The organism is Fundidesulfovibrio agrisoli, from assembly GCF_022808715.1.
In the GTDB taxonomy this organism is placed as follows: Bacteria; Desulfobacterota; Desulfovibrionia; order Desulfovibrionales; family Desulfovibrionaceae; genus Fundidesulfovibrio; species Fundidesulfovibrio agrisoli.
Genome location: NZ_JAKZKX010000016.1, coordinates 1 through 57,671 on the forward strand (window position 1 = coordinate 1; position 57,671 = coordinate 57,671).

The window sequence follows — 57,671 nt, forward strand, 5'->3', positions numbered from 1 at the left end:
CGGCTTGCTTCAGGATGCTCAGGATCTGACTGTCGGAGTAGCGGGACGTCTTCATGTAAAATCTCCTCGCCTGGGTTTACGAGAAAATTCTACTTTTCAGAACAACCTTTTATTGGGGGGATTACCGGCCCTGCCCTGTGCGCCGCCTAAGCCCTGGCTGAATCCGCTTCGGGAAGCGTCGTCTTGAGCGTGGTCCCGTTGGATGGCCGCTTCTGGGCTGAAACAAGAACGTTTCCTTCATGGCGGGTAAGAAATACCCGTGTTTCGAGGATGGCCCGGACGCTCCGGGTCGCAGGGCAGCCGTGGCGTACGTCGTCACACTTCGTGGGTGGTGTTAATGATCTGCTTTTGTGTGAAGAAGGATTTCGAATCAGAAAAAACTGTCATTATTGCTATTTAGAGCGGCGTGTTGAAAAAACTTAGAGAGAATGGGCGTGAGCGATAGAAAAAAGTTGTAACCTTTCCTTCGGGGTGTATATTTGAAGGGAAGTACGTCCCAGGCCCAATTGCCGAGCGACGCGAGACGATGCCCCCATCCGGGGTCCCGTTATTTTTACCATCCGAATGTGTAATCGGTGTAGATGATTATCAAATACAATAAGCAAGTTTCTGCATTTAACTGTTAATCGGAGGTGGGGCAATGGTATTGCGTCGTAAATTGAACTTGTCACGGCTAGCATTGGGGTTGACAATCTGCTGTATGGTGTTGTCTCCCTTGAAGTACTCCACAGAGATTGGGGTTACATCCTCTGATGCCTACGGATATGCGTTCAGCCCCATCCTCAATAAATTTGTTGATTCGTTGACGCCTATTTGCAAGCAAGACAATAGCGCCTACAGCACCCTGGGTTATTGCATCCCCATTGCAAAGCCGGTCAATTATCCTGCCGACCCCAATAGTGATTATTATCAGATAGGAATCCGTCAATACTCTCAGCAGATGCATTCCGGGTTGCCCAACCAGACCATGTTGCGCGGCTATTATGACCTGAGCCCCAACGCAACGGTCACGAAGCAGGGCACAGCCGAGACGCAGTCCTACCTTGGCCCCATCATCGTGGCCCAGACCAACAGGCCGGTGAGGGTGACCTTCCGCAACGAGCTGCCGCTGGGCAACGCCTTCCTCCCGGTGGACACCACCATCATGGGAGCGGACAGCTTCCAGAACCGCACGGCCGTCCACCTGCACGGCGGGTTCACCCCCTGGATCAGCGACGGCACCCCCTTCCAGTGGTTCACTCCGCCCAGCGTCGGCCAGCATGGCGTGAGCTACATCAACGTGCCCGACATGGCGACCCCGGCGGCCAACGAATGGAACGCCTACTTCACCAACCTGCAGAGCGCGCGCATGCTCTGGTACCATGACCATGCCGTGGGAATCACCCGCACCAACGTCTACGCCGGGCTGGTCGCGGGCTATCTCATCACCGATGCGACCGAGGATCAGCTCGTGACCAACGGCATACTGCCAGCCGACAACGACGGCCTCGGCATCCCGCTGATCATACAGGACAAGAGCTTCGTTGACGCCGCCACCATCGGCACGCAGGACCCCTCCTGGGCCGCCAATGCGGACTGGGGCCAGTTCACCGGCGCGCTGTGGTACCCCCACGTGTACGAACCCAACCAGAACCTGGCCGACGGCTCCTTGAACCCCACCGGCCGCTGGGACTTCGGCGGCTGGGTCTACCCGCCCGTGCAGAACGTCCAAAACCCGCCCGCGGTCTCCGCCGTGGCCGAAGCCTTCCAGGACACCTCCCTGGTCAACGGCGTGGCCTACCCCTATATGGAGGTCGAGCAGCGTAAGTATCGTTTCCGCATCCTCAACGGTGCTGGCGCCCGGGCCTTCAACCTGCAGCTGTATATGGAGGCGCAGTCGGGCCAGAACTACACCGGCGAGGCCGACCTGGCCCAGCCCGGTCCCGCCATGCTCCAGATAGCCAACGAGGGCGGCGTGCTGCCCGCGGCGGTGGAGATGAACAACCCGCCGACCCAGTGGGGCGCGGTGTCCACGTCGCCGACCATGCCCACCACGTATACCCTGCTGGTGGCCCCGGCCGAACGCGCCGACATCATCGTGGACTTCTCGGCCCTGCCCGTGGGCGCCAGGCTGATTCTCTACAACGACGCGCCCGCGCCCGCCCCGGACGGCGACCCCCGCGACGACTACTTCACCGGCGACCCCGACCAGACCGCCAGCGGCGGCGCGCCCACCACGCTGCAGGGCAAAGGGCCCAACACCCGCACGTTGATGGAGTTCCGCGTGGTTGACGGCGGCACCCCCGACACCGTGAATTACGCCGCCACCAAGGCATACCTGCAGGACGCCAACACCGGCCTGCCGGCCATCTTCGCCCAGACCCAGCCCAAGCCCATCGTGCCCCCGGGGACCCCCGTTACCGTTCGGTCCACCTCGGTCAACGGCATTCCGGTCAAGATCAAGACACTCAACGAGAACTTCGACATCCATGGCCGCCTGAACACCCAGATCGGCACCAACTCCTTCTACATGGGCAACCAGGGCACCGCGGTTTACGGCACCGGCTACGAGGAGATGCCCACGGAGCCCGTGTTTAACCGCCAGCCGCAGATATGGACCGTGGTCAACAACACCGGCGACGTCCACCCCATCCACATCCACCTGGAGAACGTGCAGCTCGTGGCCCGCATGGACTGGGCGGGCAACGTCCTGCCCCCGGACCCCAACGAGTTGGGATGGAAGGAGACCATCAGGATGCTGCCGGGCACCAACGCCATCGTGGCCGTGAAGTTCTCGCCGCCGCGCCTGCCGTTCGGGGTTCCCTACAGCGTCCGCCCGCTCAACGGGACGATGCCGTTCGACCCTGTGACGAACCCGCTGCACAACTTCGGTTTCGAGTACATCTGGCACTGCCACATGCTTGAACACGAAGAGCACGATATGATGCACGTCATCCAGGTGTTCAGCCCGTACGCGCCGCCGGCGGTGGATTGGCTGCTGATGAACGGCGGTTGATGCTTGAAGACGCAGACGCATGTTCCGACAGGAGATGTGGTTCAGAACTGCTCTTCAATCTGTAGTCAGGCAGCCGGAAGCTCCAGCGCTGTCGAAACGGAGGATTCAAAATGAACACTACCAGAACAATCGCCATCGGTGTTGTTCTTGCCACGTGCCTGCTGCTTCCGGGCTCCGCCATGTCCCAGAGCCTGCAAAAGGCGGCAGCCTGCAAAAGGACCTACGTCCAGTGCGTGAACTCCAAGGAGATCACTGACGAAGCGGGCAAGTACCAGTGCGTGAAGCAATACCAGGCCTGCTACAAGGCCAACTACGGCAAGGAGGCCACGGTGATGCCCAGCGGCACCCCGACCGTGAACAAGTCGGTCAAACAGCCCTGACGGGCCAGCAAAGCCACCACCTCACTGCCGGGGTGCGGTTCGCCGCACCCCGGCAGTTGTCTTTGATGGGGGGATGTTCAGGAGGGCAGGGCAGCGCGCCGCGCTACCGCCTGCACTGATTGAGGGCGTTGTTGCAGTTGGCCACGCAGACCGCACGCTGGTTGGCGTCACGCATGGAGTTGCAGTTGTTGACGCAGTTCGCCCAGGCCACGTTGCAGGCGTTCTCCTGGTTGCGGCGGCGGCGTTCGGCCGCCTCCTCGTCGTAGTAGGGGTCGTGGCGTCCGCCCCTGTAGCCGGACCCGTAGCCCTGATTGTAATAGCCCCCCCGGCCGTAGTAGGGGTCTTCATAGTAGCCGCCCCGCTGGGCGGATTCCACGCAGCCTGCCAGCGCGAGGAGCGTGAGCAGCAGCACGAAACGGATGTTCATGGGGCCTCCTGGTTTGTGCCAGTATGCACCACAAAGCGCGTGGCAAGTCAACGCGGCGCGACCCTCTCCGGCGCGGTTCCCGCCCGGGAATGTTGACCCGGCAACGCTTGGCCTGTAAGACCTTCCCCGGCGCGCGCGCCAGTTCATCCAGGAGCCTCCCGACATGGCAGAATATGAGGCGGTAATCGGCCTTGAAGTCCACGCCCAGTTGCTGACCGAAAGCAAGATCTTCTGTTCCTGCTCCACCCGTTTCGGCAACGACCCCAACGAGAACGTCTGCCCCGTGTGCTCGGGCATGCCCGGCGTGCTGCCCGTGCTCAACGAGCGCGCGGTGGAATACGCCGCCAAGATGGGCATGGCCATCGACTGCGCGCTCAACCCCGTCTCGGTGTTCGCGCGCAAGAACTATTTCTACCCCGACCTGCCCAAAGGCTACCAGATCTCCCAGTTCGAGCTGCCCATCGCCGAGCACGGCAAGGTGGACATCCTCGTGGACGGTGTGGCCAAGACCATCGGCGTCACGCGCATCCACATGGAGGAGGACGCGGGCAAGAACATCCACTCCGCCACGGACAACGCCAGCTACGTGGACCTGAACCGCGCCTGCGTGCCGCTCATCGAGATCGTCTCCGAGCCGGACATGCGCTCCGCCGACGAGGCCGTGGCCTACTTGAAGGAGCTGCGCTCCATCCTGGTGTACCTGGGCATCTGCGACGGCAACATGGAGGAGGGCTCCTTCCGCTGCGACGCCAACGTCTCCATCCGCCCCAAGGGGCAAGAGGAGTTCGGCACCCGGGCGGAGATCAAGAACGTCAACTCCTTCCGCAACGTGCACAAGGCCATCGAATACGAAATCCAGCGCCAGAAGGACTGCCTGGAGGACGGCGAGGCCATCGTGCAGGAGACGCGCCTCTACAACCCGGACAAGAACGTCACCGCCAGCATGCGCGGCAAGGAAGAGGCCCACGACTACCGCTATTTCCCCGACCCGGATCTGGTGCCCCTGAAGCTCGACCCCGCCAAGCTGGAACAGTGGAAGGCCCAGCTGCCCGAGCTGCCCCGGGTGCGCCGCCAGCGCTTCGAGAACGATTTCGGGCTCTCAGCAAACGACGCCGCCACCATCACCGCCGAGCGCGACCTGGCCGACTACTTCGAGGCCGCCTGCGCCGCCTACGCCCAGCCCAAGAAGATCGCCAACTGGATCATGAGCGAGCTGCTGCGCGAGATGGGCGAGGCCAAGCTGGCCGCCGCGCAGCTCAAGCTGGCCCCGTCCGACCTGGCCAAGCTGGTGAAGCTGGTGGACGAGGGCGTTATCTCCGGCAAGATCGGCAAGCAGATCTTCCCCGACCTCTTCGCCCAGGGGGGCGACCCCGAGGCCCTGGTCAAGGCCAAGGGCCTGGTGCAGATTTCCGACTCCTCCGCTTTGGAGGAGGCCATCGACGCCGTGCTGGCCGCCAGCCCGGCCGAGGTGGAGGCCTACAAGGGCGGCAAGACCAAGCTCATGGGCTTCTTCGTGGGCCAGGTCATGAAAGCCACCAAGGGGCAGGCCAACCCCGGGCTGCTCAACCAGCTTCTGGCCAAAAAACTCAGCTAGGAACCACAATGACCGACCATATCCAGTTCTCCCCCGAGCAGGACGCCCTCGTCCTCCTGGACCAGCGCATCCTGCCCTGCCGCGAGGAATACTTCGTCTGCAAGCACAACTCCGACACCATCTACGCCCTGCAGACCATGGTGGTGCGCGGCGCGCCCGCCATCGGCGTCACCGCCGCCTACGGCTGCTACCTGGCCGCAGGCGAGGTCGACGGCGCGGACTCCGGCTGGAAGGCCAAGCTGGAAGGCCTGCTGAAGGACCTGGAGGACGCCCGGCCCACCGCCGTGAACCTGCGCTGGGCCGTGGAGCTCATGCGCAAGGCCTGGAAGGCCCTGCCCGAGCTCTCCCTGGCCCAGCTGCGCGCCAAATGGCTGGAGATGGCCAAGGAGATCCACGCCCAGGACATCGAGATCAACAAGGCCATGGGCCGCTACGGGGCCGAGCTCATCGACGACGGCGATACCGTGATGACCCACTGCAACGCCGGGGCCCTGGCCACCGCCGGATACGGCACCGCCCTGGGCGTGATCCGCGGCGCCTGGGAGCAGGGCAAGAAGATCCAGGTGATCGCCAACGAGACCCGCCCCTTCCTGCAGGGCGCGCGCCTCACCGCCTACGAGCTGGCCAAGGACGACATCCCCGTGAAGGTGGCCTGCGACAACGCCTGCGCCCTGCTGATGCAGCGCGGCATGGTCCAGAAGGTGGTGGTCGGCGCGGACCGCATCGCGGCCAACGGCGACGCCGCCAACAAGATCGGCACCTACGGGGTGGCCCTGCTGGCCAAGCATTTCGGCATCCCGTTCTACGTGGCGGCCCCTGCCTCCACCTTCGACCTGGACACCCCCACTGGCGCGGGCATCCCCATCGAGGACCGCACCCCCAAGGAGGTGACCCACGTGGGCGAGCACCAGATCACCCCGGACAACGTGGGCGTGTTCAACTACGCCTTCGACGTGACACCCTCGGAGCTCATCGCGGGCATCGTCACCGAGCGCGGCGTGATCCGCGCCCCCTACGTGGAGAACATCCGCCGGATCATCGGCGGCGAATAACAACGACGCGGGGGCGGGGCGCACAGCCGTCCCGCCCCTCTTCCCCCCGCCCCCGGCGCTCCCGCGCCCCGCAGGAAGGACCACCCCGTGCGCCTTGTCATCAACGGAAAAGAATCGACCCTGGAACCCGGCCAGACCGTGGCCGGATGGCTCGCCGCGCGCGGGCTGGACCCCCAGGCCGTCATCGTGGAAATAAACGAGGCCATCGTTCCCCGCGAACTCTGGCCCGACACTGCCCTCAAGGAGGGCGACCGCGTGGAGGTCGTCTCCTTCGTTGGCGGAGGCTGACACCATGTCCGACACGCTGACCATCGGCGGCCGTGAGCTCACGAGCCGCCTGTTCATAGGCTCCGGCAAATACTCCTCCAACACCCTGATCCCGGCCGTGATGGAGGCCAGCGGCGCGCAGGTCATCACCGTGGCGGTGCGCCGGGTGGACCCCGAGGCCGGGCAGGAGAACATCCTGGCCCACGTGCCCAAAAGCGCCATCCTCATGCCCAACACCTCCGGCGCAAGAACCGCCCAGGAGGCCGTGCGGATCGCCCGCCTGGCCCGCGCCGCCGGTTGCGGGGACTGGGTCAAGATCGAGGTCATAAACGACAACCGCTACCTGCTCCCCGACAACTTCGAGACCGTGAAGGCCACCGAGATACTGGCGGCCGAGGGCTTCACCGTGCTCTGCTACATGAGCCCGGACCTTGCCGCCGGGCGGCGCATGGTCGAGGCCGGAGCCGCCGCCGTGATGCCGCTTGGCGCGCCCATAGGCACCAACCGGGGCCTCAAGACCCGTGAGATGGTGCGCATCATGATCGAGGAATTGGACGTGCCGATCGTGGTGGACGCGGGCATCGGCCGCCCCTCCGAGGCCTGCGAGGCCATGGAGATGGGCGCGGCCGCCGTGCTGGTGAACACCGCCGTGGCCTCCGCCGCCGACCCCGTTGGCATGGCCCGCGCCTTCGGCCGCGCCGTGGCCGCCGGGCGCGAGGCCTGGCTCGCCGGGCCGGGCGCGGTGAGCGAGCTGGCCCGGGCCTCCTCGCCGCTCACGGGCTTCCTCGGCGGGATTTCGGGGGAGTAGGGCGGCCATGAGCTTTTACGACGTTCTGAAATCAACGGACATGGCCGCCGCCGCATCCGCCTTCGAGGCGGCCACCGAGGCCGACGTGCTGAGGGCCCTGGCCAGCGAGCGCCCCAACCGGGCGGACTTCCTGGCGCTGCTCTCCCCGGCGGGGGCACGGCAGCTCGAAGCCATGGCCCGGCGCGCGCACGAGCTCACGGTGCAACACTTCGGCCGGGCCATCCACCTGTTCACGCCGCTCTACCTGGCCAACCACTGCGTCAACCGCTGCGTGTACTGCGGCTTCAACACCCACCACGACATCTACCGCCGCCAGCTCAGCCTGGAGGAGGTCGAGGCCGAGGCCCGCTGCATCGCGTCCACCGGGCTCAAGCACATCCTGCTGCTCACGGGGGAAGCCCCCAAGACCAGCTCCGTGGAGTACATGGCCGACTGCGCCCGCGTGCTGGCCAAATACTTCGCCTCAATCTCCGTGGAGGTCTACCCGCTGGATCAGGCGGGCTACGCCAGGCTCCTGGAGGCCGGAATCGACGGCATGACCATGTTCCAGGAGGTCTACGACGAGGCGGCCTACCTGCCCCTGCATCCGGGCGGCCCCAAGCGGGACTACCGCTTCCGCCTGGAGGCCCCGGACAGGGCCTGCGCCGCAGGGTTCCGCCAGGTGGGCGTGGGCGCGCTCTTGGGCCTGCACGACTGGCGCCTGGAGGCCTTCAGCACCGGCCTGCACGCGGACTATTTGCAGAGCGCGTACCCCTCGGTGGAGGTGAGCGTCTCGGTGCCGCGCATCAGGCCCCAGACCGGCGGCTTCCAGCCCAAGGTGGAGGTCACGGACCGCGACCTGGTGCAGTACATCGCGGCCCTGCGCATCTTCATGCCCCGCGCGGGCGTCACCCTCTCCTCGCGGGAGAGGCCCGGCCTGCGCGACAACCTGCTGCGCCTGGGCGTGACGCGCATGTCCGCCGGGGTGAGCACCTCGGTTGGCGGCCGCGCCTCGGGGCAGAGCGACCCGGGGCAGTTCGAGATATCCGACGACCGCAGCGTGGCGGAGATGGCCGCCATGTTCACATCCCAGGGCTATCAGCCCGTATACAAGGACTGGTAGCAGGTCCGGGCGGACACTCTCAGCCGCCCGGCCACAGCCGGATCGGAAGGCGGTGAATGGGCGTACTCAGACTGCTTCTCGCTCTTTCCGTCCTGATTGGCCATTCGGACCATTCGGGCGGGTTGGTTGCGTTCGACACAACCGTGGCGGTACGCGCCTTCTACATGATTTCGGGCTTCTATATGGCGCTGGTGCTGAGCACCAAGTACCAGGGCAAACCCTATTACGTGTTCATCCGCAGCCGCTATTTGCGTCTGTTCCCAGCCTATTTCGCCACCATCATGCTCACCTGCCTCTACGGCTGGGCGGTTTACCATATTCGAGGCACGGTGGAATGGCCTTTCCAGGCCTGGCTGAGGACGCTTAAGGATCTGGAATTCGGGACCCTCGCCACCCTGGCTCTCTCCAATGTGTTCATCCTCGGGCAGGACCTGCTCTCCTTCTGCGGTGTGACCGCCTCAGGCGCCCTGTCTGGCCTGCTTCCAAAGGGCGCGCCCGCCAACCCAGCGGGGGCGTACATGCTCATCCCCCAAGCCTGGACCCTGGGCATCGAGCTGTGCTTCTATCTGGTGGCGCCATTCCTTGCGCGGCGGAGCGCGATGTTCTTGGGCGGGCTTGCGCTGGTATCGTTGGGATGCCGCCTGTACTTTGACTTCCCTTCCCCGCTGGATGGTGCGGCAAATGCGTTCGGCTATAGATTTTTCCCTTTCGAACTAACCTTCTTCTGCCTAGGCATGCTTGCATACAAGGGGTATGCACTGCTCAAACGCCACAGCGTCCCGCAATGGTTGGGCGTGTCCATGGTTCTGGCCGGAGGGGCCACATTCGCCTGGGCCCAGGCTCGGCCTCAGGCCTGGCCCGCTTATATGCTGCTGGCCGTGACCGTCCCCTTCCTGTTCCTGGTCAGTAAGGAATGGAAACTTGACAGAATGGTGGGCGAGCTCTCCTACCCGGTATACATCATACACATGCTGGCGCTCAAAGCCCTAGAGCAGTTCACGTCCTGGGGCACGGAGCTGCCCAGCATCGCCGTGACGCTCCTTTTGTCAGCCTTGCTGCTCCTGCTGGTGGACAGGCCACTGGACCGTTGGAGGGAAACCCTGACGCGCTCCGACCTCAGGCGCCTGCCCAGAGGCCGCTGGCTGTCCGCGGCTGCCGTAGCTTTCAGTTTGGTGGTGGCGGTCCCCTGGTACCTGGGGGCCGGGCTGCAGGCGAAACACCTTGAGAGGTCCATCCCGCTGGAGGCCGTGGACCTTATGCGCGGGCAACCGGAACGGATGGTCGTGGAAGGGCTGGACCCGGCCGAACATTCGGCAGGTGCCACTTGGCGTTGGGGCCTGGGGCCAAAGACGGAGCTGCTGTTCTCGCTGCCTTCCAACGCCAACATCGTCCTGACCCTGGAGTACACGCAGCTGCCCGCCGAGCAGAACGTCATCGTCTCCTTCAACGGCCAGGTGCTGGAAACGCTGCAGTGTGAAGGGACATGCTCCGTTTACCGGCAGTACACCCTGCCAGGCGGCAGGGAGGACAACGTGATCCGCTTCGAATACGGCGAGTGGAACGGGCTGGCCGCCCAGATACTCCCCGAGGACTCCAGGCCCCTGGCGGTGTCCTTCACGAAGCTCTCGCTGGATTTCTACGACCCCAGGAAGGGCGCCCTCCCGGCGCGGAAGAACTGAGCCGGGCCGGCCTTGCAATCGGCGGCTGAAGCGCTACACTGCAGACGGACGCCCGGGCCTTCTCCCTCGTGGCCCATCTTCTGGAATGCCGCATGAACCACCTCCGCTCCGGCCTGGACAGGTACCTCAGCCCGACCGACCTCTCCCGCATCCGCGCCCTGCGCGTGGGCATCGCGGGCGCGGGCGGCCTGGGCTCCAACTGCGCCTGGATGCTTGTGCGCTCCGGCTTCGCCGACCTGACCGTGGTGGACCACGACGTGGTGGAGCCGAGCAACCTGAACCGCCAGTTCTTCTTCGCCCGGCAGGTGGGCATGCCCAAGGTCCAGGCCCTGCGCGAGAACCTGCTGGACATCGACCCCGAAGCGCGCGTAACCGCCATCCAGGCCGAGGTGACCGCCGATAACGCCGTCTCGCTGTTCGAGGGCTGCCACGTCGTCGTGGAGGCCTTCGACAAGGCCTCGGCCAAGAGGATGCTCGCGGAGGCCCACATGGGCCGCGACGTGCTCCTGGTGGCGGCCTCGGGGCTTGCCGGGTGCGGCGATTCGGACGCCGTCGTCACTCGGCGCGTCGGGAAATCATTCTATATCGTGGGCGATTTCGCCAGCGAGGCCGGCCCCGAAAACCCGCCCCTGGCCCCCAAGGTCACGCTGGCCGCCGCCAAGCAGGCGGACATCGTCCTGGCCTTCGCCCTGGGAAGACTGCCATGAAATCAGCCATGAAGCCGCTCGTCGAAGGCGGCATATACGCCATCACCAGCCACGAACATTCCCTGGGCCGCAGCAATCTGGAGGTGGCCAAGGCCATCCTGGACGCAGGCGTGCGCGTGCTGCAGTACCGCGAGAAGGACATGAAGCCCGGCCTGATGTACCGGGAGTGCCTGGCCATCCGCGAACTGACCCGCGAGGCCGGGGCCACCTTCCTGGTCAACGACCACGTGGACATCGCCGTGATGGTGGACGCCGACGGCGTGCACATCGGCCAGGAGGACCTGCCCCCCGAGGCCGTGCGCAAGTTCATCGGGCCGGACAAGATCCTCGGCCTCTCCACCCACCGCCCCGAGGAGGCCCTCGCCGCCCAGGAGTCCGGCCTGGTGGACTACATCGGGGTGGGGCCCATCTTCGCCACCAAGACCAAGAAGGACGTCTGCGCCCCGGTGGGATTCGAATACCTGAACCACGTCATCAAGAATATCGAATTGCCCTTCGTGGCGATCGGCGGCATCAAGGAACACAACATCGCCCAGGTGCGCGCGGCCGGGGCCCGGAACATCTGCCTGGTCACGGAGATCGTGGCCGCCAGGGACATCGGGGCCAGGGTGCAAGGGCTGATGGCGGCAATGCGTACTGAATAAGGAGTTGTCATGAAGATCATGGAGTACACGGCTGCGGAGCCCACGCACTTCGACAACGAGGTGGCCAAGGGCGTTGCGGGCAGGATTCTGGTGGGCAAGGCCGATGGCGCGGAGAATTTCTGCATGAGGGCCTTCGAGATCGCCCCCGGCGGGCACACCCCCCGCCATGCCCACGCCTGGGAGCACGAGATGTTCTTCCACGCCGGTGAGGGCGAGGTGTACGGCAACGGGCAGTGGAACCCGGTGGGCGCGGGCTGCGTGGCCTTCGTTCCCGGCAACTCGGAGCACCAGATCAGGAACACGGGCGAGAAGCCGCTCACGGTTGTGTGCCTCGTGCCTTCGGGCGCGCCCGAACTCTAGGAGACCCCTTCGATGAAGACCGCCCTGCTGCTCATCGACATTCAGAAAGATTACTTCCCCGGCGGGGCAATGGAGCTCGTGGGCGCTGAAGCCGCCGCCGCCAAGGCGGCCCGCGCCCTGGAGCACTTCCGCGCCCAGGGGATGCCCGTGTTCCACATCCGGCACGTGTCCCTGCGGCCCGGCGCGGGCTTCTTCCTGCCCGGCACCCCGGGGGTGGAGTTCCACCCCTACGTGGCCCCGGCCGAGGGCGAGGCCGTGATCGAGAAGCACTTCCCCAACTCCTTCCGGGAGACGGACCTGGAGGCCCGGCTGCGCGACGCCAAGGTGGAGCGCCTGGTGATCGCTGGCATGATGAGCCACATGTGCGTGGACGCCACCACACGCCAGGCTTTCGACATGGGCTTCGCCTGCATCGTGCTGGCCGACGCCTGCGCCACCCGTGACCTGGACTTCGGCCACGTGAGCGTGCCCGCATCCCACGTGCACGGCGCGTTCATGGCCGCCCTGGGGGCCGTGTACGCCGAGCTGGCGGGCGTGAAGGATCTGGCCGCGGCCCTGCGCTAAGGCCTGTTGTCCAGGCGGGAAGAGGATTTGCGGGTTGACGCCGCCCCGCCTATAAGGCAAAGAACCCGTCCCCGGCATTTTCGCGGGCCTGCATTCCGCAGGTCCGCCCCGCCGGAGGCCCAACCAGGGACAGACCACCCCATGCCAGCCACAGTAGCCATCATCGGCCGCCCCAACGTGGGCAAGTCCTCGCTTTTCAACCGCCTTTTGCGCAAGCGCAAGGCCATCACGCACGACCGCCCCGGCGTCACCCGCGACCGCCTGGAAGGCCAGGCCGTGCTCGCGGGCGTGCCCGTGAACCTGGTGGACACCGGCGGCCTCACCCTGGAGGACCCCCAGGGCCTCGAACTCGACGTGCTGGAGCAAGCCCGCCGCGCGGTCACGGCCGCCAACCTGGTGCTCCTGGTGGTGGACGGCCGCGAGGGCCTCACCTCGGAGGACCAGCGCGTGGCCATGCTGCTGCGCCAGTCCGGCAAGCCGGTGCTGGTGGCCGTGAACAAGGTGGACGGCGGCGAAAAGGAAGACCTCTTCATGGCGGACTTCCACGTGCTGGGCCTGGACCTGGCCCCGGTCTCCGCCGAGCACGGCTACGGGGTGCGCAGCCTGGTGGACGAGATCGTCTCCCGCCTGCCCGAGACGGACGAGCGGGGCAGGCAGAACCCCGAGACGGCCCTGACCCTCTCCCTGCTGGGCAGGCCCAACGCGGGCAAGAGCTCGCTGGTCAACGCCCTGGTGGGCGACGACAGGCTCATCGTCAGCGACGTGGCCGGAACAACCCGCGACGCCGTGGACGTGGCCTTCGAGCGCGGCGGCAAGCGCTACGTGTTCGTGGACACGGCGGGCGTGCGCCGCAAGGCCAAGATCGACGACTCCCTTGAGCGCATCGCCTCGCTCACGGCCCTGGGCAGCGGCAAGCGCGCCGAGGTGACCATCCTGGTCATCGACGGCCCAGGCGGCCTGGCCATGCAGGACAAACGCCTCATCGCCTACCTGGACAAGGAGAAGATCCCCTTCCTGATCGTCATCAACAAGGTGGACCTGCTCGACGCCAAGGGGCTGGCCGAACTCAAGCAGGACGTCAGCGAGGAGCTGCGCATCTGCCACCACGTGCCCGTGATCTACATTTCCGCGCTCACCGGCCGGAACCTGCGCGACATCCTGCCCACGGCCCAGGCCATCCGCGAGGAGTGCGACATCCGCGTGGGCACCGGCGCGCTCAACCGCCTGCTGCGCGACGCCCTGGGCAAGCACCAGCCGCCGCTGGTCAAGGGCAGGCGGCCCAAGTTCTACTACCTGACGCAGACGGACACCGCGCCGCCCACCTTCGTGTTCTTCGTCAACGATCCCGAGCGCATCAAGGACAGCTACTCCCGCTTCCTGGAGAACCAGCTGCGCAAGATCTTCGGCATCCGCCGCGCGCCCGTGAAGCTCTATTTCCGGGGCAGCCACGAAGGCCGTGAAGAGGTGAAGTAGCAGCCTGCCGGAAGATTCCGCTGGCCGCGTTGCCGCAAATAGCCAAGCCCCCGCGTATCAGGCATACGCGGGGGCTTGGCTTTTCTGCGTCTTGGCGCGCGAAATGTGAACGGGCGGTTGGCCGGTTGTTCGTGGCGGGCGGTGATGCTGACTCACTCGACCGCGTCAGGGAGGCTCCGCCTCCCCGAACCCCACCGGCAAGGGCATGACGCCCTTGCATCCCCGATTATATTCGGTGGTCGGCCCGAAACCTCGTGGTTTCCGGCTCTGTTATGCGGCCCGGTCAACGTTCGAATTCGGCCCCGTCCGTGCTCATTAGGTAGAGCCAGCGGCTGTAGGGGAGCGTCAGCAGCACCGGGCCGTTCCCCTGGTCGAGGATTCCCCCGAGCGCGGCCGCCCGGCATTCCGGGCTCACGCCGCCGCGCTCCCGCACGCAAAAGGCGTCAGGGCTGTCGATGAAGCGCGTCTTTTCCCGCTTGAGGATCACGAGCGTTCTGCCATCGGGGAGCCCGCCGATGGGCGGTATCACGAAGATCGTCAGGCTGAATGAGGCCAAAAGGGCGGCGACAGGAAGCAGGAGCAGGTACTTTTTCATTTCAGGGCGTCTCCGGGCGGGGGCGGTGCGCAGCCGGCGTACGCACACGCGCTGTCTCCCGAGCGGGCTTTCCTCGGTTGGGGGCTACGTGGCCGGAGGTCACGCTATTTTGTCCCTTCCGCCCCGGAAAGAGATCCAGGCCGCGAGCATGGCGAAGCAGCCGAACAGCGCGAAGGCGGCCCGCACGGCGGGCAGGGCCTCCGTGCCCACGCGCCCGGCCGCGCCGTCGCCGGAGAACACCGCCAGTATCACACCCGTGAGCGCCATGGAGAGGCTCATGCCCGAGGTGCGCATGGTGGCCAGCAGCCCGGAGGCGATGCCGCGCCGGGTGGTGTCCACCGAGCCCATGAGCGCGTGGATGTTGGGGGAGGCGAAGAAGGCGAACCCCGCCCCCAGCACGATCTGGAATCCGGCGACGCCGCCCGTGGTCAGCGCCCCGCCCCAGGCTGCCAGGGTCCAGAGCCCAAGGCCCAGCACGCCGAGCCCCAGGCCGCTGAGCCGGGTGGGGGCGATCCTGTCCGAGAGCGTCCCGGCCAGGGGGGAGAGCAGGGCCTGCGTGGCGGGCTGGATGAGCAGGAACACACCCGCCGCGCCAGGGCTCAAACCCAGAACGCCCTGCAAGGTGATGCTCAACAGCAGGCTGGTGGAGAAGGCGGCGGTGTAGCCGAACGCGCCCGCGAACGCGGCGTGGCTGAAGCGGCGGTTGTCCGTGAAGAGCTGCGGCGCGATCAACGGGGACTCGCGCCGGGCCTGCATGCGCACGAAGCGCGCGCCCAGCAGCGCGCCCACACCCATGATCCCCAAGCCCATCCAAGATGGCTGCGTGGCCAAGCCGCCTATCAGGGCCAGCATGGCCGGGACGTAGGTTGCCGCGCCGGTCCAGTCGAACCCGGCCATGTGGCCGGGCGCGTCGGGCGGGCGGTTGCGGGCGATGAGCGTGCAGGCCCCGGCTCCGATCAGTGCGCAAAGTACGAAGATCCCCCTCCAGGAGACGGCCGCCGTCAGGAAGCCCCCCACCAGCGGCCCCAGGGCCAGCCCCACGTAGACGAACATCAGGTTCAGGCCCAGTGCGCGCCCCCTGCGTTCGGACGCTGCGGAATCCATGAGGATCGCCGCGCCCACGCCGAAGGTCATGGAGTCCGCCAGCCCCTGCATGGAGCGCGCGGCCAGGAGTGTCGCCAGGTTCGGGGCCACTGTGGCCGTGATGGAGGCGCAGATGAACAGCGCGCTGCCGCAGAGGAAGATGCGCTTGTTGCCCAGGTGGTCCGAGAGGCGGCCGAAGATGGCCATGAACGCGGCGGCCGGGACGAGGTGCGCCAGCACCACCAGCGGCAATTGGTGCGGGTAGAGGGAAAATTCGCGCCCGATGGAGGGCATGGCCACGGCCAGAGCGCCATTCAGGAAGGGCGTCAGGAAGGAGGCCAGGCCCACGGCGGCCTGGGACCAGTACTGGCGGCGTTCGAGCTGATCCATGCGCTTCCTGTTGGGACGAGCGGGGCGCCGTTCGGAACCTGGACGGGGCTCCGCCCCGGACCCCGGCGATGGGGCCGTGGTTGTACGTCGATATGCGCGCCTCGTGGTGGCCGCAGCGCCGTCGGGGCCGATCAAGCTGCCGGGGCTGACGCCCCTCTGGCGAAGCGCCAGCGCGAGATCGCCCCCGCCCGCGCTACGGCCACCCCGAGGCGCGCCTGTGAGCTCATTTCAAGCTTCCGGGGCTGACGCCCCTCTGGCGAAGCGCCAGCGCGAGATCGGCTCCGGCGGCGCGGCCCGCAGCCCGCCAGGGCAGGACGCCACGGGACTTGCTCGCGAGTTTCGGCGCGAAGCTCTATTGGGTGTCGAGAGGGAGGAACTCCCTCTCGCGGGAGAGTCCAGAGAGGGCAGCGCCCTCTCTGGCCGCCGGAGGCGTCTGCTCCCTGTGATTTCCTACGAAACCGAGCTGCCGGGGATCACCCGGGCCGAGGGGGCCAGCAGCTCCAGCCCGCCTTCGCGCTTCACGGCCAGGATCATACCCTGCGAGACCACGCCGCGCAGCTTGCGGGGCTTCAAGTTGGCCACGATGACCACCTGCCTGCCCACCAGATCCTCCGGCTTCCAGAATTCGGCGATGCCCGCCACCACCTGGCGGGGTTCGGGCTCCCCGGCGTCCACGGTGACCAGCAGGAGCTTGTCCGCCTTGGGCACGGGTTCGGCCTTGACCACGGTGGCCACGCGCAGGTCCAGCTTCTGGAAGTCCTCGAAGTCGATGGGCTCCTTGGCGGGAGCTTCACAGGCGGCTTTGGGGGCGTCCTTGGGCGCATCCTTGGGGGCAGGCGCGGCGGCGGGAGCGGCGGCCGGTTCCGGCGCGGGCGGCTCCACACGGGGGAACATGTTGGAGGTTTTGGCCACCGGGGTGCCCGCGCTCAGATTGCCCCAACCCTCTGCCTCCATCGGCAGGTTCATCTGGCTGGCCGGGGTCGCCACGCCGAGCTGGGCCAGCATGGCCTCGGACGCCTCGGGCATCACGGGCCAGAGGTGCACGGCCACCTTCCTCATGCACTCCAGCACGGAATACATCACCGTGGCCAGGCGGGAGGGATTCTTCTCCTTGAAGAGGGTCCAGGGGGCCTGGGTGTCGATGTACTTGTTCAGACCGCGCACCAGTTCCCACAGGGAATCCAGGGCCTTGGCGGTCTGGAAGCGCTCGAACAGGCGCTGGTAGTTCAGGCAGCAGTCCTTGGCCAGGAGCATCAGCTCCTCCTCGTCCGGTCCGCCCAGTCCGGCCTGGGGGATGGCCCCGCCGAAGTACTTGTGGGTCATGGCCAGGGTGCGGCTGAAGAGGTTGCCCAGGTCGTTGGCGAGGTCGGCGTTGAAGCGCCCGCAGAAGGCCTCCTCCGAGAAGGAGGAGTCGTGCCCGAGGCTCATCTCGCGCAGCAGGAAGTAACGGAAGCCCGCGAGGCCGTACTTCTGCACCATGGAGAGCGGGTCCACCACGTTGCCCAGGGACTTGGACATCTTGGTGTCCTTGATGAGCCAGTAGCCGTGCACGTTCAGGTGCTGGAAGGGCTCAAGGCCCATGGCCTTGAGCATGGTGGGCCAGAACACGGCGTGGGGCTTGAGGATGTCCTTGGCGATCAGGTGGTTGGCGGCGGGCCAGTAGGCCTTCATGTCCTGGCCGTCGGGCCAGCCCAGGGCGGTGAGGTAGTTGAGCAGGGCGTCGAACCAGACGTAGGCCACGTAATCGGTGTCGAAGGGCAGCTCCACGCCCCATTCCAGGCGGCTCTTGGGCCGGGAGATGCACAGGTCTTCCAGGGCGCCGCTCTCCAGCAGGGCAACGACCTCGTTGCGGTACTGCTCGGGGCGGATGAAGTCCGGGTTGGCCTTGATGTGGTTCAGGAGCCAGTCCTGGTATTTGCCCATCTTGAAGAAGTAGTTCTTCTCCGCGATGTATTCCGGTTTGGTCTTGTGGTCGGGGCAGAGGCCGTCCACAAGCTCTTTTTCTGTGTAGAAGCGTTCGCAGCCGAAGCAGTAGTGGCCGCCGTACTCGCCGAAATAGATGTCGCCGGAGTCGAAAACCTGCTGCAAGGCCTTCTGCACCGTGGCCTTGTGCACGGGGTCCGTGGTGCGGATGAAGCGGGTGTAGTCGATGCCGAGGTGGGGCCAGAGATCCTTGAAGAGCTGGCTGATCTCGTCGCAGTAGGCCTGGGGGGTCTTGCCAGCGGCCTCGGCGGCCTTGACGATCTTGTCGCCGTGTTCGTCGGTGCCGGTGAGCATCATCACCTGGCGGCCCATGAGCCGGTTGAAGCGGGTCATGGCGTCGGCCAGGATGGTGGTGTGCGCGTGCCCCAGGTGCGGGCGCGCGTTGACGTAGTAAATGGGCGTGGTGAGGTAGAAGCGCTCCACGATCAATCTCCGGATTCAGGCGCGGGGGCCTGGCCGCCTTCGGGGCGTTTGTTCTTGGGTTTGCGCTTGCGCTTACGCTTGGCCTTGGCCGGGGCGCCCTCTGCGGGCAGGGCCTCGGAGGGCAGACCAAGGGCCACGATTTCGCCGTCGTCCCCGTCGGTGGAGGGCGCGGCGTTCTCGAGGGCGCGGCTTTCGCCTTCAGCCGGAGCGAGCCTGGGCTCGGGCTGGCCCGAGGGCTGCTCGCCGGGTTGCGGGGCGGAGCCGGGCAGTCCGGCATCCTGGGCGCGGGCGTCCTGAGCCCGTGCGTCTTGGGCGCGAGCGTCTTGGGGGCGCGGGGGCCTTGGCTGCTGGGGCCTGCCTTGCTGCGGCCTGCCCTGCTGGGGCCGCTCGTTGGCCTGCGGGGCGGGGCGTCCGCCCGGCGGCTGCTGCGGGGCCACGTAGGGCACCCAGGTGTCCCCGGCGATGGTGTTCCACTCCTCCAGGGTGAGCTCGCGCTCCTCCCCGGCCTCGGTGTACACGGAGATGCACTCCCGGAAGATGTTGGAGCGCAGCACCTTCATGGGGCCCTGCTCGGTCTGGTATTTCTTGCCGATCTTTGGGCAGCGCCGCTGGAACTCCTCATAGGTGCCCTGCTCGTAGGCCAGGCAGCACAGGAGCCTGCCGCACATGCCCGAAATCTTGGCCGGGTTGAGGAACAGGTTCTGCTCCTTGGCCATCTTGATGGTCACGGGCTGGAATTTGCGGATGAAGCGCGCGCAGCAGCACATCTGGCCGCAGTTGCCGATGGCCCCGAGCATCTGCGTCTCGTGGCGCACGCCGATTTGGCGCAGCTCGATGCGCGTGCGGTAGGCTTTCACCAGATCCTTCACCAGCTCCCGGAAGTCGATGCGCCCGGGCGCGGTGAAGTAGAAGACCATCTTGGAGCGGTCCTGCAGGATCTCCACGTCGACGAGCTTCATGTCCAGGTTGCGCTCGTTGATGCAGCGGCGGCAATGGCGGATGGCGTCGCGCGCGAGGTCGCGGTTCTCGCGGTAGACGTCCATGTCCTCCGGGGCGGCGATGCGGACGATGGGCTTGAGCTCTTCCTGCTCCTGGCCCGCGGGTAACTGCTCCAGCACGCTGGCGACGCCGGCCATGGCCAGCCCCTGGTCTGTCTTTACGAGCACGTGCTGGCCGGGGCGGACCTCGAAGGAGGCGGCGTCGAAATAGTATATCTGGCCGTTTTCCCGGAACCTCAGTCCCAGAATGTGAGTCATGGTGTATCCGAAACACCCTGTCGGGTGGTTGAAGATGGATGAACAACCCTTGATAGCCCATGATGGCGGGAACTTCAAACCCCAAGGGGCTCGCAATCCCGGCGGAGTGGGCTCACCGGGCAGGAAGGGCGCGCCGGTCAGAAAGCGGTGCCCGCAAACCAGACCGTTCAAGAGTGGCTAAGAGGCCGGTAAACAAGAAAATCCAGTCAGATAGAGCACTCACGGTAAATGGGCCTGGGGCGGTGAAAAGTTTTTCAAAAAAATTGCGACTGTTTGTTGACAACATGGGGTCACCCGCGTAATTACCGCCTTCCGCGACGGGGGGAACGTCCCGAAGCGCTGAACGGGTCATTAGCTCAATTGGTAGAGCAGCGGACTCTTAATCCGTTGGTTGTAGGTTCGAGTCCTACATGGCCCACCAAGTAAAACAGGGACTTAGGTGAATAACCTAAGTCCCTTTTTCTTTTTCTGTAGTATTTTGCCCCGCCATTGCCCCGCGTTTCGAAATCGCGCCGACTCCCACGTGTGATAATCTTCGTGTCTCCCTACCTTGTTCCAGGCCCGCTTTCAGATGACTAAAGCCATTACATAGGGCTGCATAAATCGGAGGCGGTCATGTTCGCACACTTCACCCTGGTTCGCCCTGCCTAGCTATCCCTCTGCCTCACCCTGGGCGTCATGCTGGCAGCCATTGTTGCCCCAGCCCAGGCCCCAACCGTTTTTCATGGCAACGTCCAATCCCATATTTACCACCGGCAGAGTTGTAGATTTTTTGACTGCAGGGCCTGCACGTCCGTCTGCAAATCCCGGGAAGAGGCCGAAAAGTCGGGCTTCCGTCCCTGCAAGGTGTGTAAGCCTTGAAGAAAACCCTTCTCCTTCTGGTTCTCCTGGCTCTGGCCAACTCCGCCCACGCCGCTGACCTCATTCTTTAAGACGCCCCGGCGCAGGCCTACTTCTCCTTGAAGGGCGGCGGGAAGGATGCCATCGTTCAGGCCATCGGCGCGGCTAAGTCCACGATCCTGGTGCAGGCCTACAGTTTCACATCCCCCCTATCGCAGAGGCGCTGAAGATAGCTCACAACCGGGGCGTGAAGGTCTAGGCATTCTGGACGGCTCAGCGCAAGCCTGTCGCTGCGGCGGCGATTGCCAGCCCAGCCAGGACCATCTGCCGATCACGCCCGTAGAACTGAGCGCTGGCTTGTTCAACTGGAGCGTGGTAGCATTAGGGTGACCTCAGTCAGGCGATCAGCCAGCACGCGATATGCATGCTGAAACCATGCCGCGATGGACAGCACACGGAGCAGCAGTCATGGCGAAGAGCACTGTCCCGGTGAAAGATAAGACAGCACATAAAACAGCCGGGTTGGTGAAGAAACCCGAATCCTCCTCAAAACAGGCCGCAGCACCATCAATCCCCGTCGTGGGCATCGGCGCCTCCGCAGGCGGCCTCGCGGCTTTCGAGGCCTTCTTCTCCGGCATGCCGACGGACAAGGATCCGGGCATGGCCTTTGTTCTGGTCCAGCACCTGGACCCCAACCACAAGAGCATCCTCACCGAACTCATCCGCCGCTACACCCGCATGCAGGTTTTCGAGGTCGAGGACGGCATGCGGGTTCAGCCCAACTGCGCCTACATCATCCCCCCCAACCACGACATGGCCTTCCTGAACGGCAGGCTCCAGCTCATGGAGCCCGCGGCCCCGCGCGGCCAGCGCCTCCCGATCGACTTCTTCTTCCGCTCCCTGGCCCAGGACCAGCGGGAGCGGGCCATCGGCATCGTGCTTTCGGGCACCGGCAGCGACGGCAGCCAGGGGGTGCGGGCGATCAAGGGCGAGGGCGGGATGGTCATGGCCCAGACCCCCGCATCCACGGAGTACGACGGGATGCCGCGCAGCGCCCTCGCGACGGGCCTTGTCGATTTCGAGCTGCCCCCGGCGGAGATGCCGTCCCAGCTTATCGCCTATGTGGTCCATGCGTTCGGCAGGCCGCCAAGTGTCGCCCTAGCCGAGCCGCAGGCTGGGGACAACGCCCTCAAGAAAATCTGCATCCTGCTGCGCGCCCAGACCGGCCACGATTTTTCCCAGTACAAGCCGAGCACGATCCGCCGCCGCATCGAGCGGCGCATGGCCGTCCACCAGACCGAAACCATGGGCGAGTACGTCAAGTATCTGCAACAGACGCCCCTGGAAGTGGAGGCGCTCTTCCGCGACCTCCTGATCGGGGTCACCAGCTTCTTCCGCGACCCCGCCGCTTTCGCCGCGCTGGAGGAGTTGGTCATCCCCAAGCTCTTCGCTGACAAGCCCGTCGGCTCCACCATCCGGGTATGGGCCACGGGATGTTCCACCGGCGAGGAGGCCTACTCCATAGCCATCCTCCTCAAAGAGCACTTGGAAAATCTGAAACAGCTCTACCAGGTGCAGCTCTTCGCAACGGATATCGACAGCCAGGCCATCGCCACCGCACGGGCGGGCCTGTACCCGGCCAGCATCGCGGTGGACGTATCCCCTGAGCGCCTCGCGCGCTTCTTCACGAGCGAGTCCGACGGCGGTGCGTACCGGATTCACAAGAGCATCCGCGACATGCTTGTGTTTTCCGAGCTGGACGTCATCAAGGACCCGCCCTTTTCCAAGCTCGACCTCATCAGCTGCCGCAACCTGCTCATCTATCTCAGCGCGGACCTGCAGAAGAGGCTCATCCCGCTCTTCCACTATGCCCTGAACCCCGGGGGCTTCATCTTCCTGGGCACCTCGGAGACGGTTGGCGAATTCAGCGACCTCTTCGCCACGCGGGACCGGAAGATGAAGATTTTCCAGCGCAAGGAAGACGTGCGCGGCGCGCAACGCCTGGCCATGGGCAGATACATCCCCCCCCTGGCGCCCTCGGAACCGTTGGCCACAAAGACAGCGGAGAAGATGGCCACGCCGAAGAAACTGCCCTTGCGCGAACTGACGGAACAGGTGCTGTTGCAACACAGCGCCCTGGTGGGGGCGCTGGTCGATGAACGGGGCGTGATCCTGTATCTGCACGGGAGGTCCGGCCTGTACCTTGAGCCCGCTCCAGGCGAAGCCGGCGTCAACAACATCCTGAAGATGGCCCGGGAAGGGCTGCGCCGGGAGCTGACCATAGCGCTGCACAAGGCCGCGGTCAGCAAGGAGGAGGTCAGCTTTCCGGGCCTGCGCGTGAAAACCAACGGAGACTACACACCCACCAACCTTGTCGTCCGCCCGGTTACCGCCGGGGCAGGGGTGAAACTGGACGAGCCGCTCTATGCCGTTATCCTTGAGGCCTCCACGCTGGCAGGCCCACGGCATGGCCACGGCGGCCCGCAATCCGGCAACGGCAAAGCGCATGACGGCTGCACCAATCCGGACACCGACGCACATATCGCATCACTCCGGCAGGAATTGCGGGCAAAGGAAGAATTTCTCCAGACCACCAACGAGGAGCTGGAGACGTCCAACGAGGAGCTCAAATCCTCAAACGAGGAGATGCAGTCCGTCAACGAAGAGCTGCAGTCTACGAACGAAGAACTTGAGACCTCAAAAGAAGAATTGCAGTCTGTGAATGAAGAGCTGGCCACGGTCAACGCGGAGTTGCAAACCAAAGTCGCGGACCTGTCCAGGGCCAACAACGACATGAACAACCTGTTGGCCGGGACGGGCATAGCCACCATCTTTGTGGACCATCAGTTGCGCATCCTGCGCTTCACCCCGGCGGCCACCCGGATGATCAACCTGATCCAGAGCGACGTGGGGCGGCCCGTGCGCCACATCGTCTCCAATCTGGTGGGCTACGACAGCCTGACGAAGGATGCGCAGGCCGTGCTGGACACCCTGGCCCCCAAGGAAATCGACGTGCAGACGACGGACGGCAGATGGTACACGATGCGCATCCTGCCTTACCGCACGCTTGACAACGTGATTGAGGGCGCCGTGGTCACGTTTTTCGACATCAGCGAGATGAAGCACGCCCAGGAGCTGCTGCGCCAGGCCAACGAGCAGCTCCGGGCGGCGTCCGGCCTCCAGGGAGATCCCAGCTGAACCGCCGGGCGGGCACGAGCATGAAGGGCCGGACGGGTCAATACTGCCGGCAGGGGACATAGCGGCACGCCGCCGGGTTCCCCAAGACACACAAACGAGGTTTCGCGGATGGAGAGTTGAGATCAGGGCCGCAGTGTGCTGCGGACATTTGGAACATGCAGTAGCAGGAACCAGTGAGCACCATGAAGGACACCTTGCGCAGCAGGGCGGAGAAGCTTGCCGCAACGGACGAGGCCAACGCCGGACGCGTGCTGACCCCGGAAGAGACAAGCCGGACGCTCCACGAATTGCGGGTCCACCAGATCGAACTGGAGATGCAGAACGAGGAGCTGCGGCGCGCGCTTGCGGAACTGGAAATCTCGCGGGAGCGCTATTTCGACCTCTATGACATGGCGCCTGTGGGGTATTTGACCCTCAGCGAACAGGGCCTGATTCTCGAAGCCAACTTCACCCTGGCCGCGATGCTTGGCCAATCCCGGAGTACTCTCACCCGTCAGCCCATCAGCCGGTTCATCCTCAAAGAGGATCAGGACGTCTACTACCGCCACCGCAGACGCCTCATCGTGCCGGGCGAGAGCCAGGCTTGCGAACTGCGGATGGTGAGGAGCGACGCCAGCCCGGTCTGGGTGCGCATCGAAGCCGTCTTGGTCCAGGATGCGGACGGCGCCCTCGTGCAGCGCGCCACGATCAATGACATCACAGAGCGCAAGTGCCATGACGAGCTGCGTGAACAAATCGAAGGCATCATCCGGCACGATCTGCGCTCTCCGGCCTGCAACGCCATGAATCTGGCCCAGCTTCTCAAATTGTCCCACAATCTTACACCGGAGGAGCATCATCTGGTCGATTTGTTGTTGTCTGAGGGCAAGCAGATGCTGGACACGCTGAACAGCTCCCTCGACCTTTACAAGATCGAGGTGGGCCAATACCACGGCGAGGCCATGAGCTTCGACTGCCTGCCGCTGGTCGTATCGGTGTCGGATACTCTGCTCCGCGTCCCCAGGCACCAGGTCATGCGCCTGGTGATCAGATCGAACGGCTTGCCTCCCGTCGCAGGATCCAGACACCCCTGCCTTGGCCAATACAATCTTCTGCGGGCGGCACTGCACAATTTGATTCAAAATGCGTTGGAGGCTTCGCCGCAGGACGCGACTGTATTTGTCAACCTGACGTCCGGCCCTGACTGCCGCATCGAAATACGCAACAAGGGCCTGATACCTCTAGACATCCGGGAAAGGTTTTTCGAGAAGTACGCCACATCCGGCAAAAGGTCCGGCACAGGCCTTGGGGCTTACTCGGCGAAGAAGATGATCGAGGCGCAGGGCGGCAGCATCGAGATGTTTACCCTGGACGAGAATGAAGAAACCAGCATCACGATCCATTTGCCCCGTGGCGCTGGCGAGCACGAAGAGCACCGGAGAAATCCGCCGCAACCTCCTGGATGCGTTGAATCGTGAGCAGAAAGACATCGAAGCCCGAATCCGGGAGGACCACCTTGCTGGAAGCCGGGGCGCAGCCGCTGTTCGATCCGAAGGAGTACCCGGAGACGGCCAAGTTGCCGAGAGCGCAGCAGGAGCGGTTCAAGGCCCTGGACGAACTGTTTCTTCGCAAGCACAAGATTCTGCAAAGGCGCGCTTTGTTGAAGCGTATGGGCGAGGAAACGCCCGGGAATTCATTAAAGAGCGCGAAGCCCTCCTTGCCGAAGGTATAGACCCAGCCGTAGTTGAACGCGTAAACGGCCCACCCTCAGAAGAGAGTGGGCCGCTGGTGCTGGCCGGTGATCCTTTCGTGTTGCCGCCTACTGGCATTGCTTCCCCCCCTCCATATTGAGCTCGGAACCCTCCACTATTGCCTTTAGTCCGTTACACACAGCATCGAGGCCCGAACTGGCTGCATCATGCCGTCGCGGATAATGCGATAGGCCGTGTGAACGCTGGTACCTGGCCGGGTGAAGTCAGCAGGCTTGTTCATAGAGTGCCTCCTTCACTGAGAGTTCAGGTGCAGTTCCATGGAACAGGCCTTTTACGAGCCTGTTTGTTTGGAAGCCTTGGTCAACCAAGACCGCCGCTAAGTTCTTGCCTGTTTCCTCTACCCCTTCGCGGGTTGCGGGGTAAACCTCAAGGATGGCTTCCACGACGTCTAAAGCCTCCCTCGTTTCATTCAGTCGGCGCAGTAGGGCGTCTCGTTGTGCTGCGCAATCACCCCCAGACCGCTGCACAAGTTTGCCTCGACGGAATTTTGCTTTCTGCTCACCTGCAACACGAGCCGAACCCTGATTCTCTGCCATGATGCCCCCTTTGTGCGGTTGTGGTCGACCCTTTGACCGTTTAGACTTGATGAATTAAGGCATACACAGCCGCAGAACGTGAGTCAATATATTAAGTCAATCGGAGGTGGGTATGCTTACAGGGAAGGTCAAAGAGGCGATGGAACTAAGGGGGGTCACCATTCGCCAACTAGTTGCGCAGACGGGACTTTCGTCGGGAACTCTCCATCGTGCGCGAGGGGAGCAATTCACAAAATGCACCCTGGAAACCCTGGCGACCATCGCGGGGGCGCTTGGGGTGAAGGTTAAGACGCTGTTCGAGGAAGGGTGAGAACCTTGGGCTAGGGGCGGGTCAAAAACGGTTCACTTTTGAGGCGCGCCTAAGTATAGCGCGGTCATTGAACCCGAAGATATTGAGGCTCCCTATGCCCCCAAAGAAGAAACGCCAGCGTGACCCACTTAAGACTAATGTGTGTTATGCAATCGACGCGGTAGACAACTTGAGCTGGGGTGGGGAAGTGTCGTATTCAATCGCAAATGACTACTCTTCAAGCGCAAGTATTGAAATGAAATCAACAATTGTCTTTGCAAACACAAAGAAAGTCCCCATCGGCATCGATACAAAGGTTAGAATATTCATAGCTGAAGTAAATAAGAATTCCGAGTGGGTTGGATTCATAGAGAGGCGCAAGGGGTATGTTTCGATCGTTGCCTATGTTCCATGGAATGTTGGAAGCCACATTCACATGATTCTTTTGTCAGGTAAGGCAAGGAGTATATATTTTGACGGAACGGAAATGTTTAATAAGCGCGGATTTATCAGTTCCGTAGGCATGTCACAGAGCATCGAAGACACGTGGGGATCAATCGGCTGAGCGCGCCTCCGGCCTTTTCCGTGCGCCCTACACGCAAGGTACGCTCACGGGCGGGACAGATCATCGGACGCCCCTAGTTGTGCGCAATAGCGGCCCATCCGCACAGAGGACGGGCCGCCACGGATTTTCACTATCGCTCGCCGCATCACTTCCCGGCGGGCATACCCTCCCCAAACAGCCCTCCCAATACCCCCTTGGGCAGTGCAAGCATACCTTGATATGCTGTCATGTTGGCCGGGTTCCTGGGTATGAGCGATTGCCAGTTCTGAGGCGGGTTGAACAAAAGGTCCGCCAGGGGGCCAGCATTCTTGTTGAAGAGATAGTCCCGGTACATATCCGCCCACCTGCTAGGGCTGAACGCCTTGCCCAAGCCCAAGGCTGACAGCACGGCGCTATCCACTGGCCCCTGCGTGGCGTTCTGCATGGCCTCCACAGCGGGGCCACCCGCGAATGTCCAGGACTGCCCACCAGTGCCTTGAGATGCCTTATGCAGCGCATCCAGGAGCCCCGTGAACTCCTGGTGTTGCTCTGGGGTCATAGCTTCACGCCACATACCCCGCGCATTGTCAGACCCTCCAAGAGCCTTTCCAATCTGTCCGGGGTAGTTGCCCATGCCGCCGTTGGCGCTCTGCTTGAATCCCTGCGAGGTCTGGAGGAGGCGACCAAACACGGTATCATTCCAGGCTTGCGGAGTGAGTGAAAGCGCCTCGCGGGCATTGGCCGCCATTGCTGGCGTGGTGGTGTTGGGGTTGAGAAGGAGGCCGGGAGCTTTCCAGGCGTTGTCAGGCGTAAGCTGCGCAACCTTACCTATCAGGCCATCCGTCAGAGCATTCACGGGCTCCGACATTTCCCGGAACCTCTGGTTCGCAGTCGAGAAACCCGGCACGTTCTGATCCATGAAGCCCATGAGGTCATTCTTTACGCTCATGAGCGCGGCCCGGCCTTGATTCTCCGACGGTTGCAAGCCCTCTATCAAAGCGTCAATGCCTTGCTTCGCCCCTTGGAGGGCTTCGGGAGTGTTCTTGGGCTGACCGTTGAACATGATCTGCGCCTTGGCCCTCTCCAGCAAACCACGAACGGCTTCAGGCGTGTTCTGGCTATTGGTCCTGGCATCAAGCCCCTGGATGATCGGCGACACGTCCAGCGTGGTTGTCGGGGGCGCGATGGACTGCGCACCGGCCTGGATCGGTCCGGGGTTAGCGGCCAGCGGCAACGTTTTGGGGTCCGCCCACCTGTTGCCATCCCAAACCCATTCGGCAGCGTTCGGGGTAGGGGTTTGCCGCGCTTCGGGCTTGAGAAATGCGAGGTCATACAACGGGCCAGCGGTGCGCTCCCTGGCGTTTCTGGCTTCCTGTATGGCCGTCTGCGCCCCGTTGACGGTGTTCTGCCCCAGCATGGAAACGTCAGACCCGGAGGCATTGCGGCCCGCGAAGTCCTCCAGGGCATTTTTGGCCGCCGCGTTCTGAGCCTCCCCGGCTCGCTTGGCGATTCCTAGCGACTGCGGGAGCATCCGCAGCCGGGATTCAGCCGACAAAAGCCCCGGATCGCCTGTTGCCTGCCCAAGACTCAGCGGAATGGGAGATTCCTTGAGGGCTGAAGCGCCAGCTTGCGCAGCTTCGGGCGTGATTCCCTCCAGGATGCGTTGCGGCATGATGTTGCGTAGCCCATTGGGGAACCTGTTGGCAGCAGCATCAACAAAGTTTGAAACCGCGTTCATAGCCCCTGGCAGACGGTTTAAGCCGTAGGTTGCTACGCCTGCGCCTGCACCGACCGCCCCGGCCCGTGCCGCGTCCATGAGATCAAAGGATTGCTTGGGAGCGCCCACAGTGTCAGGCAGGACGCGCTTTGCGATATAGCTGCGAATCAAGTCATCGAGCGTTGCCGCCCCGCCCTGCGCAAGGGGGTTGGCTGTCACGGCCAGGGAAGATCCCCCAGTGAAGGGGGCTGTCGCTAATGCCCCTACGTTCAAGGCTGTTGAAACGGGGTTGGCTGCAAACTCGGCTACGGAGGACTTGCCAAAGTTCGCCGCTGCATCCACCGGGTTTGTGCCGCCCAGCCCGCCAACGCGGACAAGCTCCCCGCCGTCCTTCATGTACACGCTTCCATCCTTGATGGTGAAATCCGTGGTCGGGCGGTCCAGGGCCTTGGCAGCGATGCCGATACGCTGGGCATCGTCTCCGGCGTAGCGCAGGGCAACTAGGCTTTTGAAGTCCAAGGGCTGCACGCGAGTAGGCTTCAGGCTCTCAGCGGTCTTGCTGTCAACGGGCGGTCGGTAAAAGTTGGCCTCGCCACCAAGCCGAGAGGCCATGTCATCGGGAAGGGCAGCTTGCCCGGCATCCAGGGGGGCCGGGGCGTTGACTCCCAAAAATCCTAAGGCGGTTTGCGCTTTCGGCGTGGCGGTGATGAGGAAATCGAGTGCCTTTGTCATGTTATTCCATCCCGAATTGGTTGCGCAGGATGCTCGCGGCCTGATCCTGCGACAGTTGACCAGACTGGAAGGCCGCCTTCACGTCGTCAGGGGTCTTGAAGGAAGGTGATGCTGGGGCTGGTCCCGCACCGATGTCAGACGGGGTTGCCTGCTTCCTGCCTGGGCGTTCGTCCTCCAGTCGCTTCGCCTGCGCCTGATTCCAGCCAGCCAGACGGCCTTCATAGTCGGCGTAGTCCTTGAGGCCGGTGAAGTGCTGCTGTTTTTGAAGCGCCAGCCCTGATTCGGTGCGGGCTATCTCCATGAGGCGGCGGTTGACCTCTGGCAGGTTCTGGGGGCTGATGTTCATGCTCTCGATCGACCGGCGGTCGGCATCCGAGAAGTTGGTGTGGAAGGCCGTGGTGTTCTGCACGATAGGCAAGAGCATACGGGCAGAGAGCGCCTGTAACGTGTTGATGTCGTTAGCGGACTCAATGAGTCCTCCGAGTTGTCCGCCGAGCCCGAGCGCCTGCGCCAGGCCACCCACCGTCTTCTTAATGTTGGATAGCGAACCCGAGGCGTCCAGCAGCGGTTCGGCATGGTTCAAGATCGTCAATGTCTTGAGCGCCCCGTCTGCATCCTTGGCGATCTGCACACGTGCGTCATTGAAAATCTTGGCTTGCTCCTTGGCGGAAGCTTCCTGTTCAGGGGGCATGTTTACGTTGACGCTTTGGGTCGAGTTGGCCTGGTTGTATTCTTTCACAAGCGCAGATTCAGTTCGGTTGCCGGGGTCGAAGTCGCGCCCAAACTTGATCTTGAACCACTGCGCCCCGTCGAGCTTCTCCGGGATGTCGCGCTTGGTGATATCCTGAATGAGCTTAGCGGAGTTCAGGGCGTCTATGGCGGGCTTATAGCCCATCCCGGCCAGCGTACTGATCTGATCGCGCCTATTAGGGTCCGTGAACCACGCCGGGAGATGCGCAGATGGCTGGTATGGCTGCTGGGGCCTTGGTGCCCCGGTCGCGTCCGTAGCTGTCCCGGTGTTGTTGGCAGCGTATTGCGCTCCCTGGGCTGATTGCATGGGCTGCGCGGGGAACCAACCCATAGGGACTTCCCCGAGGCCGGTAGCCTTCGCCAGCACGGAAGGATTGACCCCCCCGGCGCTGCCTTCCTGCTGCATCATGGCCCGCGTCACGCCAAAGCGCGTCATGGGGTCATTCCAGTCAAGTGGCTGGTGAACGTCCAGCCCGGTCATCTGCGCTACATTGGCCGAATATGCTTCCGGGTTGTTGTTGCCGTCTCCAGCAGGGGCGTAACGGCTAACTATCTTCCAGATGGTGTTGTGCCCGCCCTGGTTGTATCTGCCCAAGAGGTCCACCATCGCTTGCGTTCCAGCCTCCATGCTGGGGAAAGCCTGGAAAGCATTTTGCCCAGGAACCCTGATATTTCCAGGGTTGTTGTTTCGCTGCCAGATGGGCGCGCTTCCGCCCGTGCTGGGAGATGTCCAACTCAGGGGAGCGCTCTGCTGGGTGGAGAAGGGCGGCGAAGGCTGCGAATACACTGGGCTGTTTTCACCTGTGATGATGGACATGAAGTAGCGGTTCTTCTTGAGTTCTTCCGCCAGCTTTTGCGTCTCCATATCCTTGAGCGCGGAGGTAATCTCCATGCCCTTGTCTTCGCGGTCAGCAGCACGACGCATAAGACCAAGCTTTTCGTTTTGGAACTGGCGATCCAGGCCCCTGTCCAGGCCCTGCGAGAATCCCATGAGGCCCATGCCGATATCGTTTAGGATGCTCATTAGCACGCCTCCATTGTAAGAAATTCGAGGTGCTGTCGCTGCAAGTGCTCCTTGTAGGAGTCGTAGTTGTGGAATTGTCGGGCGATGGCCTCAGCCCGCGCCGCCTCTTCATGGAGTTCGATAAGGCCCAGCCCCATTTCCTGCTGGGCGCTCGCCACGCACCACGCAGGCACCTCCCCGGCACACGCGCACGGGCCTTCCAACCGCCTCAACCGTTTAGCCATATTGTTCATCTGATGTTCTCCCGCGCCTCAAGGGCGCTCAAACGTTGTTCGATTTCCGCCGTCTCAAGTGTCTTGCGGTGGCTCTCCAGCAACCCGGCTAGGGCCTGACCTTCGTTGGGGGTGATGTCGCCTCTGGCCACAGCCTCCAGAATGGCGCAGGTGGCTTTCGGTAGGTCCGCCGCGCACTCGATTTTCGGCAAGCCCGCCAGGGTGACGGGCGAGTCCTTGCGGGGCGGGGCTAGCCTCTCCAGACAAAGGCGCATGGCTACAGAATCGCCCGCTAAGGCCATCTCAACGGCTTTCCTGGTCAACGTCTCGGCCTCGCCATCAAGAAGCGCCAGGACGGCTAAGGTAGCCTTGTGGCGGCTCCCGGTGGGGCAGCCTGCCGGGTTTCCCGACTGGCCGGGCTTCCAGGGGCGGCCTGGCCCCCGCTGTTTTTTCTGTGTCTTATCTGTCATGTACGGATCTCTTTTGCGTGAACACTTTGCCTGCTGATTTCGATTTGCCGCGCCGCTTTCCAATGGCTTCCAGTTCAACCAAGGCTGCTTGCTCAAGAAGCGCCTCTTTCTTTTCCCGCTGGAATTTCTCTAGGGTCCAATAGGTCGCGTATTCCGCGCCCGATCGGCTCCCAGCCCACACGAACGGGCAGCGGTAGCGCACCTGAAATGCAAGGATGCTCTGTAAGGCCGCGTGCGGGTCCATCCGTGAGGTGTAGCGGTGCCGGGCTACGTCCTCCACACTCGCCTCGATCACCACGGCGAAGCACTCCAGAAACCGGGAACGCTCAAGCTCACGTTCAAAGCGCTCCCGGCCCACAGTCAGGCAACCGATAAGGTCATCCAGGGATTTGCGCTCAACCGAAACGCAATGCTCAAGCCCGGCAAGGCTGTAATCTCCAGTTGTCAGTGTCCCTCGTGTGAGGTGAGCGGGGTATTTGTCAGGAGCAAAGGGGAAGGGGAGCTGTTCGCGTGTGTCGATGATGATTGGAAGCAAGGGAGTCTTCGGGGGGTTACCCTTCACCGGCATCCCCCCTGTTGTCGTATATGCCCAACAAGTGGGCGTAAGCCACGCGGTACGCCTCGCCAGACCTTACCGCTGCGTGCGGGTGGCGGCTCGCGAAGCCCACCAGGGTTTTGAAGGCGGGCTTGATGACGTGAAACCATAGGCGGTCGCTATCTTCCCCCGCGTGCTGGCGGGCCAGGGCCTCCGCTTCCTTCAAGCGCGGCTCCAACTCAACCAGGGCGGAATATGTCAGTGTCGTTTTCATATGCTCAGCCCCTTGGCAGTTGATAGCCTGTATCAATTACGGGGGTTTCAGGGGTTTCGGGGGTTTGTTCCGGTCCTTTCAGGAAAACTGTCAAAGTAACTGTCTGACACTTTTTCCGCGTTGGGTTGTAGAAACCCCTAAAACCCCTGAAACCCCTAATTCTGAACATTCAGAACCTGCCACTGTGCGCTGCCGTTCAGAGTTTGGGCGAATTTTCCAATCTTCATCCCATCCACAACCCGCCCGGAATTGCGCTTGAGCCACTTTCCGAACTTACGGGTGTTGATGTCCCCTCGTTCACCGGCAATCGTGTCCAAGACCTCGGCAAGGGGGCTGTCCTCACTGTTGGCAGCCGTTTGGGCTACTTCCTTGATACTGCGGGGAGTCCGCCCGAACAGTTCCCACCACGCGTTCAGCAGCTCCCGCAGGGCAGAGGCTTCCGGGTCATCGTCAATGATGGCCGCCCGGCTCTCGCAGGGGTCAGGCTCACCGGCCCAAACCAGTGCGTTGCGCACCAGCCCGGCCCACATGGAGAAACTGCCGAACGGGGTTAGGGGCTGCTCTGGTTTGCCCGCCGCTAGGTAGCCCCGAATTATGACCAGCGCGGCAGATACGTACTGCTCGCGGTTCTTCATGGCCTCCACAACGGGGTCGAAGTCGAACACGCGTTCTTCTGGCCTCTCCATGCACGGATCAAGGCGACACAGCAGCGCCCGCCTCGACAGGTCGCCCGCCAGGGTCAGGTTGTTGCCGTTGGCAGAGAACAGCGCCGTGTTTGGAATCTCAACATGACCACTAGTGCCAAGGGGGCGGACCTTGACCGTTTCCGACGTAATGGCCTGGCAGAGAAGGTCAGAGCCCAGCACGCCGTTGATGTTGTCCAGGTTGATGATTGGATCACCGCCCAGGAGACAGCCAGCAAGGCGCTTGTCCAGTTCGTCGGCATCAGACGTGGCGGATAAGACCGCACTACGCCTGCCAGTTGCGAGGACAGCGGCAATATCCATCAGCGTAGACTTGCCAGAGCCGCGCACAGGGGCCGTAATGGAGAAGAGCGGCACGAAATCCAGGGCCGGGCGTGCAATCGCCGTCAGGATGAGGGACAGAGCTACGCTCCGGTCAACGTTATTCACGAAGGAGAACCCGGCCAGGAGTTCCCGTAGGAGTGAGAGGGCAAAGGCCGCATCCTCGATCGTAGGCTTGTCAGGGATGTTTACGGTTAGGTTGTGAGCCACATAGTAGCCCGTGCCCGCATCGTGGCCCTGAGCCAGTACCAGGGAGCCGTCGGGCCGGATGGTCGGGCAGGCGACCACGCCCCGGAGAGCGGGAAAGGGCCAGAGCCCGGAACGGGCAAGGATCGCATCGGCCACGGCAGCCGGTGGGTTGACCTGCCGCCAGTCATTGCTGCGCCCGTCGTAACGATCAAAACGGGCGTGCTTGGCTAGAACCACCTGAATGAACGGCTTTTGCACGTCCCGAAGCACAACCGCGCCCTGAGGCCTCGCAATGCCGTGTTGTGAGGAGGCAGCCGGGAGGTTTCCAACGCGCCACAATTGGCCGCCGCGCTGGAATATGCGGTGCTCAGTGGGTAGGTCGGGCTGAGAAAGAACCCCCTCGCAGGCGTCCACCAGATCGGCAAGGTGGCCGTCCCGAATCAGGATCACCGGGAGTTGTTCGCTTGCCTGGGGGCTCGTCTGGGGTTCCCATTCCGATGCGGCTTTTGCGAGGGCAAGAAGCCCTTCACGTGTGCCGCCATTCGCCAGCCAGTCGGACACATCGCCCTTAGGCGGAAGTCCGGGTAGTTCCACAACCTTAACCAGGGCAGCGACACCGTGAAGGGCCTGAGCAACTGCCTGCGCGTGCTTTCTGCCCGGATCATCATTATCCGGCAGGATGCAGACACGCTTTCCTATGAAATGTGAACTGTATTCAGGTCGCCACTTGCCCGCGCCCTGTGCGTTGCACGTACCCACCAACCCTACCGCCTTCAGGGCGTCTGCGTCCTTCTCGCCTTCGACAATGAACACTGCGTCAGCCTTGAGCACTTCCGGTAGGTGGTAAGGGACAAGCTCGATGCCTTTGACGCTGTTTATCCAACCGCCGCGCCCGTCGGGCCTGCGCTGAGTGAAGTTCTTGGGCTCCCAGCGTGTGACTTGGAAGACAAGTCCCCCGTCCGCCCCGTGGTAGTCATAACTTGCCACCACCCTCCGACGTGGGACGACCGTTGGTTTCGCATGTTTGGTAGCGTCCACGCCTAGTTCGCAGGCGAGAGCCTCGGCGGCCTCAACCTGTCCAACGCCACGAACCGCAGCATACAGGCTTATGATGTCGCCCCCGCCTTCACCCGTGGCAAAATCCTTCCAGACCCCGGTACTTCTGTTCACACTGAAGGACCGTCCATCCCCACCCGCCAGTTCTGCGGCGGCGTACTGACCGCCAACAAAACGGCCTCCGGGGACTAGGCGGGGAAGCAATGCGTCAGCGTTGGCTAGAGCGGCTTCCTTAACGCGGGGAAAATCTACGCGATGGCCCATCACTGTACGTCCCTACCCAGCACGTCAAATACCTGCTTGTACTCTAACCAATCATGATTTGGCGCGTGCCGCGCAAGCACGTTCAAGGTGTCGTTCATCACCCCCCAGAGATAATCCTTGCACGCCTCGGACTTGAACGCGCTAACATGGTCTCCCTGTAAGGTCTTGTGGCTGGCAATCGCACTCAGCAGAACGCTGATGGTGGCTGCTTCGCCTATAGCCAGGACGAGGATGTCACCAGCTCTCTTGATGACGGCAGGGTCAAGTACAACCTGTTCAATCTCGCCGCTGCTCATTGCTGCACCACCAGGCTGCCGCACAGGATGTCGTGAATCTCCCCGTAACCGCTCTCGGGGGCATATTTCGCCATAACACCGACAAGGTCGCGGAGGATCATGAAGAAATATTCCGATTCAAGACCATACATGGCTGCAGCAGATTCATTGCCACTGGCCCGACTGCTCCGCATCATATCCGTTGAATGCACCGACATTTGAGCTATTGTGCGGATGTGGGGGATCAAAACAGAGGAAACGATCTTCTGTGCTTCTTCTCTAACGTGGGCACAGGTGGGGTCATCATGCGCCCGGTCTGGGCCTGGATTGAATGACATGTGATTTTCTCCGGCCAACGTCAAAATACTTGACGCCAGGGCAGGGCATGGCTAGAAGGAAGCCGTTGCCCTGTAAAAGGGTTTACGATTTGACCAACACGCCCGAACTGCCGCCAAGCATAGATCGGGCGTTTTGGTTTTTTGACTTCTGCCGATTTCCTCAGTCTTCACCTCCCGACAGTCCCTAACTAGCCTTGCGACTAGCAAGGATGCCCTCTCTTATGCGTTGAAACTCTCGCACCACATGAGACGGTATCGGACGGTATTCGTTGAGATACTGACCCACTGAAGGAACAGAGTAGCCGACCTGTTGTGCAACCCGGTGTTGCGTCATGCCGTTCTCAGTGAAAAATTGCTTCCATTCGACTCCGCGTGTTGGGCTCATGCCTCCCCCTTTGACTGGATTCTTCTTCTGGTTCTTCTCGTGCTTAGCAATAAAAAAACACCAACGAGAATCAAGTCACCTGTGATTGGAAAGTGACATATGATTTTAAGCGCCTGCGTTGTCCCTTCCCTGTGACGGATTGTAAGCAGGCGGGGACGAAGTTTTTTATGCCTTTCTAGTTCACCTGCTGGCTTACTGCGGATTGCACCCACCTCATCGAGCACCCGAGGATAGCGCGTATCTCGCCGTTGCTATGCCCCTTGAGGTGCAGAGCGACGATCCTGTCCCGCAGGCACGGCCCCTCGCCCGGGGGCTCCGGGATGCGCTGGCCTCCACAGGAGCGCATAAGCTCCAGGGCCTTGTCCTTGCCCAACATGGTAATCAGGAGTTCACGCGACGGCATCTGCACGCCCCCCACCGGCACGTGAAGATGCGCGGTGTTTTACCTCAAGCTGGTTTAGCCAGCGAATAAGAGCTTCGCGGGTGTAGGCGACCTTGCCGCCGATGACGAGTGATTCAGGCCCTAGCCCGGCTGCGTCACGGTTCTGGAGGGTGCCGCGAGAGAAAGGCAAGCCGGGGTTTGTGTTGTACTGCGTCCAGCGGTGCCGCCAATAAAGGGCCGGTCCCACCGGGGGTTCGGGGAGGACTTCCCCCCAGTCGAAGCCGATACTGTTTACCATTCAAACACTCCCAGTTGAGGTTCAACAACAGAGCGCACCGATCCTGTGGCGCGTGCCCGCACCATGTCTGTGGCTCCAGCCTAGTTGTTGACTCGGGGAAGGGAGGGAAGTTAAGAGGTATGTGTGACTCTTGGCTCGCTCCCTGTAGCGGCCATCCGTTTCTAGCCCGTGGGTCTGGTACACCCACGGGCTTTTTCGTTGGCCGCTCCCCAGCTATCAAATCATTGTTCGCTCTTCTTCGACCTCTTCGCGTCTATGCCATCGTTAAGGTTGGCAACAAAGAGCCCGCTGTCTGTGTCCTCTTCAAGAGGATAGCGCATCGTCTTGCCCTCGAAGTCCACGGAAAACTTGTCCAGTGTTCCGCGCGCAGAGACAATAATGCCCTTCTGTCGTTCAGTGGCGGGGAGCGCTCCTTGTTCTGATTGCTCGTCCAGGAATTTGAAGACCAGCAACTTCCGCTCTCTGATGTACCCAAGTTTTACGAAAGGCTTCTTCTTAAGCTCGAATCGGTTGACGGCATCCGCCGAGAAGTTGATTAAGCCACGCGGCCAAATGGTGATTGTGTAGCTGCTTCCGGTCGGCGGAGAGTTGTCCCACTCGATGGCGTCCAGGCTTATTTTCATTTGTGGCTCCTGTGCTAATGGATGTACACAGAATTTTCCTGAAAGTCAAATTGCTGTCCAAGGCGTCGCTGTGTGCGCCTGATTAGTCCAGATTAAAGAGTCCTTGCTGTACCCTCATGTGTGGGGCTAAAATATCAAAAAAAAACCAAAGCACAATGCCCTTGTGGATCAAGCAATGGTGCGGGTTCACGGGCAACCTGTCCCGTCCAGTTCGGGGGGCCGCCCCTGTTCGGGAAGGATATTTGCCCCGGTTGTATGCGCGGCGTCGAAGAGGGGGGAGGGTCAACCTTGCACGAGTTGGCCGGGCTTCTTTGTGGCTTGTTTTTTATGGGATTCCAGGGTGTCCAGGGCTTGTTTGAAGTGGTCGGGGGCGAGGTGGCTGTAGCGCTCGGTCATGGCGGTGGTTGAGTGTCCAAGCAAGCGTCCGACGGTGATAAGCGGAACGCCATTTTGTACAAGCCATGATGCGAACGTGTGGCGAAGGGTGTGGAAGACAACCTTCTGACGGGAGTCCACGATCTCATCATTCAAACCAAGGTCGCTGACAACCTTGGTGAAGGTTTGGCTTATCTGTCCGACCTTTACGCCCGTTTCGGATGGAAACACCAGGGGGTTACCGTTTGCCGCAGGCTTTCGCTCTGAGAGCATGGCGCGCACAGCGTCGGTCATTGGAACTTGCCTAGTCTTGCCGCTCTTGGTGTCGCGCAGGGTCAAAACACCGCAATCAAAATCAACGTCCGGCCAGGCGAGGGAGAACACCTCCCCCGCGCGAAGTCCAGCATACAGGGAGAGTAGGGCCATGTCGTGGACGCCGAGGGAACGTTTCTTGAGTGCCGTCAAGAGCTGTTCGGCTTCCTCAGCTGTGAGAAAACGGGTGCGGCGGTTGTCAGCTTTCGGCGCGGAGACTTTGGCGGCGGGGCTGGTTCCACTGAATAAGTCGTGGTCACGGGCGAAGTTGAACAGCTGACGGATCACCGCCAGCACGTATGCTGCGCTCCTGGGGGCTCGCCCAGCATCTAGAACATTGCGCTTAATGCGCTCCAGGTGGATAGGGGCTACATCCTTGAGGGGCTTCGCGCCAATGACGGGAGAAATCCATAAGCGCCATACTTGCTCCTCTTTGGCGCACGTCCTAGCGGCCTTGTTCGTCTTGGTGAGTGGGTAGTAGCGCTCCCACGCCTGGGCGACAGTTACTCCAGCCCTTGCGGCCTCAATTTCCTCTTCTTGGCGTGCGGCTCTTGCCGCATCCGCCTCGGCGCGCTGTTCAGCCAGGGTGACAGCGCCCTTGCCGGTGCGCTTGGCCTCTTTGAGTTCCGCCAGTCGGGCCGATGCCTTGGCCTCGGTCATGCCCTCGGAAGCCCAGCCCAGCGCCTCTTCCTTGTCTTTTCCGTTCAGCTTGTACCTGATGAAGAAATACCGGTCAGGCTTCACGCCGTGCTTGCGGGTGGGGTGTTCGCGGTAACGTACTCCAGGGAATTTGCTTTTGATGTAGCCCATTGGCTTGCCCCGCTTTTGCCCCGCGTTTTCTTGTGAACATGGGTAAATTTTGGTGAAGGCGTGTGAAGATATTTATTGCATAACAGCTTGTATGTCAACGGATTGTGTATGTGTGGGTGAAGGGAGGTGAAGCCTGGGCTAAAGAACTCTTAATCCGTTGGTTGTAGGTTCGAGTCCTACATGGCCCACCAAGTAAAACAGGGGTTTAGGTGAACAGCCTAAGCCCCTGATTTCGTTTTTTGGGTTATTATTCATTTCATCACGGGACGCTCCGCCATAGGCGGTGTCGAATCCTCCGTGCGTCCGCCGGTGCCCGCAAGTCTGGCGCTGTGCGGGGCAACAGCACCCACCCCCTCCCCGATTACTCCAGCCCGCGCCGGAAGAACCACCCCGCCAGGGCCAACGTGGCCACGGCGATGACCGCCAGCGGCCATACCGCCTCCGCGGCCATGTCGAAAGGCATGCCCTTGAGCATGACCCCGCGCACGACCGGCAGGAAGTGGCGCATGGGGTTGGCGTAGGCGGCCGCCTGCAGCACCTGGGGCATGGTCTCGAGGGGCGTGGCGAAGCCCGAGAGCAGGGTGGCCGGGATCATGAAGGTGAACGTGCCCAGGATTGCCTGCTGCTGGGTGTTGCACAGCGAGGAGATGAACAGGCCGAAGCCCACCACGGAGAAGAGATAGAGCGCCAGGCATACGGCCAGGGTCCAAAGCGAGCCCACGCACGGCACGCGGAACAGCAGGATGGCCGCGGCGACGATGAAAACGCTCTCCGCGCATCCCAGGATCATGGCCGGCAGGGTCTTGCCCGCCAGGATCTCCCACGGGGAGAGGGGCGAGACCAGCAACTGGTCGAAGGTGCCCAGCTCGCGTTCGCGGGCAACGGAGAGCGACGTGACCACCAGCCCCACCACCATGCTCAGCATGCCGATGAGGTTCGGCACCGTGAACCAGAGGTAATCCAGGTTCGGGTTGAACCAGTTGCGGGCCGCCAGGACCGTCCGCGCGCCCGGCTGCCCGGCCAGCCTGGCCAGGTCTTCGTTGTAGCGGGTCACGATGAGCTCCGAGTATCCCTCCACGATCTGGGCCGCGTTGCTGCGCCTGCCGTCGAGGATGAGCTGGGCGGTCGCCTGCCGTCCGGCGGCCACCCCGCGCGAGAAACCCTCGTCGATGACCAGGACGGCCATGGCCCGGCTGCTCTCCAGGGCCGGGGCCACGTCCGCCTGGGCGTGCAGCGCGAAGACCCTGGTGAAGTAGGGCGAACCGGCGAAGCGCTGGGCCAGCTCCACCGCGTCCTTGCCGCCGTCCTTGTCCAGCACGGCCAGGTCGACGTTCTTCACCTCCAGCGTTGCCGCGAACGAGAACACGGCCAGCAGCAGCAGAGGCGGCAGGATGAGGGCCATGCGGCTCTTCCTGTCGCGCAGCACGGCCAGCAGCTCCTTGATTACAAGCGCGCGGATGCGTGGGCCGTTCATGCCAGGGTCCGGCGCGTGTTGCCGAGGGTGAGCGCGAGCGTGGCCGCGCAGATGACCGCCATGGCCGCCATGTTGGGCAGCAGGACCTCCCAGACGTCTCCGGCCAGGAAGAGGGTCTTCAGGCAGGAGACGTAGTACCGGGCCGCGATGCAGCGCGAGAGCAGCTCGATGGGGTAGGGCATGCTGGAGGGCTCGAACACGTAGCCGGAGAGGAAATACGCGGGCAGAAACGCGGCCTGGATGGCGGTCTGGGAGGCCACGAACTGGTTGTTGGCCAGTGAGGAGATCAGCAGCCCGAGCCCCAGGGCCGACAGCATGAAGACCGACGACACGGTCACCAGGGCCGCCAGCGAACCCCGGAACGGCACGCCGAACACGGCCAGCGTGATGCCCAGGCAGAGAAACATGGCCGCCATGCCCAGCAGGAAATAGGGGACCAGCTTGCCCAGCAGCATTTCGAAGCGCCCCAGCGGAGTGGCCAGCATGGCCTCCATGGTGCCGCGCTCCCACTCCCGGGCAACCACCAGCGCCGTGAGCAGGGCACCGATCAGGGTCAGGTTGATGGCCATGCCCCCCGGCAGCAGGCTGTTCAGGCTCACCAGCTCCTGGTTGTACCAGGTGCGCGGCACCAGCCGCACGAGCCCCGTCTGGCCCGCCCGCCTCTCGTCGCCGCGCTGCGCGAGCCAGGTTTGCCAGACGCCCATGGCGTAGTTCTGCAGAAAGGTCGCCGTGTTGGGCACCGAGCCGTCGGCGATGACCTGGAAGGGAACCTCACCGTCCATGCGCGCCAGATCCCTGCTGAAGGTCTGGGGGATGACCACAAGCCCGGACAGCCTGCCCGAGACCATGTCGCCGGTGAACTCGCGGCGGTCGTTGCCCTGGGTGACCTTGAAATATTTCGTGGCCCGGAAGGCGGCGGCCAAGTCCTGTGCGTCGGGCGAGTGATCCTCCAGGGCCAGGCCTATGGAAATGCCTTCGATGTCCAGGTTGGTGGAGTAACCGGAGAGCAGGGTCAGGAACACGGGCAGGATCAGGCCGATCAGGATGGACGACGGGTCCCGCATGATCTGCAGGGACTCCTTGACGATGACCGCCCAAAGCCGCCGCCAGGCCAGGGTGTTCATGCCGCCGTCCTCGCATCCCGCTCCGGCCCGCTGCGCTCCACCAGGGCGATGAAGGCCTCCTCCAGGCTGGGGTCGGGCGCGCCGGGGCCGCGAGCCTCGTCCTTGAGCTCGTCGGGGGAGCCGATGGCGATGGTCCGGCCCCGGTAGACCAGGGCGATGCGGTCGCAGTACTCGGCCTCGTCCATGAAGTGGGTGGTTATCATGATGGTGACGCCGCGTTCGACCATGCCGTTGATGTGCGTCCAGAACTCGCGCCGGGTGATGGGGTCCACGCCGGAGGTCGGTTCGTCGAGGAACAGCACGGCGGGTTCGTGCATCACCGCGCAGGCCAGGGCCAGGCGCTGCTTGAACCCCAGGGGGAGCGTGTCGGCCGATTCGCCCAGGTGCGGCCCGAGCGCGAAGATGTCGACCATGCTCTGCATGGCCTGCCTGCGGCGCGCGCCGGTCAGGCCGTAGATGCCGGAGAAGAACTCCAGGTTCTGACGGGCCGACAGCGTGCCGTAGAGCGAGAACTTCTGCGACATGTACCCGATGCGCGCCCTGGCCGCGCCAGGGCACGCGGCCAGGGACAGGCCGTCCACCAGGGCTTGCCCTTCGCTCGGCCTGAGCAGCCCGCACATCATCTTGAACGTGGTGGACTTGCCAGCGCCGTTGGGGCCGAGCAGGCCGAATATCTCCCCCTGCCGGATGGCGAAGGTGATGCCGCTGGCCGCCGTGAACCCGCCGAAGCGCTTGGTCAAGCCCCTGGCCTCCACCACGGCTTCGGGGCCGGGCTGCTTGGGCGCCATGTTGCGCGCCAGCACCGACACGCCCCCGGGGCCTCCGCCCAGGATGTCCAGGAAGGCGTCCTCGAAGCGCGGCGCGACGGGGTCGAGCGTGGCCCGGGGCCCGGCGTCCAGCGCCTGGAGGTCGAGCCCGGATGAGCCGTCGGCCAACACGAAGCGCACGTTGCGCCCCTGGATGACGCCGTCGATCACCCCCCGCAGCTCCAGCCCCCGGCGCAGGACCGCCCTGCGGCCGCCGCCGATGCCGCGCACCTGGAACACCCGGCCCCGCACCCGGCCCGTCAGCTCCGAAGGCTCGCCGGTGAAGAGCATCCGCCCCCGCGCGAAGAGCAGGACGTGGTCGCAGGCCTCGGCCTCGTCCAGGTAGGAGGTGCTCCAGAGCACCCCGATGCCCTGCGCCGCCAGGGCCTTGACCATGCGCCAGAGCTCGCGCCGCGAGATCGGGTCCACCCCGACGCTGGGCTCGTCCAGGAGCAGCAGCTCCGGCTTGCGGATCATGGCGCAGGCCAGCCCGAGCTTCTGCTTCATGCCGCCGGAGAGCCGCCCGGCCAGCCGCCCGGTGAACTGCTCCAGGCCGGTGAAGTCGAGCAGGCGGCGGAACGTCTCGGCCTCCTCGTCCGGGGGCAGGCCGCGCACCTCGGCGTAGAGCCGCAGGTTTTCGGCCACGCTCAGGTCCTCGTAGAGGCCGAACTTCTGGGGCATGTAGCCGATGCGCGCGTGGATGGCGTCCGCCCGCGTGACGGGATCGAGGCCCAGCACGGTGAGGCCGCCCTGCGTGGGGTGCAGCAGGCCCGCCAGCAGCCGGATGAAGGTCGTCTTGCCCGCCCCGTCCGGGCCGACGAGCCCCGTGACCCGCCCGGCCGGGATGTCCGCCGTGATGCCGTCCAGCGCGGGCGGATCCTGACGGGCGAAGCGCATGCTCAGCCCTGTCGCCACGACAAGGGGGGGAGTCATCGCTTCCGCCCGCCCGCGTCGCCCTCGGCGGGCCTGACGGTGACGGGCATGCCCTGGCGCAGGCCGTCGTCGGGGTTCTCCACGATAACGCGCAGCCTGTAGACGAGGTCCGTCCGGAGCGCCTGGGTCTCAACGTTCTTGGGCGTGAACTCCGCCGTGGGGGAGATGAAGCCCACGCTGCCCGCGTAGGGCTTGTCCGGCCTGCTGTCGGTGAAAACCAGCATGGGCATGCCGGGGCGCACCCTGCCCAGGTCCGGCTCGGGAACGTAGGCCCGCACCCACACCGGCCTGTCCACGGCCACCACAAGCACCGTGGCCGCGCCAGCCACCACGGCCCCGGGCTCGCGCACCCGCGAGAGCACGCGCCCGTCCGAGGGGCACACGATCCTGGTGTCGGCGAGGTCCGTTTCGGCCGTCTCCACCGAGGCCTGGGCGGAGCGGTAGGACGCCTCGGCCGCGGCCACGTCCTCCGCGCGGTAGCCCGCGAGCTGCAGGTCCAGGGCCTTGCGCGCCTTCAGAAGCTGGGCGCGCAGGGCGTCGCGGCTGTAGGCGGCCGATTCGCTCTCCTCCACGGAGACGGCGGCGTCCTTGAGCAGGTCCTTGCGGCGGCGCGCCAGGCGGTCGGCGTTCTCCACCTGCGCCTGGAGCTGCGCCACCTCGGCCCTGGCCTGGGCGATGTCCTCGGCGCGGAAGCCCGCGCGGTACTTGTTCATGGAGGCCATGGCCGCGTCGCGCTCCGCCTTGGCCTTGGCCAAGGCGTCCTTGTAGGGTTGGGCGTCGAGTTCGGCCAACACGTCCCCGGCCCTGACCGTGTCGCCCTCGTCCACCAGGACCGTCGCGATCTTGCCGGGCACCCTGAACGCCAGGTCCACCTGCCGGATGTCCACGTTGCCGTAGAGCCTGAGGCCCTCGCCCTCGCGCCCGTTGCGGGCGGCCCAGAGCCAGACCAGGGCGCAGGCGATCAGCGCCGCCGCCAGCCAAAGGAATATGCGTTTCATGCGTTGCCCCCGGAAGGCCCGGCCGCGAGGCCCTCGATCAGTGCCTCGGCCTGCCTGGTGCAGACGTGGACTATGGCCTGCACGTGCTCCTCCGGCAACCTGTCGCCGCCGACCAGGGCGAGCAGGCTGTGCATCCCCACGCGGAAGATGAACATCTGGCCCATGATGGAGAGGGTGTGCAGTTGCAGCTCCAGCGAGTCGGCGGGCAGGCGCAGCAGCCGGCCAAGCAGGCACCGGAGCGTCCCATGCACCCGCAGCAGGAATTTTTCGTGGAGTATGTTGAAGCCGGCCGTGGGCGCTATCTGCTCCTGGAGCATGATCCGCGCGCACAAACGGGATTCCTGGCTTTCCAGCATGGAGACGACCAACTCCCGGATCAGCTCCCGCAGGGCCAGGACGAGCCCGGCCCGCCCGGTGCCCGGAGCCTCGCAGGCCCGGTGCGCTCTCTCCAGGCAGGGGCCGAGCTCCTGCGTCTTCATGCTGACGATGTGCTCCAGGACAGCGTGGTAGAGCCCCTGCTTGCCCCCGAAATGGTACGGGATGGCCGCGAGGTTCACCCCGGCCTCCTGGGCCAGGGACCGCGTGGAGGTGGCCTCCATGCCGTGCAGGCCGAAGAGCTTGAGGCCCGCTTCGATGAGCCGCCCCTTCGTGTTGGTCTCCATGCGCGCCGCCTTGTCAGCGTGATTCCTGACGTTGTATTCATTCATTCGAATGAATCAACGTGGAGGGTTTGTCAAGGCGTCGGCGACGGATGCGCCCCTCGCGGGAGCGGCGGGCGCATTGTTTGGTTCAGAGCGCCCCGAGGCGTTTCAAGACCAGAAAGATCAGCGACGAGGCGCAGCCCAGGATGGTCGAGAGCGCCAGGGCGGTTTCGAACTCGCCTGTGGACACCGCGTTGTAGATTTCAAGCGACAGGGTGTTGGTGCGCCCCAGGATGTTGCCGCCGAGCATCATGGTGATGCCGACCTCCCCCAGGGAGCGGCCGAAGGCGAGGATGAGCCCGGCGGCCACCGTGCGCCGCACGTTGGGCAGCACCACCAGGAAGAAGGCCTGGAGCCTGGTCTTGCCCAGCACCAGGGCCGCCTCCACCGCGCGCTCAGGAAAGGAGCGGATGGCGGACTGCACCGGGCGCACGATCAGCGGCAGTCCGGCGATGAACGAGCCCAGCACCACCCCCCAGAAGGAGAAGACGATCTCCAGCCCGAAGCCGTGCAGCAGCCAGGAGCCGATCATGCTCTTGCGCCCCAACAGGAGAAGCAGGGCGAAACCGATGGCCACAGGCGGAAACACCAGGGGCAGCGTCACGGCCATCTCCACCAGGCCCCGCAGCGGGGCTTTGGGGCGCGCGAGGTATGCCCCGAGCCCGAGCCCCGCCGCCAGGTGCAGGGGGATGGTCAACAGCGCCGCCTTGGCGGTGAGCACCAGCGGGAACAGCACGCGCGGCTGCGCGAGCAGCTCCAGCAGGGCGGAAGGTCCGGTCACAGCCCGTGCTTTTCCGCGATGGCCCTGGCTTCCGGCGTGGCCAGGAACTCGAGGTAGCGGGCCACGTCGCCCTTGGCGGCCGCCTCGGGCATGACCGCGCCGACGATGAGGATCGGGTCGTACAGGGCCTGATCCACCGGGGCGTATCCGCCGATCTTGTCGCCCGCGCCCATGGCGTCCGTGACGTTGACCAGCCCGGCCTGCACCTCGCCGCTCATCAGATAGGCCGTGACCTGGGGCACGGTGGCCACCTCGATCAGCTTGGGTTTCACGGCCGCGAGCATGCCGGAGCGCTCCAGGAACTCCATCCCGGCCTTGCCGTAGATGGCGCTCTTGGCGTCGGGGATGGCGACCCGGTCGACAGCGGGTTTGGCGATGTCCGAGGGGGCCTTGACGGGCGCGCCCTTGGCCCAGGCCACCACCAGGCGGCCCTTGCCGACCGCCGCGTGCTTGAGCTCCCCGAGGCCCGGCACGGTCTGGAAGAAGGCCAGATCCCCGAAAATCACGTCGAAGCGCCCGCCCTCCTTGGCCTGGGCTGTAATCTGCCCCAGATGGCCGTAGCTCTCCTCGATCTTGATGCCCGTCTTGGCGCTGAAGGCCGTGTTGAGCTCCACAAGCAGGCGCTTATAGCCCGCGCCCGCACCGATGGTGACGGGTCCGGCGTGCGCCGCGCCCGAGGCGCAAACCGCCAGTATGAGCAGCGAGGCCGCGATGAAGCGGGGTCTCATTGATGTATCCTCCTGTCTGATTGCATTCGGGATAGGAGCGAGCGGCAGTCCTGCGCGTCGCGCTCCATCTGCGTCACTGTTTCCTCGATCCAGCCCGTGGCGAAACGCCCGCCGACCAGCGTGAGCACCCGCGAGGAGAGGTGGAACGCCTCCTCGATGGTGTGCGTCACGAGAACCATCATAATGCCGAGTTCGTCCGCCCTGCGCGCGAGCTGTTCGCCCACCGCCCTGCGTGTCGGAGGGTCCAGGGCGGAGAAAGGCTCGTCGAGCAGCAGCAGCTCGGGCTTGCGCGCCAGGGCCTGGCACACGGCGCAACGTTGGGTCTCCCCGCCGGAGACCGTGCCGGGGCGTTTGTCCCGCAGCTCCCAGATGTTCATGGAGCGCATGAGGGATTCGGCGTAGGGCCTGTCGCCCGTGGCGAAGAGCACGTTCTCCAGCAGGGTGAGGTGGGGGAAGAGCGCGAAGTCCTGGAAGAGCATGCCCACGGGCCGCTTCCACGGTTCGAGAAAGACGTCCAGCTGGTAGTCGGCCCAGAGCGCGTCCTGGAAGTGTATGGTGCCCGCGTCGGGCCTTTCGAGCCCGGCGATCAGGCGCAGGAGGGTGGTCTTGCCAGCGCCGGATGGGCCGACCAGCGCGGTGATGCCCGGGCCTTCCAGGGTCACGTAGGCTTCCAGGGTGAAGCGGGGGAGAATTTTGCGGCAATCGAGGCGCAACTGCATGGTCGGCTCGTGGGTCTGCTATCGGGGCATGCCGCCGTGTTGGGCGGAGTTTAGCGCCGGAGCCGGTTGGCCGCATGGATCGGGCTGCGGTCCGGTGGTGGGCGGTGCCTTGCGGCCAAGTCCCCTGACGTATGCCGTGTTTCGTACACCGGGGATAAATATTCAAGTTTATGCCGATTTTTCCGGGAATGGTGATGAAACTCCCCGTCCGGGCACCCGGATGATCCACTTCATGCCGCGCGACAACCAGGTGCAGAAGGCTGAGATCAACCGCGAGACCGTGATCGGCCACACGCCCGAGCACCCGCGGGCGGACGAGTACAGGGCGCTGGCCAAGAAGATTTCGGAGAACCAGATGTTCGTCAGCCCCAAGCCGCTCTCCGTGGACGAGTTGGAGAGCCTGCTGGTGGTGGTCGGGCTCATGAACTAGATGAGCAAACGTTTGGCCGGGTTCATGCGGCCTCACGAAAGGGGGGAAGGGCCCGGCGCAAGCCGGGCCCTTCCATTTTGTGCGGCGTTCGCCGCACTTCCCGAGAGTACCGGGCCATCAATTCGGTGCCGCCTTTCTTGCTTCAACGAGTCATGAAAAGTATCTTGTGTTTTTCTTGACAGAAACAAGCGAATCGATGATACCTCTAAATAGGAATGTATTCCTACCATGCCGGGGGGATTATGGTCCTGGACCCAGTGGAAGCCGAACGCCGGCTGGAGGCGTTCAAGCAGGCCTGCAAGGCCGCCGGGGAGAAGCTGACGTCGCAGCGCCTCGAGATATTTAAAGAAATCGCAGCAAGCGAGGAGCACCCGGATGCGGAGTCGGTCTACAGGGGCGTGCGCGCGCGGCTTCCGAACGTGTCGCTGGATACCGTGTACAGAACGTTGTGGTGGCTTACCAAGATGGGGATCGTGACGACTCTCGGCCCAACCCAGGACCGCACGCGCTTCGACGCCAACCTGACGCGCCATCATCATTTCGTCTGCATACGCTGCGGCCTGACGCGCGATTTCTACAGCGAGGAGCTGGACAGGCTTGTGCTCCCCGAATCCGTGGCGGCCATAGGCTCCATAGAGAGGACGCAGGTCGAAGTGAAGGGCATTTGCCATGCCTGCGCCAGGAAGGAGCAGGCAGATTCGCGGAATCTTGACGGAGGCTCGTGAGAATTTCAGTCAGGACGCAAAACGGCGTGGAAGCATGTCCTGCTGGCGTCCTGCATCGAGCTTCAGCCCGAGCTTTCTCATGGTGGAGTTCTGTCCGATGCATGCAATGAATTTCACATCCATGGAGGTTGGTTTATGAGCGACGGGAAGAAATGCCCGGTGACGGGCAGATCCAGCGGGCAGGTGGCCGGGAGCGGCACCTCGAACCGCGACTGGTGGCCCAATCAGTTGAACCTCAACATCCTGCACCAGCATTCCTGCAAATCCAACCCTATGGGGAGGGATTTCAACTACGCGGAAGAGTTCAAGAAGCTCGACCTCGAAGCCGTAAAGAAGGACCTCTTCGCGCTGATGACCGACTCGCAGGAGTGGTGGCCCGCCGACTACGGCCACTACGGACCGCTTTTCATCCGCATGGCCTGGCACAGCGCGGGCACCTACCGCGTGGGCGACGGGCGCGGCGGCGCGGGCTCCGGCAGCCAGCGCCTGGCCCCCCTGAACAGCTGGCCCGACAACGTCAACCTGGACAAGGCCCGCAGGCTGCTCTGGCCCATCAAGCAGAAGTACGGCCGCAAGATCTCCTGGGCGGACCTCATGGTCCTGGCGGGCACCTGCGCCATCGAGTCCATGGGGCTGAAACCCTTCGGTTTCGGCGGCGGGCGCGTGGACGTGTGGGAGCCCGAGCAGGACATCTACTGGGGCGCGGAGGACACCTGGCTGGGCGACACCCGCTACTCGGGCGACCGCCAGTTGGACAACCCCCTGGCCGCCGTGCAGATGGGCCTGATCTACGTGAACCCCGAAGGGCCCAACGGCAACCCCGACCCGGTGGCCTCCGGCCGCGACGTGCGCGAGACCTTCGCCCGCATGGCCATGAACGACGAGGAGACCGTGGCCCTGGTGGCGGGCGGGCACACCTTCGGCAAGTGCCACGGCGCGGGCGACGCCGCGCACGTGGGCCGCGAGCCCGAGGGCGCCGGCCTTGAGGAGCAGGGCCTGGGCTGGAAGAGCAGCTTCGGCAGCGGCAAGGGCGCCGACACCATCGGCAGCGGCATCGAGGGCGCCTGGAAGGCCCACCCCACCACCTGGGACATGGGCTACCTGACCACCCTGCTCAAGTACGAGTGGGAGCTGGTGAAGAGCCCGGCCGGAGCCAACCAGTGGCTCGCCAAGGACGTGGCCCCCGAGGACATGGTCGAGGGCGCGCAGGACAAGAACAAGAAGTACCGGCCCATGATGACCACGGCGGACCTCTCGCTGCGCTTCGACCCCATCTACGAGCCCATCGCGCGCAACTACCTGAAGAACCCCGAGAAGCTCGCCAATGACTTCGCCCGCGCCTGGTTCAAGCTCACCCACCGCGACATGGGCCCCATCTCGCGCTACCTGGGGCCGGACGTGCCGCAGGAGAAGCTCATCTGGCAGGACCCCGTCCCCGCCGTGGATCATGACCTCATCGACGAAAAAGACGCCAAGGACCTCAAGGCCGCCATCCTGGCCACCGGGCTCTCCGTGGCCGAGTTGGTATCCACCGCCTGGGCCGCCGCCTCCACCTTCCGGGGTTCGGACAAGCGCGGCGGGGCCAACGGCTCGCGCATCCGCCTGGCCCCACAGAAGGACTGGGAGGTCAACCAGCCCGTGCATCTGGCCAAGGTGCTGGCCGCGCTGGAGGGCGTGAAGGTCGAGTTCGACGCCTCGCAGTCCGGCGGCAAGGAGGTCTCCCTGGCGGACCTGATCGTGCTGGGCGGCTGCGCGGCCGTGGAGAAGGCCGCCAAGGACGCGGGCCAAATGGTGAGCGTGCCCTTCACCCCCGGGCGCACCGACGCCTCGGAGGGCATGACCGACGCGGCCTCCTTCGCGGTGCTGGAGCCCAAGGCCGACGCTTTCCGCAACTACCTCAAGGCCAAGTACTCCGTGACCGCCGAGGAGCTCATGGTGGACAAGGCCCAACTGCTGACCCTGACCGCGCCGGAGATGACCGTGCTCCTGGGCGGTTTGCGCGTGCTGGGTGCCAACTACGGCCAGACCCCGCACGGCGTGTTCACCGACCGGCCCGGCACGCTCACCAACGACTTCTTCGTGAACCTGCTGGACATGGGCACCGTGTGGAAGCCGGTCACGGAGGAGAACGAGCTGTTCGAGGGCCGCGACCGGGGCACGGGCGCGCCCAAGTGGACCGGCACCCGGGTCGACCTGGTGTTCGGCTCCAACTCCCAGTTGCGGGCCATCGCGGAGGTCTACGGTTGCGCGGATTCCCAGAAGAAGTTCGTGGACGACTTCGTCGCCGCCTGGACCAAGGTGATGAACCTGGACCGTTTCGACGTGCTGTAAGCTGACAAAGCCCCCCGCCGCGCAAGCGGCGGGGGAACCAAAACAAGCGCGGCGCTCCACACAGGTGAAGCGCCGCGTTTTCGTTTCGTTACTCGGGTATGCCGCTCTGGCGGCCCAACTTGTCCCAAGGCGCGCCGTTTAAGCGGCCGATTCCAGCCTGAAACACGCTGCTGCGGCGGCCCAATCCTCCCTAAGGCGCGCTGCGAAGGCGGCCGACTCCACCCAGGGCGCGCCACACGGAGCCTCAATCCTCCGCTTCGGGCGAGTCCCGCTGCGCCAGCCTCCTCTCCTGCATCCAGCACCACAGCACCGGGACCACGAACATGGTCACCAGCACGAAGACCATGCCCCCGAAGGGCGGGATGGCCATGGGCACCACCAGGTCCGCGCCGCGCCCGCGCGAGGTCAGCACCGGGATCAGCGCCAGGATGGTGGTGGCGGTGGTCATCAGGCAGGGGCGCACGCGCTTGAGGCCCGCTTCGATGGTGGCGGCCCGGATGGCGGCCACGTCCTGCGGCGCGTGCTCCAGGAAGCGGTCGCGCAGGTAGGTGGCCATGACCACGCCGTCGTTGGTGGCCACCCCGAACAGCGCCAGGAAGCCGACCCACACCGGCAGGGAGAGCGACAGCTCGTGCATCTGGAAGAGCTGGCGCATGTTCACGCCGAAGATGCTCACGTCCATGAACCAGGGCAGGCCGTAGAACCAGATCATGACGAAGCCGCCCGCCCAGGCCACGGGGATGGCCGAGAACACGATGAGCGAGGTGCTCACCGAGGAGAAGTGCATGTAGATCACCAGGAAGATCAGCGCCATGGTCAGCGGCAGGATGAAGGCCAGCCGCTTTTCGGCCCGGGCGTGGTTCTCGAAGGTGCCGGTGAAGTCGTAGGAGACGCCCGGCGGGAGCTCCAGCAGCCCGGCCTCGCGCATGGAGTCCAGGTAGGCCTTGGCGGACTCCACGGCGTGGATGGGCGTCACCCCGGCCTTGCCGTCGAAGATCACGTAGGCGGCGGTGAAGGTGTCCTCCCCGCGGATCATATTCGGGCCGGGGCTGTAGCGCACCTCCGCCACCTGGCCCAGGGGTATCTGCGCGCCCTCGGGGGTGGTCACCAGCAGCGCGCCGATGGCCTTGGGGTCGTCGCGCAGCTCGCGCTGGTAGCGCAGGCGCACGGGGTAGCGCTCCCGGCCTTCCACCGTGGTGGTGACCACGCGCCCGCCCAGGCCCGTCTCGATGGCGTCCTGCACGGCCTGGACCGTGAGGCCGTACATCCCGGCCCTGCCCCGGTCGATGGCGATTTCCAGGTAGGGCTTGGCCGTGATGCGGTCCGCCAGCACGGAGGACGGCTCGATGACCTTGATGTCGCGCAGGAAACGCTCGATGAGCTCGGCGGACTTCTCCACGCTGGGCACGTCCGGGCCCTTGACCCGCACCGCCACGGAGGCCCGGATGCCGCTCTGGAGCATGACCAGGCGGGCCGAGATGGGCTGCAGCTTGGGCGCGGTGGTCACGCCGGGCATGCGCGCGGCGGCGGCCACGGCGGCCCAGATGTCCTCCGGGCCGCGCACGCCGGGCCAGGCCGCGCGGCCGGGGTTGAGGGCGGGGTCCAGGGCGCGCCGCCAGAAGCGGAAGGGCTGTCCGGAGGGGTCCGGCACGAGGCGGCGCTCCTCGTCGCGGGCGTAGACCCCGCGCACGAAGTACCCGATCCCGTCCGGGGCGGCCACGGGCACCCCCTCGCGGTTCTCGGCGTACCCAACGGCGTCCGGGTCGTACCTGAAGCGCAGCACTGCGCCGTCCTCGTCGGCCAGGAACTCGGGGTGGTAGTTGACCACCGTCTCGATCATGTTGAGCGGCGCGGGGTCCAGGGGGGATTCGGCCCTGCCGAGCTTGCCCACCACGGAGGCCACCTCGGGCACGCGGCGCAGGGCCTCGTCCTGGCGCTGCACGATGTCCAGCACTTCGGCCGTGGAGGCGTGGGGCATGGTGGTGGGCATGTACAGGAAGGAACCCTCGTCCAGCGGGGGCATGAACTCCTTCTGCAGGCCCGGGAAGGCGCGCTCCATGGCGGCCAGGGGCGCGGAGGCGCGCATGAACTCGGGCAGCCAGCCGAACATGCCGCCGAAGCCCAGCCACACCAGCCCGCCCAGCAGCACCAGGGCGGCGGGCATGGCCAGGAAGGCGGCCTTGTGCTCCAGGCACCAGGCCAGCACGCGGGCGTAGCGGCGATGGAACAGGTGGAACAGGCCCAGCCAGGCCCCGAGGACAAGGCCCACGAACACCAGGTTGCGCATGACGCCGCGCTCCGGCCCCAGGGGCAGCCAGTGGCGGGCAAGCAGCAGGGCCACCCCGGCGATGGCCGTCCACACGGCCGCGCGGGTGAGAAGCGCCCTGCGCTCTGGCGATACGAACCGCCGGGCCAGGTACAGCCCGCCCACGGCGGTCATGGCCAGGCCCGCGGCGGCGTCCAGGAAGATGGCCAGCAGCGCTCCGCCGTAGACCGCCAGCTCGTAGGGGGAGAAATCCCTCGAGCGGTCCAGGCCCCTGCGCTTGAAGATCAGCTCGGCCGCCGGGGGGATGAGCCCAAGGGCCACCACCAGGGAGGCCGTCAGGGCGAAGGTCTTGGTGAAGGCCAGCGGGCGGAACAGCTTGCCCTCGGCCCCGGTCATGAAGAAGACGGGCAGGAAGCCGATGATGGTGGTGGCGATGGAGGCCAGCACCGCTCCGCCCACCTCGCGCGAGGCCAGGAAGACCGTGCGGGGCAGGGGTTCGCCGGGCGGGGCCTCGCCCAGCCTGCGCAGGATGTTCTCGGTGAGGATGATGCCCATGTCCACCATGGTGCCAATGGCGATGGCTATGCCCGCCAGGGCCACGATGTTGGCCTCCACCCCGAAGGCCTTCATGGCCAGGAAGGTCAGCAGCACGGCCAGGGGCAGCAGGGCCGAGATGAGCGCGGAGGCCCCCAGGTTCATCACCATGGCCAGGACCACGAGCACCGTGACCAGGATCTCGGAGACCAGGGCCTCGTCCAGGGTGTGCAGGGTCTCCTTGATGAGGCCGGAGCGGTCGTAGAAGGGCACAACCTTCACCTGGCTCACGGTGCCGTCCGGCAGGGTGCGCTTGGGCAGGGAGGGCTCGATGCGGGCGATGGCCGCCTTGACCCCGGCGATGACCTCCATGGGGTTGGCCCCGAAGCGCGTCACCACCACGCCGCCCACGGCCTCGTGGCCGTTCTTGTCCAGGGCGCCCTGGCGCAGGGCCGGGCCGAAGCTCAACGCGCCGAGCTCCTTGAGGAACACGGGCCGCCCGTCCCGGGTGGCCACCAGGGTCTTGCCCAGGTCGTCCAGGCTCTTGATGAAGCCCAGGCCGCGCACCAGGTATTCCACGCGGTTGATCTCGAGGGTGCGCGCGCCCACATCCAGGTTGGACTTCTGCACGGCGGCCGCCACTTCCTCCAGGGAGACGCCGTAGGCCTTGAGCAGTTGCGGGTCCAGCTCGGCCTGGTATTCGCGCACGAAGCCGCCGATGGAGGCCGCCTCGGCCACGCCGGGCACGGCCAGCAGGGCGTAGCGCAGGTAGTAGTCCTGCAGGGTGCGCAGCTCGCTGGTCTCGAAGCCGCCCACGAAGCGGCCGGCCGTATCCAGCCCGTCCAGGGTGTACCAGAACACCTGGCCCAGGGCCGTGGCGTCCGGGCCCAGGCGCGGGGCCACCCCCGTGGGCAACAGGCCGGGCGGCAGGCTGGCCAGCTTCTCCAGGATGCGGGCGCGGGCGAAGTAGAAATCCACCCCTTCCTCGAAGACCACATAGACTTCCGAGAACCCGAACGAGGAGTTTGAGCGCACCGTCTTGACCCCGGCCACCCCGAGCAGTGCCGTGGTCAACGGATAGGTCACCTGCTCCTCCACGTCGCGCGGGGAGCGGCCCGACCACTCTGAGAAGACGATCTGCTGGTTTTCGCCGATGTTGGGGATGGCGTCCACGGCCACGGGGGAGCGCAAGAGCCAGGGCAGGTTCCAGTCGAACGGGGCCACGGCCAGGCCGCCCACAATGGTCAGGGCGGTCAGCAGGGCGACCACGAGCTTCTGGCGCTGGCAGAAGGACAGCACGCGCCCCAGCGGCCCGGTCCCTTGGGCCGGGCCGGAGAGGGGTTCCACGGGCAGGCCGGGCTTGTCGGGTGATTGCTTGCTCACCATGCGCCTCGCCTGCTCACTCGCCCGCCTGGGCCGGCGGGGCCGCCGGGGCGGGTGGGGTTGCCAGGACCGGCGGGGCCGCCGGGGCCAGGGGCCTGGGCTGCGGCGCGGTCCTTGGTGCGCTCTGTGGCGCGCTCTGTGGCGCGGCCTGTGGTGCGCCCTGGGGTGCGGCCTGGGGTGCGGCCTGTGGTGCGGCCTGGGGTGCGGCCTGTGGTGCGGCCTGGGTCTGTCCGCCCTGTCCGGGCGGGGGGCGGTGGCCCTTGTAGCGCAGGATGAACTTGTAGTCCTCGTCCAACTGCGGTTCGGCCGTACTGGGCCGGGTATCCTCCGGAACCACGGCGCCCTCGGCCCCGTATATCCCGGCGGGCGGGAACGCCGGAACCGGGGAGGGCCCCTTGGGGCGTTCGCTGGCCGGCAGTTCGATGGTGGCGGGGGGCGGCACGTTGATGCCGAAATCCTGCAGGCGAACGAGCCCCTCGGGCTGGAGCATGCTCGGCTTGGCCATGATCTGGCGCTCGCTGTCGAGCTTGAAGGCCCCGTTGGTGACCACCTCTTCGCCCTCCGCCAGGCCGGACTGCACCACGTAGACTCCGTCCGCCTTGGGGCCGAGCACGATCTCGCGGCCTTCGAACACTCCGGGCTTGCCGGGCACCGCCACGTAGACCACGGCGCGTCCGCCCGTGACCAGGGGGGCCGTATCGGGGATGACCAAGGGTGCGCGCTCGGGGGCCATGCCCGGGCTGGTGGGCCTGCCTTCCCTGTCCAGCAGGGCCTTGACCTTGCCGCGCAGGCTCATGCCGGGGCGCAGCAGGGCCTTGATGTCGTTGTAGCCCACCAGCACCCGGAAGGTCTTGTTCTTCTCGCTGAAGGTCGGCTCGATGATGATGACCTTGCCCCAGAAGGATTCGCCGGGGCGCGCCGGGGAGGAGAACTCCACCTCCTGGCCGATGCGCAGCCAGGGGAAGTCCTGCTCGAAGGCGTCGAAACTGGCCAGCACGAAGTTGGGGTCCGCGATCCTGACCAGGCGGGTGCCCTTGTTGACGTATGCGCCCTGGACGGTGTTGTTCTCGATGATGACGCCGCCCACGTTGGAGGTCAGGTTGGGCATGCGGATGGGGACGACGCCGGGGGGCCGCTCCAGGCGCAGCACCTGCGTGATGTCCTTGTCGGGCAGGCCGAAGCCCTTCAGGCGGGAGCGCAGCATGGCGAATTTGCGCTGGGCGTCCTGGATGGCCTTCTCGTCGGGCGGGGCCGCCGACGATGAGCGCAGCGCCTGGTTGACCGGCTGGCCCAGCAGCCGCGAGACGATGTCCGGGATTATGCGCACCTGCTCCAGCATCTGGATTTCCACGTCCTGGATGTCGGCGGAGTAGAAGTCGAAGAGGCGTTGGTCCGTGCGGATGTACTCGCCGCTGCGGCGGATGTAGACCCTGTCCACAATGCCGTTCACGGGGGCGTTGATGTCCGTGATGAAGGCGTCGTCGTATTCGATCTGCCCGTAGAGGTCCACCGAGGCGTTCACGTAGCGGCTTTCCACGCGCGAGGTGCTGATGCCCGCCAGGCGCATCTGCGCCGGGTCCAGATGGTTGTGGGCGGCGGCCCCGGGCTCCATGTCGCCCGTGACCACCGGGACCAGCTCCATGCCGCAGACCGGGCACTTGCCGGGCGCGGGCAGGGGAGGGATGTCGTTCATGGGGCAGGCGTAGAGCACCAGCTTGCCCTCGGTGGTTTCGCTCCCGGCGGCCTTGGGCGCGGTCTGCCCGTTGCCGCTCGCGGGGGCTTTCTCGGGGCTCTGGGAGCAAGCGGCCGCGAGGGCCAGAATCCAGACGGCCGCCACGAGGGCTATGAGCCGGGCCAGGGGGAATGCGTTGGATCGGGGGGCGGATACGTTCATGGTTTCCTATCCCAGTGTGAAGTCGGAGACGAGCATGGGCCAGACGGCGATGGCGGCCAGCGCCCCGGCCCCGGCCAGCGCGGCCATGCAGAGGCGGCGCTGCAGGCGCGGCAGGGCCTGGGCCAGGGAGGGGATGCCCCGCGCCCGCTCCACCGCGCCGACCCCGGCCCCGCAGACGCCCAGCAGCAGCAGGGACGCGTAGAGCGGGTAGCCGATCCAGTGGAACTCCGCCTTGAGCAGGCAAAAGGGGCAGTGGTGCGTGGGCAGCTCGTACCAGTAGACCGAAATGAAGGAGAGCAGGGCCAGGATGCCAATGAGGAACATGGCCCCGGACAGCCAGGCGAAGAGCCGCGCGCCCCGCCCCGTGGCCAGGAAGTGCGCGCCGCTGCGGGCCAGGGCCACCAGCCCGCCCCAGAAGAGGATCTGGGCCAGGGTGGGCGGCAGGTGGGCCAGGGAGGCCGACAGGCCCGTGGATTCCTCGCTGAACACGGCCCCGCAGCAGGAGGTGATGAGGTTCGGGGACAGGTGCGAGAAGTAGCCGAACTGCACGTAGGCCTCGAAGAGCACCAGCCCCGTCAGCGGCAGGAGCATGGCGTACTTGGGCTTGATGAGGGGGTAGTCGTAGCCCTGGTTGTCCAGGTGGTTGACGATGAGCCAGACCCCGCAGCCCAGGGCGGAGGCGATCTTGAGCAGCAGCGCGGTGTAGCCGTAGCTGTTGACGTTGAAGGTGCCCACCGCGCACATGGCGCCCACGAACAGGGTGTGCAAATCCTCCCCGGCGTAGATGAACAGGAACAGCGAGAGCAGCTCGAAGGCCATCACATAGGAGAGTATCGTGGAGATCAGGTAGGTCTTGCG

At 64.6% G+C, this 57,671-nt stretch carries 49 protein-coding genes, 1 tRNA gene and 1 pseudogene (1 of these 51 running past the window's edge); 23 read left to right on the top strand and 28 right to left on the bottom strand.

Annotation, left to right across the window (positions count from 1 at the left end):
* Positions 1 to 952: 952 nt before the first annotated feature.
* Positions 953 to 2,995, top strand: coding sequence for a multicopper oxidase family protein (locus MLE27_RS12045; RefSeq protein ID WP_243312325.1), 2,043 nt, complete (start codon positions 953 to 955; stop codon positions 2,993 to 2,995).
* A gap of 110 nt (positions 2,996 to 3,105) precedes the next feature.
* Positions 3,106 to 3,375 carry a hypothetical protein gene (locus tag MLE27_RS12050; protein WP_243312326.1) on the top strand — a complete coding sequence of 90 codons (270 nt, stop codon included), beginning with the start codon at positions 3,106 to 3,108 and terminating at the stop codon, positions 3,373 to 3,375.
* Positions 3,376 to 3,478: 103 nt separating this feature from the next.
* Here MLE27_RS12050 and MLE27_RS12055 read toward each other — a convergent pair whose 3' ends face one another.
* Entirely contained in the window at positions 3,479 to 3,802 is a 324-nt protein-coding gene (locus tag MLE27_RS12055; protein ID WP_243312327.1) for a hypothetical protein, read from the bottom strand.
* 163 nt (positions 3,803 to 3,965) lie between these two features.
* Here MLE27_RS12055 and gatB point away from each other — a divergent pair, with 163 nt between their 5' ends.
* The 11 genes from gatB (at position 3,966) to der (ending at position 14,052) form a co-directional block, all read left to right on the top strand.
* On the top strand, positions 3,966 to 5,396 hold the full coding sequence (gatB, locus tag MLE27_RS12060; protein WP_243312328.1) for an Asp-tRNA(Asn)/Glu-tRNA(Gln) amidotransferase subunit GatB: 1,431 nt from the start codon (positions 3,966 to 3,968) through the stop codon (positions 5,394 to 5,396).
* An 8-nt stretch (positions 5,397 to 5,404) separates the two neighbouring features.
* Positions 5,405 to 6,448 carry an S-methyl-5-thioribose-1-phosphate isomerase gene (gene mtnA, locus MLE27_RS12065; RefSeq protein ID WP_243312329.1) on the top strand — a complete coding sequence of 348 codons (1,044 nt, stop codon included), beginning with the start codon at positions 5,405 to 5,407 and terminating at the stop codon, positions 6,446 to 6,448.
* Between the two features lie 87 nt (positions 6,449 to 6,535).
* A complete protein-coding gene (gene thiS / locus MLE27_RS12070; protein WP_243312330.1) occupies positions 6,536 to 6,736 on the top strand; it encodes a sulfur carrier protein ThiS in 201 nt (66 codons plus the stop codon).
* Between the two features lie 4 nt (positions 6,737 to 6,740).
* Entirely contained in the window at positions 6,741 to 7,523 is a 783-nt protein-coding gene (locus tag MLE27_RS12075; protein ID WP_243312331.1) for a thiazole synthase, read from the top strand.
* Between the two features lie 7 nt (positions 7,524 to 7,530).
* Positions 7,531 to 8,625 carry a 2-iminoacetate synthase ThiH gene (thiH, locus tag MLE27_RS12080; RefSeq protein ID WP_243312332.1) on the top strand — a complete coding sequence of 365 codons (1,095 nt, stop codon included), beginning with the start codon at positions 7,531 to 7,533 and terminating at the stop codon, positions 8,623 to 8,625.
* A gap of 56 nt (positions 8,626 to 8,681) precedes the next feature.
* Complete coding sequence (locus MLE27_RS12085) at positions 8,682 to 10,304, top strand: acyltransferase family protein (RefSeq protein ID WP_243312333.1); 1,623 nt, start codon at positions 8,682 to 8,684, stop codon at positions 10,302 to 10,304.
* A gap of 92 nt (positions 10,305 to 10,396) precedes the next feature.
* Complete coding sequence (gene thiF / locus MLE27_RS12090) at positions 10,397 to 11,011, top strand: sulfur carrier protein ThiS adenylyltransferase ThiF (RefSeq protein ID WP_243312334.1); 615 nt, start codon at positions 10,397 to 10,399, stop codon at positions 11,009 to 11,011.
* Positions 11,008 to 11,655, top strand: coding sequence for a thiamine phosphate synthase (gene thiE, locus MLE27_RS12095; RefSeq protein WP_423747982.1), 648 nt, complete (start codon positions 11,008 to 11,010; stop codon positions 11,653 to 11,655). Before thiF ends, thiE begins: the two co-directional genes overlap by 4 nt.
* A gap of 9 nt (positions 11,656 to 11,664) precedes the next feature.
* Positions 11,665 to 12,015, top strand: a complete 351-nt coding sequence (locus tag MLE27_RS12100) for a cupin domain-containing protein (protein ID WP_243312335.1) — start codon at positions 11,665 to 11,667, stop codon at positions 12,013 to 12,015.
* A 12-nt stretch (positions 12,016 to 12,027) separates the two neighbouring features.
* Positions 12,028 to 12,579 (top strand): cysteine hydrolase family protein, encoded by a 552-nt coding sequence (locus MLE27_RS12105; protein WP_243312336.1) that lies wholly within the window; start codon positions 12,028 to 12,030, stop codon positions 12,577 to 12,579.
* A 141-nt stretch (positions 12,580 to 12,720) separates the two neighbouring features.
* Positions 12,721 to 14,052, top strand: a complete 1,332-nt coding sequence (gene der, locus MLE27_RS12110; RefSeq protein WP_243312337.1) for a ribosome biogenesis GTPase Der — start codon at positions 12,721 to 12,723, stop codon at positions 14,050 to 14,052.
* Between the two features lie 283 nt (positions 14,053 to 14,335).
* Here der and MLE27_RS12115 read toward each other — a convergent pair whose 3' ends face one another.
* The 4 genes from MLE27_RS12115 to MLE27_RS12130 form a co-directional block, all read right to left on the bottom strand.
* Positions 14,336 to 14,647: a hypothetical protein gene (locus MLE27_RS12115; RefSeq protein ID WP_243312338.1), complete on the bottom strand. Its 312-nt coding sequence runs from the start codon at positions 14,645 to 14,647 to the stop codon at positions 14,336 to 14,338.
* A gap of 99 nt (positions 14,648 to 14,746) precedes the next feature.
* Positions 14,747 to 16,120 (bottom strand): MFS transporter, encoded by a 1,374-nt coding sequence (locus MLE27_RS12120; RefSeq protein WP_243312339.1) that lies wholly within the window; start codon positions 16,118 to 16,120, stop codon positions 14,747 to 14,749.
* A 450-nt stretch (positions 16,121 to 16,570) separates the two neighbouring features.
* The gene (metG, locus tag MLE27_RS12125; protein WP_243312340.1) at positions 16,571 to 18,526 is read right to left on the bottom strand and encodes a methionine--tRNA ligase; all 1,956 of its coding nucleotides are present in this window, start codon (positions 18,524 to 18,526) and stop codon (positions 16,571 to 16,573) included.
* 2 nt (positions 18,527 to 18,528) lie between these two features.
* Positions 18,529 to 19,782 (bottom strand): PSP1 domain-containing protein, encoded by a 1,254-nt coding sequence (locus tag MLE27_RS12130; RefSeq protein WP_243312341.1) that lies wholly within the window; start codon positions 19,780 to 19,782, stop codon positions 18,529 to 18,531.
* A 345-nt stretch (positions 19,783 to 20,127) separates the two neighbouring features.
* Between MLE27_RS12130 and MLE27_RS12135 the strand changes: the two genes are divergently transcribed.
* The 5 genes from MLE27_RS12135 to MLE27_RS12155 all read left to right on the top strand — a co-directional run bounded on the left by MLE27_RS12135 (position 20,128) and on the right by MLE27_RS12155 (position 25,531).
* Positions 20,128 to 20,203: transfer RNA gene (locus MLE27_RS12135), tRNA-Lys, on the top strand.
* 257 nt (positions 20,204 to 20,460) lie between these two features.
* Positions 20,461 to 20,643, top strand: a complete 183-nt coding sequence (locus tag MLE27_RS12140; RefSeq protein ID WP_243312342.1) for an Ada metal-binding domain-containing protein — start codon at positions 20,461 to 20,463, stop codon at positions 20,641 to 20,643.
* A 447-nt stretch (positions 20,644 to 21,090) separates the two neighbouring features.
* Positions 21,091 to 23,820, top strand: a complete 2,730-nt coding sequence (locus MLE27_RS12145; protein ID WP_279355807.1) for a chemotaxis protein CheB — start codon at positions 21,091 to 21,093, stop codon at positions 23,818 to 23,820.
* A 182-nt stretch (positions 23,821 to 24,002) separates the two neighbouring features.
* Complete coding sequence (locus tag MLE27_RS12150; RefSeq protein WP_243312396.1) at positions 24,003 to 25,277, top strand: sensor histidine kinase; 1,275 nt, start codon at positions 24,003 to 24,005, stop codon at positions 25,275 to 25,277.
* Positions 25,274 to 25,531, top strand: a complete 258-nt coding sequence (locus MLE27_RS12155; protein ID WP_243312344.1) for a hypothetical protein — start codon at positions 25,274 to 25,276, stop codon at positions 25,529 to 25,531. The genes MLE27_RS12150 and MLE27_RS12155 overlap by 4 nt, the downstream gene beginning before the upstream one ends.
* A gap of 243 nt (positions 25,532 to 25,774) precedes the next feature.
* On the opposite strand, the gene MLE27_RS12160 is transcribed toward MLE27_RS12155, so the two are convergent.
* The gene (locus MLE27_RS12160; RefSeq protein ID WP_243312345.1) at positions 25,775 to 26,107 is read right to left on the bottom strand and encodes a hypothetical protein; all 333 of its coding nucleotides are present in this window, start codon (positions 26,105 to 26,107) and stop codon (positions 25,775 to 25,777) included.
* Between the two features lie 139 nt (positions 26,108 to 26,246).
* Between MLE27_RS12160 and MLE27_RS12165 the strand changes: the two genes are divergently transcribed.
* Positions 26,247 to 26,417, top strand: coding sequence for a helix-turn-helix domain-containing protein (locus tag MLE27_RS12165; RefSeq protein WP_243312397.1), 171 nt, complete (start codon positions 26,247 to 26,249; stop codon positions 26,415 to 26,417).
* Between the two features lie 94 nt (positions 26,418 to 26,511).
* Entirely contained in the window at positions 26,512 to 26,961 is a 450-nt protein-coding gene (locus tag MLE27_RS12170) for a hypothetical protein (RefSeq protein ID WP_243312346.1), read from the top strand.
* Positions 26,962 to 27,106: 145 nt separating this feature from the next.
* Here MLE27_RS12170 and MLE27_RS12175 read toward each other — a convergent pair whose 3' ends face one another.
* From MLE27_RS12175 to MLE27_RS12265, 19 genes are all read right to left on the bottom strand, one after another.
* Positions 27,107 to 29,389 carry a hypothetical protein gene (locus MLE27_RS12175; protein ID WP_243312347.1) on the bottom strand — a complete coding sequence of 761 codons (2,283 nt, stop codon included), beginning with the start codon at positions 29,387 to 29,389 and terminating at the stop codon, positions 27,107 to 27,109.
* 1 nt (position 29,390) lies between these two features.
* A complete protein-coding gene (locus tag MLE27_RS12180; protein WP_243312348.1) occupies positions 29,391 to 31,163 on the bottom strand; it encodes a hypothetical protein in 1,773 nt (590 codons plus the stop codon).
* A 229-nt stretch (positions 31,164 to 31,392) separates the two neighbouring features.
* On the bottom strand, positions 31,393 to 31,845 hold the full coding sequence (locus MLE27_RS12185; protein ID WP_243312349.1) for a DUF5681 domain-containing protein: 453 nt from the start codon (positions 31,843 to 31,845) through the stop codon (positions 31,393 to 31,395).
* Entirely contained in the window at positions 31,835 to 32,380 is a 546-nt protein-coding gene (locus tag MLE27_RS12190; RefSeq protein WP_243312350.1) for an ERCC4 domain-containing protein, read from the bottom strand. The genes MLE27_RS12185 and MLE27_RS12190 overlap by 11 nt, the downstream gene beginning before the upstream one ends.
* 16 nt (positions 32,381 to 32,396) lie before the next feature.
* Positions 32,397 to 32,654 carry a hypothetical protein gene (locus MLE27_RS12195; protein ID WP_243312351.1) on the bottom strand — a complete coding sequence of 86 codons (258 nt, stop codon included), beginning with the start codon at positions 32,652 to 32,654 and terminating at the stop codon, positions 32,397 to 32,399.
* 155 nt (positions 32,655 to 32,809) lie between these two features.
* Positions 32,810 to 35,038 (bottom strand): hypothetical protein, encoded by a 2,229-nt coding sequence (locus MLE27_RS12200; RefSeq protein ID WP_243312352.1) that lies wholly within the window; start codon positions 35,036 to 35,038, stop codon positions 32,810 to 32,812.
* A 149-nt stretch (positions 35,039 to 35,187) separates the two neighbouring features.
* A complete protein-coding gene (locus tag MLE27_RS12205) occupies positions 35,188 to 35,484 on the bottom strand; it encodes a hypothetical protein (RefSeq protein ID WP_243312353.1) in 297 nt (98 codons plus the stop codon).
* Positions 35,481 to 35,801, bottom strand: a complete 321-nt coding sequence (locus MLE27_RS12210; RefSeq protein WP_243312354.1) for a hypothetical protein — start codon at positions 35,799 to 35,801, stop codon at positions 35,481 to 35,483. Before MLE27_RS12210 ends, MLE27_RS12205 begins: the two co-directional genes overlap by 4 nt.
* Positions 35,802 to 36,361: 560 nt before the next feature.
* Positions 36,362 to 36,595, bottom strand: coding sequence for a hypothetical protein (locus MLE27_RS12215; RefSeq protein WP_243312355.1), 234 nt, complete (start codon positions 36,593 to 36,595; stop codon positions 36,362 to 36,364).
* Between the two features lie 492 nt (positions 36,596 to 37,087).
* A complete protein-coding gene (locus tag MLE27_RS12220) occupies positions 37,088 to 37,489 on the bottom strand; it encodes a hypothetical protein (RefSeq protein ID WP_243312356.1) in 402 nt (133 codons plus the stop codon).
* A 282-nt stretch (positions 37,490 to 37,771) separates the two neighbouring features.
* The gene (locus tag MLE27_RS12225; protein ID WP_243312357.1) at positions 37,772 to 38,986 is read right to left on the bottom strand and encodes a tyrosine-type recombinase/integrase; all 1,215 of its coding nucleotides are present in this window, start codon (positions 38,984 to 38,986) and stop codon (positions 37,772 to 37,774) included.
* Between the two features lie 361 nt (positions 38,987 to 39,347).
* A complete protein-coding gene (locus tag MLE27_RS12230; protein WP_243312358.1) occupies positions 39,348 to 40,460 on the bottom strand; it encodes an ABC transporter permease in 1,113 nt (370 codons plus the stop codon).
* A complete protein-coding gene (locus MLE27_RS12235) occupies positions 40,457 to 41,584 on the bottom strand; it encodes an ABC transporter permease (RefSeq protein ID WP_243312359.1) in 1,128 nt (375 codons plus the stop codon). The genes MLE27_RS12230 and MLE27_RS12235 overlap by 4 nt, the downstream gene beginning before the upstream one ends.
* Positions 41,581 to 43,287, bottom strand: a complete 1,707-nt coding sequence (locus MLE27_RS12240; protein ID WP_243312360.1) for an ATP-binding cassette domain-containing protein — start codon at positions 43,285 to 43,287, stop codon at positions 41,581 to 41,583. The genes MLE27_RS12235 and MLE27_RS12240 overlap by 4 nt, the downstream gene beginning before the upstream one ends.
* Positions 43,288 to 43,319: 32 nt before the next feature.
* Positions 43,320 to 44,321: a secretion protein HlyD gene (gene hlyD, locus MLE27_RS12245; RefSeq protein WP_243312361.1), complete on the bottom strand. Its 1,002-nt coding sequence runs from the start codon at positions 44,319 to 44,321 to the stop codon at positions 43,320 to 43,322.
* A complete protein-coding gene (locus MLE27_RS12250; RefSeq protein WP_243312362.1) occupies positions 44,318 to 44,983 on the bottom strand; it encodes a CerR family C-terminal domain-containing protein in 666 nt (221 codons plus the stop codon). The genes hlyD and MLE27_RS12250 overlap by 4 nt, the downstream gene beginning before the upstream one ends.
* A 127-nt stretch (positions 44,984 to 45,110) precedes the next feature.
* A complete protein-coding gene (locus MLE27_RS12255) occupies positions 45,111 to 45,803 on the bottom strand; it encodes a molybdate ABC transporter permease subunit (RefSeq protein WP_243312363.1) in 693 nt (230 codons plus the stop codon).
* Positions 45,800 to 46,531 carry a molybdate ABC transporter substrate-binding protein gene (gene modA / locus MLE27_RS12260; RefSeq protein WP_243312364.1) on the bottom strand — a complete coding sequence of 244 codons (732 nt, stop codon included), beginning with the start codon at positions 46,529 to 46,531 and terminating at the stop codon, positions 45,800 to 45,802. Before modA ends, MLE27_RS12255 begins: the two co-directional genes overlap by 4 nt.
* Entirely contained in the window at positions 46,528 to 47,250 is a 723-nt protein-coding gene (locus tag MLE27_RS12265; RefSeq protein WP_243312365.1) for an ATP-binding cassette domain-containing protein, read from the bottom strand. Before MLE27_RS12265 ends, modA begins: the two co-directional genes overlap by 4 nt.
* A 211-nt stretch (positions 47,251 to 47,461) precedes the next feature.
* Here MLE27_RS12265 and nifH point away from each other — a divergent pair.
* The 3 genes and pseudogenes from nifH to katG all read left to right on the top strand — a co-directional run.
* Positions 47,462 to 47,680, top strand: a pseudogene (nifH, locus tag MLE27_RS12270) (nitrogenase reductase); the annotation flags it as partial.
* Between the two features lie 242 nt (positions 47,681 to 47,922).
* Positions 47,923 to 48,405 (top strand): Fur family transcriptional regulator, encoded by a 483-nt coding sequence (locus MLE27_RS12275; protein WP_243312367.1) that lies wholly within the window; start codon positions 47,923 to 47,925, stop codon positions 48,403 to 48,405.
* Positions 48,406 to 48,540: 135 nt separating this feature from the next.
* Complete coding sequence (katG, locus tag MLE27_RS12280; protein ID WP_243312368.1) at positions 48,541 to 50,736, top strand: catalase/peroxidase HPI; 2,196 nt, start codon at positions 48,541 to 48,543, stop codon at positions 50,734 to 50,736.
* A 244-nt stretch (positions 50,737 to 50,980) separates the two neighbouring features.
* Here the strand turns inward: katG and MLE27_RS12285 are convergent, their stop codons facing one another.
* The 3 genes in view from MLE27_RS12285 to MLE27_RS12295 are tightly spaced (at most 16 nt apart) and all read right to left on the bottom strand, a layout consistent with a single transcriptional unit that may run on beyond the window.
* Positions 50,981 to 54,919, bottom strand: coding sequence for an efflux RND transporter permease subunit (locus MLE27_RS12285; RefSeq protein WP_243312369.1), 3,939 nt, complete (start codon positions 54,917 to 54,919; stop codon positions 50,981 to 50,983).
* 16 nt (positions 54,920 to 54,935) lie between these two features.
* Complete coding sequence (locus MLE27_RS12290) at positions 54,936 to 56,813, bottom strand: heavy metal-binding domain-containing protein (RefSeq protein WP_243312370.1); 1,878 nt, start codon at positions 56,811 to 56,813, stop codon at positions 54,936 to 54,938.
* Between the two features lie 6 nt (positions 56,814 to 56,819).
* On the bottom strand, positions 56,820 to 57,671 hold the 3' portion of the coding sequence (locus MLE27_RS12295) for a hypothetical protein (protein ID WP_243312371.1). The gene runs 144 nt beyond the window's last position; the window shows 852 of its 996 coding nt (coding positions 145-996); its start codon lies beyond the right edge, outside the window; its stop codon occupies positions 56,820 to 56,822.

Coding starts and splice junctions, on each gene's coding strand:
- MLE27_RS12225 (WP_243312357.1), bottom strand. CDS start 38,986: ATGGGCTACATCAAAAGCAAATTCCCTGGAGTACGTTACCGCGAACAC.
- MLE27_RS12055 (WP_243312327.1), bottom strand. CDS start 3,802: ATGAACATCCGTTTCGTGCTGCTGCTCACGCTCCTCGCGCTGGCAGGC.
- MLE27_RS12250 (WP_243312362.1), bottom strand. CDS start 44,983: ATGGAGACCAACACGAAGGGGCGGCTCATCGAAGCGGGCCTCAAGCTC.
- MLE27_RS12175 (WP_243312347.1), bottom strand. CDS start 29,389: ATGACAAAGGCACTCGATTTCCTCATCACCGCCACGCCGAAAGCGCAA.
- MLE27_RS12220 (WP_243312356.1), bottom strand. CDS start 37,489: ATGAAAATAAGCCTGGACGCCATCGAGTGGGACAACTCTCCGCCGACC.
- MLE27_RS12160 (WP_243312345.1), bottom strand. CDS start 26,107: ATGGCAGAGAATCAGGGTTCGGCTCGTGTTGCAGGTGAGCAGAAAGCA.
- MLE27_RS12140 (WP_243312342.1), top strand. CDS start 20,461: ATGCTGGCAGCCATTGTTGCCCCAGCCCAGGCCCCAACCGTTTTTCAT.
- MLE27_RS12130 (WP_243312341.1), bottom strand. CDS start 19,782: ATGACTCACATTCTGGGACTGAGGTTCCGGGAAAACGGCCAGATATAC.
- MLE27_RS12275 (WP_243312367.1), top strand. CDS start 47,923: ATGGTCCTGGACCCAGTGGAAGCCGAACGCCGGCTGGAGGCGTTCAAG.
- MLE27_RS12075 (WP_243312331.1), top strand. CDS start 6,741: ATGTCCGACACGCTGACCATCGGCGGCCGTGAGCTCACGAGCCGCCTG.
- thiF (WP_243312334.1), top strand. CDS start 10,397: ATGAACCACCTCCGCTCCGGCCTGGACAGGTACCTCAGCCCGACCGAC.
- modA (WP_243312364.1), bottom strand. CDS start 46,531: ATGAGACCCCGCTTCATCGCGGCCTCGCTGCTCATACTGGCGGTTTGC.
- MLE27_RS12050 (WP_243312326.1), top strand. CDS start 3,106: ATGAACACTACCAGAACAATCGCCATCGGTGTTGTTCTTGCCACGTGC.
- MLE27_RS12120 (WP_243312339.1), bottom strand. CDS start 16,120: ATGGATCAGCTCGAACGCCGCCAGTACTGGTCCCAGGCCGCCGTGGGC.
- MLE27_RS12145 (WP_279355807.1), top strand. CDS start 21,091: ATGGCGAAGAGCACTGTCCCGGTGAAAGATAAGACAGCACATAAAACA.
- MLE27_RS12180 (WP_243312348.1), bottom strand. CDS start 31,163: ATGAGCATCCTAAACGATATCGGCATGGGCCTCATGGGATTCTCGCAG.
- MLE27_RS12235 (WP_243312359.1), bottom strand. CDS start 41,584: ATGAACACCCTGGCCTGGCGGCGGCTTTGGGCGGTCATCGTCAAGGAG.
- thiH (WP_243312332.1), top strand. CDS start 7,531: ATGAGCTTTTACGACGTTCTGAAATCAACGGACATGGCCGCCGCCGCA.
- MLE27_RS12240 (WP_243312360.1), bottom strand. CDS start 43,287: ATGCGCTTCGCCCGTCAGGATCCGCCCGCGCTGGACGGCATCACGGCG.
- MLE27_RS12195 (WP_243312351.1), bottom strand. CDS start 32,654: ATGAAAACGACACTGACATATTCCGCCCTGGTTGAGTTGGAGCCGCGC.
- MLE27_RS12290 (WP_243312370.1), bottom strand. CDS start 56,813: ATGAACGTATCCGCCCCCCGATCCAACGCATTCCCCCTGGCCCGGCTC.
- MLE27_RS12210 (WP_243312354.1), bottom strand. CDS start 35,801: ATGTCATTCAATCCAGGCCCAGACCGGGCGCATGATGACCCCACCTGT.
- thiE (WP_423747982.1), top strand. CDS start 11,008: ATGAAATCAGCCATGAAGCCGCTCGTCGAAGGCGGCATATACGCCATC.
- MLE27_RS12170 (WP_243312346.1), top strand. CDS start 26,512: ATGCCCCCAAAGAAGAAACGCCAGCGTGACCCACTTAAGACTAATGTG.
- MLE27_RS12205 (WP_243312353.1), bottom strand. CDS start 35,484: ATGAGCAGCGGCGAGATTGAACAGGTTGTACTTGACCCTGCCGTCATC.
- MLE27_RS12185 (WP_243312349.1), bottom strand. CDS start 31,845: ATGACAGATAAGACACAGAAAAAACAGCGGGGGCCAGGCCGCCCCTGG.
- MLE27_RS12165 (WP_243312397.1), top strand. CDS start 26,247: ATGGAACTAAGGGGGGTCACCATTCGCCAACTAGTTGCGCAGACGGGA.
- MLE27_RS12265 (WP_243312365.1), bottom strand. CDS start 47,250: ATGCAGTTGCGCCTCGATTGCCGCAAAATTCTCCCCCGCTTCACCCTG.
- gatB (WP_243312328.1), top strand. CDS start 3,966: ATGGCAGAATATGAGGCGGTAATCGGCCTTGAAGTCCACGCCCAGTTG.
- mtnA (WP_243312329.1), top strand. CDS start 5,405: ATGACCGACCATATCCAGTTCTCCCCCGAGCAGGACGCCCTCGTCCTC.
- MLE27_RS12105 (WP_243312336.1), top strand. CDS start 12,028: ATGAAGACCGCCCTGCTGCTCATCGACATTCAGAAAGATTACTTCCCC.
- der (WP_243312337.1), top strand. CDS start 12,721: ATGCCAGCCACAGTAGCCATCATCGGCCGCCCCAACGTGGGCAAGTCC.
- MLE27_RS12115 (WP_243312338.1), bottom strand. CDS start 14,647: ATGAAAAAGTACCTGCTCCTGCTTCCTGTCGCCGCCCTTTTGGCCTCA.
- MLE27_RS12150 (WP_243312396.1), top strand. CDS start 24,003: ATGAAGGACACCTTGCGCAGCAGGGCGGAGAAGCTTGCCGCAACGGAC.
- hlyD (WP_243312361.1), bottom strand. CDS start 44,321: ATGAAACGCATATTCCTTTGGCTGGCGGCGGCGCTGATCGCCTGCGCC.
- MLE27_RS12100 (WP_243312335.1), top strand. CDS start 11,665: ATGAAGATCATGGAGTACACGGCTGCGGAGCCCACGCACTTCGACAAC.
- MLE27_RS12230 (WP_243312358.1), bottom strand. CDS start 40,460: ATGAACGGCCCACGCATCCGCGCGCTTGTAATCAAGGAGCTGCTGGCC.
- MLE27_RS12085 (WP_243312333.1), top strand. CDS start 8,682: ATGGGCGTACTCAGACTGCTTCTCGCTCTTTCCGTCCTGATTGGCCAT.
- katG (WP_243312368.1), top strand. CDS start 48,541: ATGAGCGACGGGAAGAAATGCCCGGTGACGGGCAGATCCAGCGGGCAG.